General features: G+C 47.7%; 60 protein-coding genes and 2 pseudogenes (1 of these 62 cut by a window edge). 41 read left to right on the plus strand and 21 right to left on the minus strand.

From position 1 onward, the window contains the following. A partial coding sequence (locus tag RT018_RS07295) for a hypothetical protein (protein WP_312940622.1) occupies positions 1-848 on the minus strand: 848 nt, incomplete at its 3' end. Continuing rightward, the gene (locus RT018_RS07300) at positions 817-1,332 is read right to left on the minus strand and encodes a YkgJ family cysteine cluster protein (RefSeq protein WP_312940623.1); all 516 of its coding nucleotides are present in this window, start codon (positions 1,330-1,332) and stop codon (positions 817-819) included. The genes RT018_RS07295 and RT018_RS07300, both read right to left, overlap by 32 nt. Positions 1,333-1,899: 567 nt before the next feature. Between RT018_RS07300 and RT018_RS07305 the strand changes: the two are divergent. Then, positions 1,900-2,213 (plus strand): annotated as a pseudogene (locus RT018_RS07305) (hypothetical protein); the annotation flags it as partial. A gap of 106 nt (positions 2,214-2,319) precedes the next feature. On the opposite strand, the gene RT018_RS07310 reads toward RT018_RS07305, so the two are convergent. Genes RT018_RS07310 through RT018_RS07320 form a run of 3 tightly spaced genes read right to left on the minus strand, consistent with a single transcriptional unit; the run spans position 2,320 to position 5,544 of the window. After that, complete coding sequence (locus tag RT018_RS07310) at positions 2,320-3,348, minus strand: tyrosine-type recombinase/integrase (RefSeq protein WP_312940624.1); 1,029 nt, start codon at positions 3,346-3,348, stop codon at positions 2,320-2,322. After that, positions 3,341-4,330, minus strand: coding sequence for a tyrosine-type recombinase/integrase (locus tag RT018_RS07315; RefSeq protein ID WP_312940627.1), 990 nt, complete (start codon positions 4,328-4,330; stop codon positions 3,341-3,343). The genes RT018_RS07310 and RT018_RS07315 overlap by 8 nt, the downstream gene beginning before the upstream one ends. Next, positions 4,327-5,544: a site-specific integrase gene (locus RT018_RS07320; protein WP_312940629.1), complete on the minus strand. Its 1,218-nt coding sequence runs from the start codon at positions 5,542-5,544 to the stop codon at positions 4,327-4,329. The genes RT018_RS07315 and RT018_RS07320 overlap by 4 nt, the downstream gene beginning before the upstream one ends. A 438-nt stretch (positions 5,545-5,982) precedes the next feature. On the opposite strand from RT018_RS07320, the gene RT018_RS07325 reads away from it, so the two are divergent. From RT018_RS07325 to RT018_RS07340, 4 genes are all read left to right on the plus strand, one after another. After that, positions 5,983-6,297, plus strand: a complete 315-nt coding sequence (locus tag RT018_RS07325; RefSeq protein ID WP_312940632.1) for a hypothetical protein — start codon at positions 5,983-5,985, stop codon at positions 6,295-6,297. Between the two features lie 63 nt (positions 6,298-6,360). Then, on the plus strand, positions 6,361-6,624 hold the full coding sequence (locus tag RT018_RS07330; protein WP_312940634.1) for a hypothetical protein: 264 nt from the start codon (positions 6,361-6,363) through the stop codon (positions 6,622-6,624). Then, entirely contained in the window at positions 6,621-7,214 is a 594-nt protein-coding gene (locus RT018_RS07335; protein ID WP_312940635.1) for a hypothetical protein, read from the plus strand. The genes RT018_RS07330 and RT018_RS07335 overlap by 4 nt, the downstream gene beginning before the upstream one ends. Further along, positions 7,198-9,030, plus strand: coding sequence for a type VI secretion protein (locus RT018_RS07340; RefSeq protein WP_312940636.1), 1,833 nt, complete (start codon positions 7,198-7,200; stop codon positions 9,028-9,030). The genes RT018_RS07335 and RT018_RS07340 overlap by 17 nt, the downstream gene beginning before the upstream one ends. Positions 9,031-9,069: 39 nt before the next feature. Here the strand turns inward: RT018_RS07340 and RT018_RS07345 are convergent, their stop codons facing one another. Next, on the minus strand, positions 9,070-9,927 hold the full coding sequence (locus RT018_RS07345; protein WP_312940638.1) for an FMN-binding protein: 858 nt from the start codon (positions 9,925-9,927) through the stop codon (positions 9,070-9,072). A gap of 91 nt (positions 9,928-10,018) precedes the next feature. Here RT018_RS07345 and RT018_RS07350 point away from each other — a divergent pair, with 91 nt between their 5' ends. The 9 genes from RT018_RS07350 to RT018_RS07390 all read left to right on the plus strand — a co-directional run bounded on the left by RT018_RS07350 (position 10,019) and on the right by RT018_RS07390 (position 19,251). Beyond that, positions 10,019-11,074 (plus strand): M23 family metallopeptidase, encoded by a 1,056-nt coding sequence (locus RT018_RS07350; RefSeq protein WP_312940640.1) that lies wholly within the window; start codon positions 10,019-10,021, stop codon positions 11,072-11,074. Positions 11,075-11,089: 15 nt separating this feature from the next. Beyond that, entirely contained in the window at positions 11,090-11,380 is a 291-nt protein-coding gene (locus RT018_RS07355; protein ID WP_312940641.1) for a DUF6103 family protein, read from the plus strand. Further along, complete coding sequence (locus RT018_RS07360; RefSeq protein WP_312940643.1) at positions 11,373-12,221, plus strand: hypothetical protein; 849 nt, start codon at positions 11,373-11,375, stop codon at positions 12,219-12,221. Before RT018_RS07355 ends, RT018_RS07360 begins: the two co-directional genes overlap by 8 nt. Then, entirely contained in the window at positions 12,218-12,586 is a 369-nt protein-coding gene (locus tag RT018_RS07365) for a hypothetical protein (RefSeq protein ID WP_312940645.1), read from the plus strand. The genes RT018_RS07360 and RT018_RS07365 overlap by 4 nt, the downstream gene beginning before the upstream one ends. Positions 12,587-12,734: 148 nt before the next feature. Further along, the gene (locus RT018_RS07370) at positions 12,735-13,016 is read left to right on the plus strand and encodes a hypothetical protein (protein ID WP_312940648.1); all 282 of its coding nucleotides are present in this window, start codon (positions 12,735-12,737) and stop codon (positions 13,014-13,016) included. After that, entirely contained in the window at positions 13,016-15,022 is a 2,007-nt protein-coding gene (mobP3, locus tag RT018_RS07375; protein WP_312940650.1) for a MobP3 family relaxase, read from the plus strand. Before RT018_RS07370 ends, mobP3 begins: the two co-directional genes overlap by 1 nt. 13 nt (positions 15,023-15,035) lie before the next feature. Then, positions 15,036-16,796, plus strand: a complete 1,761-nt coding sequence (locus RT018_RS07380; RefSeq protein WP_312940651.1) for a type IV secretory system conjugative DNA transfer family protein — start codon at positions 15,036-15,038, stop codon at positions 16,794-16,796. 85 nt (positions 16,797-16,881) lie between these two features. Continuing rightward, entirely contained in the window at positions 16,882-17,781 is a 900-nt protein-coding gene (locus RT018_RS07385; protein WP_312940653.1) for a DUF3991 and toprim domain-containing protein, read from the plus strand. A 399-nt stretch (positions 17,782-18,180) separates the two neighbouring features. Next, a complete protein-coding gene (locus tag RT018_RS07390; RefSeq protein WP_312940655.1) occupies positions 18,181-19,251 on the plus strand; it encodes an ATP-grasp domain-containing protein in 1,071 nt (356 codons plus the stop codon). Here the strand turns inward: RT018_RS07390 and RT018_RS07395 are convergent. From RT018_RS07395 to RT018_RS07405, 3 genes are all read right to left on the minus strand, one after another. Further along, positions 19,219-21,582 (minus strand): hypothetical protein, encoded by a 2,364-nt coding sequence (locus tag RT018_RS07395; RefSeq protein ID WP_312940657.1) that lies wholly within the window; start codon positions 21,580-21,582, stop codon positions 19,219-19,221. The genes RT018_RS07390 and RT018_RS07395 overlap by 33 nt on opposite strands. A 53-nt stretch (positions 21,583-21,635) precedes the next feature. Further along, a complete protein-coding gene (locus RT018_RS07400) occupies positions 21,636-22,544 on the minus strand; it encodes a tyrosine-type recombinase/integrase (protein WP_312940659.1) in 909 nt (302 codons plus the stop codon). A 161-nt stretch (positions 22,545-22,705) separates the two neighbouring features. After that, the gene (locus RT018_RS07405; RefSeq protein ID WP_040663210.1) at positions 22,706-22,894 is read right to left on the minus strand and encodes a hypothetical protein; all 189 of its coding nucleotides are present in this window, start codon (positions 22,892-22,894) and stop codon (positions 22,706-22,708) included. Between the two features lie 79 nt (positions 22,895-22,973). On the opposite strand from RT018_RS07405, the gene RT018_RS07410 reads away from it, so the two are divergent. Beyond that, on the plus strand, positions 22,974-23,240 hold the full coding sequence (locus RT018_RS07410) for a helix-turn-helix domain-containing protein (protein WP_312940662.1): 267 nt from the start codon (positions 22,974-22,976) through the stop codon (positions 23,238-23,240). 365 nt (positions 23,241-23,605) lie between these two features. Here RT018_RS07410 and RT018_RS07415 read toward each other — a convergent pair whose 3' ends face one another. Beyond that, complete coding sequence (locus RT018_RS07415) at positions 23,606-24,823, minus strand: hypothetical protein (protein ID WP_312940663.1); 1,218 nt, start codon at positions 24,821-24,823, stop codon at positions 23,606-23,608. A gap of 270 nt (positions 24,824-25,093) precedes the next feature. Here RT018_RS07415 and RT018_RS07420 point away from each other — a divergent pair, with 270 nt between their 5' ends. Further along, the gene (locus tag RT018_RS07420; protein WP_312940666.1) at positions 25,094-25,795 is read left to right on the plus strand and encodes a hypothetical protein; all 702 of its coding nucleotides are present in this window, start codon (positions 25,094-25,096) and stop codon (positions 25,793-25,795) included. 474 nt (positions 25,796-26,269) lie between these two features. On the opposite strand, the gene RT018_RS07425 is transcribed toward RT018_RS07420, so the two are convergent. The 3 genes from RT018_RS07425 to RT018_RS07435 form a co-directional block, all read right to left on the minus strand. Then, the gene (locus RT018_RS07425; RefSeq protein ID WP_312940668.1) at positions 26,270-26,398 is read right to left on the minus strand and encodes a hypothetical protein; all 129 of its coding nucleotides are present in this window, start codon (positions 26,396-26,398) and stop codon (positions 26,270-26,272) included. Between the two features lie 15 nt (positions 26,399-26,413). Beyond that, the gene (locus RT018_RS07430; protein ID WP_312940669.1) at positions 26,414-26,863 is read right to left on the minus strand and encodes a hypothetical protein; all 450 of its coding nucleotides are present in this window, start codon (positions 26,861-26,863) and stop codon (positions 26,414-26,416) included. A gap of 91 nt (positions 26,864-26,954) precedes the next feature. Continuing rightward, a complete protein-coding gene (locus tag RT018_RS07435; RefSeq protein ID WP_312940671.1) occupies positions 26,955-28,007 on the minus strand; it encodes an S-layer homology domain-containing protein in 1,053 nt (350 codons plus the stop codon). Positions 28,008-28,158: 151 nt separating this feature from the next. On the opposite strand from RT018_RS07435, the gene RT018_RS07440 reads away from it, so the two are divergent. Next, positions 28,159-29,139, plus strand: coding sequence for a hypothetical protein (locus RT018_RS07440; RefSeq protein ID WP_312940673.1), 981 nt, complete (start codon positions 28,159-28,161; stop codon positions 29,137-29,139). A gap of 65 nt (positions 29,140-29,204) precedes the next feature. Here RT018_RS07440 and RT018_RS07445 read toward each other — a convergent pair whose 3' ends face one another. Together RT018_RS07445 and RT018_RS07450 are read right to left on the minus strand one after the other, a co-directional pair. Then, on the minus strand, positions 29,205-29,630 hold the full coding sequence (locus tag RT018_RS07445; protein ID WP_312940674.1) for a hypothetical protein: 426 nt from the start codon (positions 29,628-29,630) through the stop codon (positions 29,205-29,207). A 132-nt stretch (positions 29,631-29,762) separates the two neighbouring features. Next, complete coding sequence (locus tag RT018_RS07450; protein WP_312940675.1) at positions 29,763-30,905, minus strand: S-layer homology domain-containing protein; 1,143 nt, start codon at positions 30,903-30,905, stop codon at positions 29,763-29,765. Positions 30,906-31,005: 100 nt separating this feature from the next. Here RT018_RS07450 and RT018_RS07455 point away from each other — a divergent pair, with 100 nt between their 5' ends. From RT018_RS07455 to RT018_RS07465, 3 genes are all read left to right on the plus strand, one after another. Further along, positions 31,006-31,557: a hypothetical protein gene (locus RT018_RS07455; RefSeq protein WP_312940677.1), complete on the plus strand. Its 552-nt coding sequence runs from the start codon at positions 31,006-31,008 to the stop codon at positions 31,555-31,557. Next, positions 31,554-31,967: a hypothetical protein gene (locus RT018_RS07460; RefSeq protein ID WP_312940679.1), complete on the plus strand. Its 414-nt coding sequence runs from the start codon at positions 31,554-31,556 to the stop codon at positions 31,965-31,967. Before RT018_RS07455 ends, RT018_RS07460 begins: the two co-directional genes overlap by 4 nt. A 530-nt stretch (positions 31,968-32,497) precedes the next feature. Next, a complete protein-coding gene (locus RT018_RS07465) occupies positions 32,498-32,944 on the plus strand; it encodes a hypothetical protein (RefSeq protein ID WP_312940680.1) in 447 nt (148 codons plus the stop codon). Between the two features lie 69 nt (positions 32,945-33,013). Here RT018_RS07465 and RT018_RS07470 read toward each other — a convergent pair whose 3' ends face one another. Next, positions 33,014-34,555, minus strand: a complete 1,542-nt coding sequence (locus RT018_RS07470; protein WP_312940682.1) for an S-layer homology domain-containing protein — start codon at positions 34,553-34,555, stop codon at positions 33,014-33,016. 131 nt (positions 34,556-34,686) lie between these two features. On the opposite strand from RT018_RS07470, the gene RT018_RS07475 reads away from it, so the two are divergent. Continuing rightward, the gene (locus RT018_RS07475) at positions 34,687-35,058 is read left to right on the plus strand and encodes a holin family protein (protein ID WP_312940684.1); all 372 of its coding nucleotides are present in this window, start codon (positions 34,687-34,689) and stop codon (positions 35,056-35,058) included. Position 35,059: 1 nt separating this feature from the next. Here RT018_RS07475 and RT018_RS07480 read toward each other — a convergent pair whose 3' ends face one another. The 3 genes from RT018_RS07480 to RT018_RS07490 all read right to left on the minus strand — a co-directional run bounded on the left by RT018_RS07480 (position 35,060) and on the right by RT018_RS07490 (position 36,809). Continuing rightward, positions 35,060-35,599, minus strand: a complete 540-nt coding sequence (locus tag RT018_RS07480) for a sigma-70 family RNA polymerase sigma factor (protein ID WP_312940686.1) — start codon at positions 35,597-35,599, stop codon at positions 35,060-35,062. Positions 35,600-35,862: 263 nt separating this feature from the next. Next, positions 35,863-36,435: an RNA polymerase sigma factor gene (locus tag RT018_RS07485; RefSeq protein WP_312940688.1), complete on the minus strand. Its 573-nt coding sequence runs from the start codon at positions 36,433-36,435 to the stop codon at positions 35,863-35,865. Next, positions 36,432-36,809, minus strand: coding sequence for a helix-turn-helix domain-containing protein (locus RT018_RS07490; protein WP_312940690.1), 378 nt, complete (start codon positions 36,807-36,809; stop codon positions 36,432-36,434). The genes RT018_RS07485 and RT018_RS07490 overlap by 4 nt, the downstream gene beginning before the upstream one ends. Positions 36,810-37,036: 227 nt before the next feature. Here RT018_RS07490 and RT018_RS07495 point away from each other — a divergent pair, with 227 nt between their 5' ends. The 4 genes from RT018_RS07495 to RT018_RS07510 all read left to right on the plus strand — a co-directional run bounded on the left by RT018_RS07495 (position 37,037) and on the right by RT018_RS07510 (position 39,454). Further along, on the plus strand, positions 37,037-37,609 hold the full coding sequence (locus RT018_RS07495; protein ID WP_312940692.1) for an RNA polymerase sigma factor: 573 nt from the start codon (positions 37,037-37,039) through the stop codon (positions 37,607-37,609). After that, positions 37,596-38,321: a DUF4367 domain-containing protein gene (locus RT018_RS07500; protein WP_312940693.1), complete on the plus strand. Its 726-nt coding sequence runs from the start codon at positions 37,596-37,598 to the stop codon at positions 38,319-38,321. Before RT018_RS07495 ends, RT018_RS07500 begins: the two co-directional genes overlap by 14 nt. A 75-nt stretch (positions 38,322-38,396) precedes the next feature. Continuing rightward, entirely contained in the window at positions 38,397-38,813 is a 417-nt protein-coding gene (locus RT018_RS07505) for a hypothetical protein (protein WP_312940695.1), read from the plus strand. 251 nt (positions 38,814-39,064) lie between these two features. After that, the gene (locus RT018_RS07510; RefSeq protein ID WP_312940753.1) at positions 39,065-39,454 is read left to right on the plus strand and encodes a DeoR family transcriptional regulator; all 390 of its coding nucleotides are present in this window, start codon (positions 39,065-39,067) and stop codon (positions 39,452-39,454) included. A 53-nt stretch (positions 39,455-39,507) separates the two neighbouring features. On the opposite strand, the gene RT018_RS07515 is transcribed toward RT018_RS07510, so the two are convergent. After that, positions 39,508-39,669, minus strand: a complete 162-nt coding sequence (locus RT018_RS07515; protein WP_312940697.1) for a hypothetical protein — start codon at positions 39,667-39,669, stop codon at positions 39,508-39,510. A gap of 269 nt (positions 39,670-39,938) precedes the next feature. Between RT018_RS07515 and RT018_RS07520 the strand changes: the two genes are divergently transcribed. The 16 genes and pseudogenes from RT018_RS07520 (at position 39,939) to RT018_RS07595 (ending at position 55,594) form a co-directional block, all read left to right on the plus strand. Then, the gene (locus RT018_RS07520) at positions 39,939-40,091 is read left to right on the plus strand and encodes a hypothetical protein (RefSeq protein ID WP_312940699.1); all 153 of its coding nucleotides are present in this window, start codon (positions 39,939-39,941) and stop codon (positions 40,089-40,091) included. A 72-nt stretch (positions 40,092-40,163) separates the two neighbouring features. After that, positions 40,164-41,741 carry a recombinase family protein gene (locus tag RT018_RS07525; protein WP_312940700.1) on the plus strand — a complete coding sequence of 526 codons (1,578 nt, stop codon included), beginning with the start codon at positions 40,164-40,166 and terminating at the stop codon, positions 41,739-41,741. Beyond that, entirely contained in the window at positions 41,741-42,496 is a 756-nt protein-coding gene (locus RT018_RS07530; protein ID WP_312940701.1) for a recombinase family protein, read from the plus strand. Before RT018_RS07525 ends, RT018_RS07530 begins: the two co-directional genes overlap by 1 nt. Continuing rightward, positions 42,493-44,115, plus strand: a complete 1,623-nt coding sequence (locus RT018_RS07535) for a recombinase family protein (protein ID WP_312940703.1) — start codon at positions 42,493-42,495, stop codon at positions 44,113-44,115. Before RT018_RS07530 ends, RT018_RS07535 begins: the two co-directional genes overlap by 4 nt. A 207-nt stretch (positions 44,116-44,322) precedes the next feature. Continuing rightward, positions 44,323-45,165, plus strand: a complete 843-nt coding sequence (locus tag RT018_RS07540; RefSeq protein ID WP_312940704.1) for a KilA-N domain-containing protein — start codon at positions 44,323-44,325, stop codon at positions 45,163-45,165. 56 nt (positions 45,166-45,221) lie between these two features. Then, on the plus strand, positions 45,222-45,953 hold the full coding sequence (locus RT018_RS07545; protein WP_312940706.1) for a plasmid pRiA4b ORF-3 family protein: 732 nt from the start codon (positions 45,222-45,224) through the stop codon (positions 45,951-45,953). A 178-nt stretch (positions 45,954-46,131) separates the two neighbouring features. Next, positions 46,132-46,377, plus strand: a pseudogene (locus RT018_RS07550) (DUF1016 N-terminal domain-containing protein); the annotation flags it as partial. Between the two features lie 153 nt (positions 46,378-46,530). After that, positions 46,531-46,986: a low molecular weight protein-tyrosine-phosphatase gene (locus RT018_RS07555; RefSeq protein WP_312940754.1), complete on the plus strand. Its 456-nt coding sequence runs from the start codon at positions 46,531-46,533 to the stop codon at positions 46,984-46,986. Continuing rightward, positions 46,983-48,494, plus strand: coding sequence for a DNA methylase (locus RT018_RS07560; protein WP_312940708.1), 1,512 nt, complete (start codon positions 46,983-46,985; stop codon positions 48,492-48,494). The genes RT018_RS07555 and RT018_RS07560 overlap by 4 nt, the downstream gene beginning before the upstream one ends. Then, positions 48,491-48,949 carry a hypothetical protein gene (locus RT018_RS07565; protein ID WP_312940710.1) on the plus strand — a complete coding sequence of 153 codons (459 nt, stop codon included), beginning with the start codon at positions 48,491-48,493 and terminating at the stop codon, positions 48,947-48,949. Before RT018_RS07560 ends, RT018_RS07565 begins: the two co-directional genes overlap by 4 nt. 2 nt (positions 48,950-48,951) lie before the next feature. Continuing rightward, positions 48,952-49,092 (plus strand): NgoMIV family type II restriction endonuclease, encoded by a 141-nt coding sequence (locus tag RT018_RS07570; protein ID WP_312940712.1) that lies wholly within the window; start codon positions 48,952-48,954, stop codon positions 49,090-49,092. 375 nt (positions 49,093-49,467) lie between these two features. Next, the gene (locus RT018_RS07575) at positions 49,468-50,760 is read left to right on the plus strand and encodes a metallophosphoesterase (protein WP_312940714.1); all 1,293 of its coding nucleotides are present in this window, start codon (positions 49,468-49,470) and stop codon (positions 50,758-50,760) included. Beyond that, positions 50,757-51,845, plus strand: coding sequence for a GTPase-associated system all-helical protein GASH (locus RT018_RS07580; RefSeq protein WP_312940716.1), 1,089 nt, complete (start codon positions 50,757-50,759; stop codon positions 51,843-51,845). The genes RT018_RS07575 and RT018_RS07580 overlap by 4 nt, the downstream gene beginning before the upstream one ends. 10 nt (positions 51,846-51,855) lie before the next feature. Then, on the plus strand, positions 51,856-52,779 hold the full coding sequence (locus RT018_RS07585) for a TRAFAC clade GTPase domain-containing protein (protein ID WP_312940718.1): 924 nt from the start codon (positions 51,856-51,858) through the stop codon (positions 52,777-52,779). Further along, entirely contained in the window at positions 52,776-53,645 is an 870-nt protein-coding gene (locus RT018_RS07590) for a TRAFAC clade GTPase domain-containing protein (protein ID WP_312940719.1), read from the plus strand. The genes RT018_RS07585 and RT018_RS07590 overlap by 4 nt, the downstream gene beginning before the upstream one ends. After that, a complete protein-coding gene (locus RT018_RS07595; protein WP_312940721.1) occupies positions 53,642-55,594 on the plus strand; it encodes a hypothetical protein in 1,953 nt (650 codons plus the stop codon). Before RT018_RS07590 ends, RT018_RS07595 begins: the two co-directional genes overlap by 4 nt. 807 nt (positions 55,595-56,401) lie before the next feature. On the opposite strand, the gene RT018_RS07600 is transcribed toward RT018_RS07595, so the two are convergent. Then, positions 56,402-56,614 carry the 3' portion of a hypothetical protein gene (locus RT018_RS07600; protein WP_312940723.1) on the minus strand. Its footprint extends 513 nt past the window's final position, so only the last 213 of its 726 coding nucleotides appear in the window; its start codon lies beyond the right edge, outside the window — the gene reads right to left on this strand; its stop codon occupies positions 56,402-56,404.

A 56,614-nucleotide genomic window follows, 5' to 3' on the forward strand; every position in this document is an offset into this window, starting at 1 on the left:
GTTAAATTCAAATATTTGAGGCCATTATAGAATTCAAAACAAATAGCGTTGAATATGTGTAATTCATGTTTCTCTTCATTGAATCGGTGGTACACAGCCTGCAATGCATCTGTCACGCATAAAAATATGTCGCTGTCCTTGGATGAAAAGAGAGTATTTAAACAATTGATATATTGAGAATTTAGTTCCTTGAAGATTTCACTATTAGTGTCGGCAGCAAACAGCATCTCATTCAATACGGAAATGTTGTCACGTAAAGTTTCCGAGCTGATGGCACTCTTTGACTTGACTATCTCATTTGAAAGAGTCTTAAAATTCTCTTGCGTTGGATTTTCAACTAAATAAGAATGCACTTCCTCTTTATAACACTGATAATCAGAAAGTAATGTAAAACAGTCTATCATCATTATCAAGGAATTGCCTATTGTTATGAACAAACATAATTCAAGATGATTATACCATTCATAGCTTGTGCAGACAAACGACGCTACAATCATAAGCATTTGTATGATGGCCACGCGCCGATAGCTCAATAGAACCGGCCTCAAATACATTGCATACTTGATAACAGGAACACCATACAGGGAATCCTTGGATATACCCGTGATTAGCGCAATGACTGCCAGGGGCAAAACGGCTATTGTTGCCTGTATCTGCAGCATCACAAATGAGCTCTCAGAAAGTGAAAGATCGGTAATTAACCATGGAGGCAATGGAAAGTCGAATATTTCCCAAACAGTAACTGTAATAAGTGCTACAGCTGCAAAGCGGCAGTATGCAATATCAAATTTTCTTTTCTTTCTTGCACTTTCCATCTTATTCTTCCCCCACCCATCGCTTTCTTCCAAAATTGTATGTATCCTTCAACCGTTCCAGCATTTCATAAACAACTGGACAGACTTCTGCTGAAGCAACGATGTTGAGCAGACTCCTCATCCTGTCTGGTTTATCCGTGTACGGATAGCCAGAGCACTCCGAGGGCTTGCAGGATTCAACCTCGCAAGTACCATTGCCGCACAAAAACGGACATGGCTTTTTAATCTCATAGCCACACAAGCCTTCAACAAGATATTGCTTGCAGAGTGCATCTGGCGTAAAGCCCTTTGCTGCCGCAATAGCTGCGATTTCACGATCTTCAAGCGATACATCATAGGCGCGGCAGCAGTTGCGGCATTTTGAGCAGTCATATGATTCAAAAAGCTCTTTATGCAGCTCGAGAAATTGCTGATCCAGCGTATCTTCATCTGCATGCGTTTTCAGAAACCTGCGGAAGCGGTGGTTTTCTGCTTCGAGCTTCTGGGCCGCTTCGCGCACATCATAAGCTATGAGCATTTGGTGTGCCTTCTGTTTTGAGTGTGCTTATGGTGACTTATTCCAAAATTCTTTACAATATGGCTGGACAATCAGTCCGAGTATATTGTAAAGGAGAAAACAACGCTAAAAGAAAAACCATATTGCGTGGTGCTATTTTGCTTCGAAGCATATGACGGTACAGACTACACACGGTATATGACTACGGAGAATTACATGCCGTTTTTCCGTGGCAATCAGTGGCTTGAGCTGAAAAGCATACGAAAAGCAACTACCGGGAAAGAGTATGCAAAGAAACTGACAGTGTTCCTGAATTGGCTTGCGGAAAAAGACGTATACATTCAAAGACTGCTCAATGAAAACGACCAGCTGCGTTACAAGGTTGAGCTTCTGCGCGGCAAAGTACATATCCTCATGCACAAAACTGCGGCACAGGGGAGGACAACTTCAAATAAATATGATAACGGCACGATGGAACTTTGTATGTTTTCATCGTGCTGTTTTTATTATACAAGCAATTTGCTCAATACTCAAGAACCTGAAAAACGAAAGGAGATAATAATCGTGTCAACAGTAAAGTTAAGAAAAACTGGTGGAAATAATACCCCGCTGGTATCCAGTGCATCGGAGGTCTTTTGCATCACTGGAAATGCCATTGATCGGCAACCCCAAAACGGTGGCAACGGAATTGGGGTTCAGAGGGATCTTGCATATACCTTGACAGCCACGGTGTCTACGCTCGCCAGCGTGTCGATTCATTCCGAAATGATGACATTGCCAGTACGGAAAGCGCACGCCAGCATAAGGATGCAACGGATCTTGTCTGTCAGCCTTGTGGTGGAGATAGCTCCATTCAGCTTATTCGCCGCCTGACTCCGCTGGAATGCGAGCGGCTGCAGGGCTTATGCCAAGCTGGGGATTATGTGAAGTGGCCGCCGTTGAGAGGAGACTTCTAACGCTTTAAAGGCAACCAGCTTCACATAATGCGCCGCGAACTTGTCGGCAGCGTTAACAAAAACCGTGCAGCCATTCCATCAAGCTTTTGTCCTCCGTCCAAGATGGTGCATCGTTCGCAACCTCTTGCGGGTGCGCTTTCTTCAGGATTTCCCGCTTCATTTCCGTATTCAATTGTGCATAGACCTCTGTCGTCATAAGATCGGCATGGCCAAGCAAATCCTTGATGTATTGCAGATCAATGCCTGCCTCAAGCCAATGCATTGCGCGGCTATGCCGTAAGATGTGCGGATAAACGTGTTTCGGAATCAGATCGGGAGCGGTAAGGCGGACAGCTTGAACGTACTTTTCCAGAATATACGCAATCCCTGCCCTAGTAAGAGGACTCTTTGAACGGTTGCAAAACAAAGGATCATTGCCCGAACAAGGTCGGCGCACGGCTTCGTCCGCAAGATAGCGTTTCATGAAAGCGGCGACATCGCCGATCAACGGTACAATCCGAGGTTTGCTACCTTTGCCGAGCAGATGCAGCACCGTGCCATTGCGGTCAAAGCGCAAATCGCTGATACGCAAAGCGGCGATTTCGGAAACTCTGGCGGCGGACTCATACATTAAGGTAAGTATCGCAAAGTCACGTCTCCCGTCCTTTGTGTTCATGTCAGGTGCTTTGAGAATTTCCTGAATCGCCTGCACCGACAGATTCTGTACTGTTTGCCGTTTGTCCACTTTGCGGGGGATAGTTCGGATTTGTTGCAGCAGCAGGACGTAGCCGGGATTTTTGTATTGCAAATACTTGAAGAAAGAGCTCAGTGCTGCGTACCGCTGGTTTCTTGTGGCTACGCCGCATTGCCGTTCATGTTCAAGCCAATCGAGGAACTTTTCAACCATATCACGGCTTATGTCTTTGACGTCCAATCGTTCCCGCTTCAGGTGAAGTTCCGATTCGCAAAAGGTCAGGAACAAAGAAAGCGCGTCTGAATACGAGTTGACTGTGTTTTGGCTAAGTCCCTTCTGGTTCGGGAGGTACTGGAACAAAAAGTCCGAAAGCGCCAGGGCGAAGCTTGTGGGTTTTACCTTATTCATCGCCGCCCTCCTCTGCGAAGCAAGGGATATCGGCGTAGATACAGCCAAGCTCGCGCTCGCAAATTTCGCGTATGTGCGGATACGCTTCGGCGCTCAGCCGTAAATACCATTGCGTGGCAGTCGTGTTAGCGTGACCGACGTACTTGGATAATATCGGCAGCTTGCTGTGGATCGGAATACCAGCCTCCGCCCACCGCTGGATGTTATGGCAGATGAAGGTGTGTCGCAAGTCGTGAATCCTTGGGCCGATGTCCTTCCCTTGATACGGGACGCCGATATCCCACAAATAATTCCGAAACTGCACTGCGATTGCGTGCCGGGAAAATGCCATGCGGTTTTTGGCATAAAACAGCGGCATATCGTCCGGTGTATCCGAATGCGCCTCAGACAAAAAGTCACGGCATTTGTCCAGCAGCGACACCGACATCGGAACGATGCGTTCGCGGTCGTTTTTTCCGTGGTTGATATAAAGAATGCCCGCGTCAACGTCGACATCCTGTTTTAGCAAGGACAATGCTTCGGAGATACGCAGCCCGCAACCGTAAAGGATTCTGAACAACAAAGGGAACATCAGATGTCCAGTCGTATAGTTGGTTCGCTCAAGCGCGTCGAGGCGTTCGAACAATCTCCCGATCTCATCCTTTGTGAAGATATACGGCGTGTGGGCAGCGACGCTCTTGGGCGTTTCAGGCAAAACGTAGGAAGGGTAGCCCTGCACGGACAAAAACTCCGCGAATGTCCGCATGGCGTACACCCGGTCGCGCCGAGAGTTGTCGTTTTCGTTAGGAAGACGGACGCAATAGGCCGTTACGAGTTCTTCGGTAATCTCGCTTCCCTCAACGGCGTGGTCTTTGCAGAAGTTGTCAAACTGGCGGAGCCGTTTCGCCTGCGTTTCGTACACAAGCCCGATGGCTCGCTTTTGCGAAACAAAACGTTCGCACAGGGGCGCGAAGGGGCCTGTAAAAAATGGTTTTTCTATCATACGCTCACCTCCAGCGCGCATTCGCGCAGTAATGTTGGGGTGAGGCTGATGTAATCCTCGGTAACCTCCGTGCTCGTGTGCCCCAATATCTGGGCGATCTCGGAAAGTATTGCGCCCCGGCTGAGCATAGTGCTCGCTATGCTGTGCCGAAAGCTGTGCATCCCGAAGTGCTTATCCGCCGGGACTTTGATCCCCGCTTTTTGCACGGCCCGTTGAATGTCCTTTTGGAAGTTCGATGTCATTGTGTCGTAGGGCGCGAGATGGCGCACAAAAATGGTTTCGCACGTTGTCTCTGGCCGCCCATGCTTCAGGTAATTGATGATCGACCATCCCACGTCCTCCGGCAAAGGCAGTGCTAACAGAACGCCCGTTTTTTGCTGCTTGATCGAAAGCGTTTTGGCGTCCCAATCAATTGAATCGAATCGCAGTCCAAGCACGTCACTGACCCGCAGCCCCAACTTGGCCGCAAGAAAAATGATTGCGTAATTCCGCTTGCCTACAGGGTTGTGCGTATCAATGTTCTCGAGGATGCGCTCCACCTCGTCAGCGGTGAAAGTTACCGGAAGCCGAGACGTCTGTGCGAATTTTACGGTTGGTAGTGCGTTCGAATAGCTCTCAGCATGGTATCCGTTCTCACGGGCGTAGTTAAACAGCAAGCGTAACATCCCGAGTGCTGCGCTGATGGTGTTTTTAGAATATCCAGCCATAGATTCCACGTAGACGTTGACGTGATGCAGCACAACTTGATGGAAATGATCCACACCCCTGTCCTTCAGAAATCGCTCAAACCGGAACAAAAAGTTACGGTATTTTGCCACGCTACTGTCCGCGATACCACTTTTGCGTCGGCTTTCCAAAAAGCGTTCAAACAACTGCGCGTATTCCGGGGAAAAGCCATTGCGCCGGACGTTTTGCTGTTTGAACACCATGCCGAACCGCTGAAAATCCGCGAGCATATGGACGGCGCGGCTAATGTTTTTGAGTCTGTCGCGTTCGCCGAGCACCGCGCCGTAACAGTCTTGGACAAATTCCCGTCCCAAGTCCATCGTGAACGTTTCAGTGCCTCTTGCGGCACAGTAGTCTTGCAACCGTTCCAGAATCCCGCCATAGGTTTTGAGCGAGCTGGGCCTGTAGCCGATTTGTTCCAGGTGCTCGGTAAGCCCGGAAACCAGCTCTTGGATTGAGTTGCCCTGATAAACCATTCCTTCCGACATTTGCATAACCTCCAGATCTGAGTCAGGCGTTTCACCTGCTATCTCAATTCTAAAAATTATGTCAAGTTGATTCAACGGTTTTCTTTGAACACATCTCTCTACGCCGGCCGCTTCACATAATCCCCAGCTTGGCATAAGCCCTGTTATGTCAAGCTTCTCATAACAGGGCTACCCGGACGGCTGGACGGATATTCCCACCGCATCCGATTCAGCCCGTTATAAAGCGCTGGGCAACAGCGTTGCCATCCCTTGCGTGGACTGCCTGCTGTTCGGCATGGCCTGTATTCTGCGGCGCAACCCAAAATCGTCTCAGGCAGTTTAAGCGTTCTTGTTACTTGTGCTTCCCTTCGTCAAAAAACTTCATTGCATTTCGTGAATAGCTGTTTGGTAATTCATTGGCTATACTTGCTTTGCAAAATAAAAATGAGGAGGCACCCCATGGAGCAAATGAAAAATTTTTGTGCGCCCATTCCGGCAGAGCTGCACGCCAGAGTGCGTCAGGCACAGGAAAACTCCGGCGAAACACTGGGGCAGTACATCACAAAACTACTAACAGATTACTATGAAAATGGAGGAAAGCAAACAATGGATAACAATACCAGAACCGTGGCCTTTCAAATCCCTTCAGAGCTATTTGAGCAGCTCAAGGAGTATCTGAAAGCCCATAACCTCAAGCAGAAAGAATTCATCCTCGGTCTCATTCAGCAGGCACTGGCAGACGATGCAATGCCTGAGAGCAGCGAAGAAAACTAAATTCAAATTGCAAGTCCGCCATGGCTGAACCATGGCGGACTTGCTTTGTCAGGAGGAATCATTATGTACATTTACCCTGAAAATTTACGGGCCAAGGCAACGTTGTGGCTTTGGGCCCTGCGGGACATCGCCATCATCAGCATGGGCTTCATCCTCTCTGTGCTCGCGCTGGCGCAGCTGGGATTATTTCCACCTCTGGTCATCACGTTCCTTTATGCGTTTCTCAGTATTCGTGTGGAGGAGTCCAGCATTTTGGACTTCCTGTGGGCGGCGGTAAAGTTCCTTTTTTTACAGCAGCAAACCTATGAATGGAGGCTGGATTCTTGACACGAATGGAGAAGAAACAGCGGCGGGAGCGACAGTCCACACGCCAACTGATGGATGTGGGTGCATTCACCCAATACGGACTTCAAACTGGCCACGGAGAGCTGATCTGCTTTCTCATCAAGCCCATCAACCTCTCCGTGCTGTCGGAGGAGAGCATCCGCACTCGAATTCTGACCTTGGCAAATCTCCTGTGCGGCATGGAAAATACGGAGCTGATTGCCATGGATTCTCGGGAGAACTTTCGCAGCAACAAGGATTTCTATCAAACCCGCATGGAGGCAGAACCGTCCCCGGCTATTCGCCAGCTACTATCTCAGGAGGTGGAGTATCTGGATCAGATCCAACTAACCACCAGCTTGAATCGGGAATTTGGATTGCTCCTGCGGCTGCGTAGCCAGCAAGAGAGTTCGGGTGATTTTCACAGCCGCAGTGAAAAGGCCATTCACGATCAGGGCTTTCATGTGCGCCGCGCAGGAAAGCAGGATTGGATGCGCCTGCTGGCGGTGTACTACGAACAGAACATTTCCGCAGAAGTGTTTGAGGAAGTGGATGGAGCGAGGAGCGTGATGCAGCGTGAAGCGGAAGAATAAAAAGCCTGTGCCGGAGGTTGCCGAGCAGCCCCGCCCCAAGGAATTTGCGGATTTGATTGCACCGTCGGTCATCCACTTTGAGATGGAGCATTTCATCCGGGGCAACTGCTTTTGCTGCGTCTGGGCGCTGCGAGGGTATCCTGCCTGCACGGATCAGCAGGCGCTCCTGCGTTTTTTAGGGGAGCAGCGTGGCGTGACGCTCCATGTTTACACGCGGCTGGTATCCGCCGCAGAGGAGGATTCTATCCTCCATGCCGCTGCCAACCGCAATCGCTTAAACCACAGCGATACCAACAATGTGCTGAAATCCGTGGGAGCGCTGGAAAACCTAAAGGACATGGAAAAGTTGGCGGTCAATATGTGGCGAGACCATGAGCCACTCGTCCACTGCGCCGTTTTTCTGGAACTGGACGCCGATTCACTGGAGGAGCTAAAGCGATTGCAGGCGGAGGTGTCTGCAAAGCTCACTCGCTGCAAGCTGGATGTAGATCATATGAATCTCAAACAGGAGGATGGCTTTCGCTGCGCCAATCCCGCAGGTGACAACGTACTGAACACCCAGTTTGAGCGGGTACTGCCGGTGACGTCGGTAGCAAATCTCTTTCCCTATCATTTTTCCGGCAAGACTGATCCCCACGGTTTCTGTATTGGCAGGGACAAATACGGCTCCAACGTCATTGTGGACTTTTCCAAGCGGGAGGAGGACAAGACCAACGACAGCGTTCTGATTTTAGGTAACTCCGGCGAAGGCAAAAGCTTTCTGGTAAAGCTTCTGATCTGCAATCGGCTGGAGGAGGGCAAGTCCATCCTCAGTCTGGACGCGGAGCATGAGCAGATGGAGCTGTGTGAGCAGCTGGGTGGCTGCTTCATGGACGTCATGAGTGGGCAGTATTTCATCAATGTGCTGGAGCCAAAGTGCTGGAATGCAGATGGGGATGCGGCGGAAGCAGATGCTCCTGCCGCCTTCCGTCAGCGCACCAAGCTGTCGCAGCACATCTCCTTCCTGCGGGACTTTTTCAGGGCATATAAGCAGTTTGACGATCCACATTTGGATGTGTTGGAGCTGATGCTGTGTAAGCTCTATCAGCAGTGGGGCATTACCGATCTGACGGACTTTTCCAAGATCACCCCTGCAGATTATCCCATTCCGTCTGATCTCTACGATTGTATGGAACGTGCCTATCAGGACTATGGGCAGGAGGAGCAGCCCCTCTACCCGGCAGAGCTGTTACGGGATGTGTTGCTGGGACTGCACTCCATGTGCAAGGGAGCGGATGCTCGATACTTTAACGGCCACACCAATGTGACCACCAGCCGCTTTCTGGTGTTCGGCGTGAAGGACTTGCTGAACGCTGCGCAAAATGTCCGCAACGCCATGCTGTTCAATATTCTTTCTCTGCTCTCTGACCGACTGCTGACAGTGGGAAATACCGTGGCGGTACTGGACGAGCTGTATGTGTGGTTGTCTAATCCCGTCGCGGTGGAGTACATCCGCAACTGCCTGAAGCGGGTGCGAAAGAAGGAGTCCTCTCTCATGATGTCCTCGCAGAATCTGGAGGATTTCGATCAGCCCAGTGTGCGGGAAATGACTCGACCCCTGTTCGCCATCCCCACGCATCAGTTTCTGTTTTACGGCGGTGCGGTAGACCAGCGGTTTTACATGGAGAATCTCCGGCTGGAGAAATCTGAATTTGAGCTGATCCGAAGACCTCAGAATGGCGTCTGTCTCTATAAATGCGGCAACGAACGGTATCTGCTCAAGGTGCAGGCACCGCCGTTTAAGCAAAAGTTGTTCGGCACAGCTGGCGGAAGATAGTCGGCGTGGAATTGCCGTTCACCTAATTCGCGTATTCCTTTATTTCCGCCCGTGACGCTGAACCGAGGAAAGATCAATATTCGTTTTCTGCAGAGTGCCCGAAACTACCGCATCCTGCAGAGCATTGTATACAGCATTCAGAAGCCCCGCTGAGGAGAAGGTAGCTCCAGTTACAGTATCCACCGCAAGAGACTGATTCTCGGTAATCTCATCCAACACACTTTCTGCCTGAATGAAAAAGCGTTCTGTGTCGCTCTCGCTGTCAACATTAATTGCAGTTACCTGTCCATCAGCAACGACCACCGAAACGGTGATTGTTCCGTTGTATCCATCAGCTGCGCCGGTATAGGTGCCATCCGCAAGCTCTGCACCGGAAAAAGTCACATTGGCAGTGGGGACATCCCCCGTTTGGGGAGTAGATGCATCGGCCTGCGCTGTGTTCTCATTTTCGGATGGCAGTGCGGCACTGGCGATGGTCTCATTCCTGCTTAAAATCCGTGAAGGAAGCGTAATACCAACGTCAGCAATATGTAGGACTAAACAAATGAGCAGTGCGACCGTTGCAAGCCGGTGGAGCGGCATCCAGAGTCTGGGCAACTTCCGGTGCAGCAGATAGGTGCAGCCCAGCAGGATTGCAAGGAGCAAGCAAATGCTTCCCAAGTTCCATGTGAATAGAACCGCACAGGGCTGAAAGTCCGCAAGCGTTGAGCCTGCCGGATTACCCGCCAGAATTCCATGCGCCAGTCCCACGATCAATAGCAATACGCCCAACGGTATATGAGTTTTATGAAATAGACGATTTTGCGCTCTGTTTCCACTAATGCGGGCAATGAATTTCCACGCCAACAACACGCAAAGCAGCACGGCAAGCCATGCAAGGGTCAGACTAATCAGCATAAAATTCTCCTGTCATTTTTTCTGTATTATACAGGAAAAGCTTAAACAACCCAGATAAATATCAATTTTAATTAAGTGGGTGGTGATACCTATGTCCCTCTCTGCTGCGGCGGTCGCAAAGACCGCCGCTGTCCTTTTATCCGGCGAGGACTCTCGCAGGCGTCTGGCCTGTATCATTCTCGCCGTTCTTTCACCAGTTATTGTTGTGGTGATCTTTCTGCTGTCTCTGGCCTCCGGCTCTGCCGGTCACAATGTGTCCGCAGCTCAGCTCTGCTTTCAAGGCGGCACAATCCCAGACACCATGCCAGCAGAATACCAAACCTATATCTCCGAAATGCAAAGCAGCTTTTCTCTGTTGGATCAGCTGCTTGCCGACATCAACGCTCAAACCGAAAATGGAGACACCGTAGATGAGACACGAGTCAAGGCAATTTTCTATGCGCTCTACTTTGGGGATGACCAGCCGGGACGCAGAGCCACCGCACGCTTCGCAGACTGCTTTGTCACATATGAGGAGCGATCCCAAACGGTAACCAACAATGACGGCACTACCAGTGAGGAGCCGTACACGGTTGCCGTTCCAATCACAGATTTAAGCACAATCTGGTCAAACGTAGAATCCACCATGGAGGTGGAGGTTACGCCAGACATACAGTCCAATGCCGAGAGCATCTATGCCCTCATTCGGTTTGGCTGGACGGGCGGCAGCGCATGGAGTGAGGAGCTGGGCGAAGCGCTTGTCAGCGCAGACGGTTTTTGCTCTCCGCTGGGTGCGGGCTGGGAATCCCGCGTCACCTCTGAATTCGGCTACCGCATCTGTCCCTACCACGGGCGGGAGCTGCACTCCGGTCTGGACATGGCCGCACCTACCGACACGCCCATCCGTGCGGCGCTGGACGGGACTGTGGCCAAAAGCTATTACAGCAGCTCCTACGGCAACTACATCGTCATTGACCATGGCAACGGTCTTACCACCGGGTATGCCCACCAATCTAAACGCATGGTGAAAAAAGGTGACACGGTAACGGCTGGTCAGGTCATTGGTCTCGTCGGCTCAACCGGCAACTCCACCGGAGCGCACCTGCACTTTGAGGTGCGGGTTAATGGCGAGGCGCAAAATCCACGGTACTTTTTACCCAAATCATAATAGGAGGAACGTTACATGGCAAAAATCAATCTCACAATTTCCTTCGATGAGGAGAAAATGGCGGCATTAGATTTCTCCCTTCGCAAGGAAAATACAACAGCGCAGCGCAGCATGGAACAGGCGCTGCAGGAGCTATATGAAAAAACTGTTGCCCAGCCGCTGCGGGAATATCTGGACAGCAAAACCGCACCGACGGCAAAGCCCAGACGGCCTGTAAAATCCGCCGCATCAAAGCAGCCGACCACAGCAGTAAAGCCAACATGCGGCGTCACTGCACCGAGAAAGGAGAATGAGACAAATGGCTGATAATGTGTCTATGGAACTCTGGACGGAGGAGGCCCGACGTGTCTCTGCTTTTCATGTGACGCAGGCCGGAAAAGAACTGTACTTTACCACCGGTGATGCGCCGGAGTTCTTGATGGTGGCAATTCGCCTACGCGAATACCTGTCGAAGCAGGACGGCGTGACACGGTTATCCTTTGCGGAGCAATATCCACGCCGCAAGGAAATCACTGCTGGCGAGTTCGACCACCTCGTTGGCGTGCGCATGGAGAACACCGGCGAGGTCTCCGGCGTGTACGATGTCAATTTTGATAAGCGTGAGTTTTCTGCCGTCAACATTATGGACGGGTGGAAAACCTACGCTATGGGTAACGTCAGCACGGCGGCCTATCACGCCACAAGAAAAATGGGGCTCATCACAGAGCAGCGCTGGGAGCGTTTCCTCGATCATCTGGATGGCAAGGAAATCACGTCCGCCGGACATCTCAGTGCGCGGAACTTTTCGTTCTCTGATGAGATCACGGAGATGGATGACCGTCTCAACTTTTATCTCAACACGGATTTCGATGTGGATGCAGTGTTCGGCACATTTGTCTGCACCGCTGAAAACGATGACTACATCAACTTCTATGCAGATTACGATATGGCATCCGGGCAGGTCTGCGACACACTGACCATTGTTCTCTGGAAGGGCGATGGGCAAACTGAAGATCTGAGCTACACGCTGAACGCTGCCGAGAAGGAAGTCCTGCTGCGCAAGATGGATGCTTACTGCATGGAGCAGACCGGCATGGGGCTCACGGATTATGCCGCCCAGCGCATGGCAGAAAACGATGCGTCCCTGCAGAGTCCGACAATGGAATGAGGAGAAAATCGGGATGTCTGATTCGAAGCTGGTGCGGATACGATCCCTGCCCCGCGGATGTAGGCGGCGTTGCGCCGGTGTTTGCCCTGTGTGCCGCTTCATGGGCAGCGGTGGCATCCGTGCCCCCCGGCTGGGTTTGGCGAAATATGGGCCGCTTGGGGGCTTTCCAGCGGGGGACGAAAAAGAGCAGGACAAAGCACTGGCGCTTTATTGCGCCAGTGCAAACCACAACTGCCCGCAGTGCGGGCAGTTTGCGAAGACTGGAGCGGCGCTTTTCTGCGTATCGAATTGCCCCTGTGGCGCTCTTATTTGGAAATCACCCCTGTTCGCTTACAGCCACAGGAAACCAACTGGCGCTTTTATGAGAAATGGAGGAATTATGGAACCCAAAGAGGATAAACAGAAACATTCTGTGTGGCTCACCCAATCCACATGGAATGGCGTGCGAGAGCACTATCTGACAGATGGCTGTCGGACGCAGAACGAGTTTGTTGAGCGAGCCATTCAATTCTATTGCGGCTATTTGAACTCAAAAAAACCGGGGACTATTTACCCGGTACGGTTGCGGCGACGCTGGAAGGTGTGCTACTCCAGTTTGGGGATCGCATGGGACGGCTCATGTTCAAGCAGGCTGTGGATCTGGCCATGGTGGGTCGGCTCATTGCTGCAGACGCCGATATCGACAAGGTGACGCTGGAGCGACTTCGGGATCGGTGCGTGCAGGATGTGAAGCAGACCAACGGGCAGATTTCCTTCCGAGACATTATGCGCTTTCATGACACGGAGCTGCGGTAATGCTGATTCAAAAGTGCAGCTACATCAAACCGGGCAAGGGTGGTGAGCGCTACCTGCGCTACATTGCAACCCGTGATGGCGTGGAGATTCGGGCAAAGCCTGAGCCAGTCACGACGAGCCAGCAAAAACTGGTGCAGCAGATCGTCAAAGATTTCCCGGACAGCAGGGAGTTGTTTGAGTATCAGGATTTTGTCGGAGCGCCCACTTGCGCCAACGCCTCTGCTTTTATCTCCATGGCGCTGGACTGCAATGTGCAAAGCGCAGAGGACTCCAGTGGGTATCTGCGTTACATCTCTCTGCGTCCCGGTGTGGAGCGGCATGGTGCTCACGGATTATTCTGCACCGCAGGAACAGCCGACATGGGCAAAGTCTCCGCAGAGCTGCGTCAGCACGAAGGCTCAGTATGGACAATCATCTATTCCCTCAACCGGGAGGATGCCAGTCGACTGGGGTACACTCACTCGGACGCATGGCGTAGTCTGCTGTGTAGCAGTCAGGCGGAGATGGCCAAAGCCATGGGGATTCCCCTGAAACACTTTCGCTGGTGCGCCGCTTTTCATCATCCCGAGTCCCACCCGCATATCCACATGATGATCTGGTCAGCCGATCCGAAGCAGGGCTTTGTGACCCACAATGGCTTGGAGGCCATGCGCTCCAAGCTGACCAACACTATTTATCATGACGAACTACTCTCTCTGTATCAAGAGAAGAACCAGTCCTATCAGGCGCTGATGGAGAAGTCCCGGCAAACTGTGGCGCAGTTGACGCAGCAGCTCATCACCGGCATCTGCGACAGCCCCGCTGTTGCGGACAAGCTGCTTGTGCTCTCGGATGCGCTAAAAGGCGTCGCGGGAAAAAAGCAATACGGCTATCTTCCCAAACCGTTGAAGAGCATAGTGGATGAGGTAGTGGATGCGTTGTCACAGTTGCCAGAGGTGGGGGCTGCCTACGATGCGTGGAATGCACTGCGGGATCAGCAGGCTGGGTACTACCAAAATACGCCGCGCCTGCACCTGCCACTGTCCAGACAGAAAGAGTTCCGCACCATCAAGAATGCTGTCATTAAGGAAGTGGACGCGCTGCGTGCAGTTGTCCCAGCTTTCATGGAGTCTGATATGAACGACGATCCGGAACCTGTTGAGGAAATGCATGTCTCTGATGGGACTGAAAATCTACCTTCAGAGTTTCTACCCCCTGGGTCAGACGGCACCGCACCACAAACGGTATATGAACAGGCACAGCGATACCGCACAGCCAAGCAAATCCTTCTCAACACCAAATCGCCGCCTGCGGAGCAGCAGATGGCGCTGCAATCTCTGGAGCAACTGTGGGAGGAAGGCTATTCCATTGCGGCACACCTGCTGGGCAAGTGCTATCGTGATGGCGTGGGTACGTTCGCTGACACCACATTGGCAGTACGCTGGTTTCGCAAATCCGCAGAAGCCGGAAACGACTGCTCTCAGTATGCGCTGGGCAAATTGCTTCTGCAATTAGGCCGCCCAGAGAATGCGGTGCCGTGGCTGCACAGAGCAGCATCGCAGGGAAATTCCTTTGCACAGTATCAGCTAGGAAAGCTCTATTGCTCCGGCAGCGATGCGCCGAAGGATATGGCTTTTGCCATTCGATGTTGGAAGAGTGCAGCTGTCAACGGAAACGCCTATGCGCAGTTTGCTCTCGGCAGGTTCTATCTGGCGGGGAAAGAAATTCCAACAGATCGGGCGCAAGCGCAATACTGGTTTACCCTCTCTGCTGCAGGCGGAAACCCGTATGCGCAGTTTTTTCTAGAGCGCATGGAGCAGTTCCGTGACCCGTCTGTATTTCTGGCGGCAACGCGGCTACTTCATCATCTGGGGCAAATTTTTCAAGACACGCCGACCGGTCAGCCACCCATGCTGCACATCGACCGCAAGCGCCGCAGGCAGCTGATGGCAAAGCGCCTGGCGCTGGGACACAAAGCAAATGACCACGAGGATGCACAAAACCAAACCGGCCAACGCATGACCTAAAAGGAGAACATCTATGCCACCAAATATCTGGCCACTGCTGATCGTGTCTATCCTCGCTTTTTGCGTCTTCGGTGCGGTGGCACTGTTCGGCAACAGCGGTAATCTGGACGGAATCAAGTCCAAGACCGTGGGCGATGGACAGCACGGAACCGCCCGATGGGCCACTGATCAGGAGATCAAGAAGACCTATCCGCACATTCCCTTCACACCGGCTGCGTGGCGGGAGGGCAAAAATCTCCCCACCCAGCAGGGCATCATTCTGGGCTCCATCTATGTCCAGCGCAAGGAACTAACCACTGCATTGGTGGACTGCGACGATGTCCACTGTCTTATGATTGCGGCTTCCGGCGCGGGCAAAACCGCGTTCTTTTTATATCCGAATTTGGAATATGCCTGCGCTTGCGGAATGTCCTATCTGGCGCTGGACACCAAGGGCGATCTTGCCCAAAACTACGGTGCCATCGCACACAACTGCTATGGATACCAGGTAGTGGTCATTGACCTGCGCAATCCCACTCGCTCGGACGGCTTCAATTTTCTGACGCTGGTGAACCACTATATGGATTTGGCGTTGGCAGACCCGGATAATATTTCCGCCAGAGCCAAGGCGGAAAAGTACGCCAAAATTTTGTCCAAAACCATTGTCAATCCCGGCGGCGATAAATCTGACCGTGGACAAAATGCATTCTTCTATGATGCGGCGGAAGGACTGCTCACCGCAGTCATTTTGCTGTTGGCAGAATACCTGCCGCCAATTGAAATTGACGGTCAGTTGCGAGAGCGGCGGCACATCGTGTCAGTGTTCAAGCTGGTGCAGGATCTGCTGGAGCCGTCCAAGATACGGGGTAAGAGCCAGTTTCAAGTCCTGATGGATCTACTTCCCAGTGAACATAAGGCCCGCTGGTTTGCCGGTGCGGCACTGAATTCCGCCGAGCAAGCCATGGCGTCAGTTCTCTCCACGATCCTATCCCGGCTGAATGTGTTTCTGGACACAGAGCTGGAGCAGGTGCTCTGCTTTGACAGCGCAGTGGATGCAGAGCAGTTCGCGGCAAAGAAAACCGCCATCTTTTTAATTTTACCAGAGGAGGATCAGACGAAAAATTTCATGGCAGGGCTGATGATTCAAAACCTCAGCCGGGAGCTGTTCTCCGTGGCTGATGAATATGGCGGCAAGCTACAAAACCGGGTGGTGCTGTACTGTGATGAGCTGGGCACCATGCCGCCCTTTGATATTCTGCCGCTGTTCTCCGCAGGCCGTTCCCGGCGCTTGACGCTGGTGCCCATTATTCAGAGCCTTGCCCAGCTTCAAAAAAATTACGGCAAGGAAGGCTCTGAAATTCTGGTGGATAACTGCCAAGATACCATCTTTGGCGGCTTTGCACCTCAGAGCAAGACGGCAGAGGAACTGTCCCGTGCCATGGGCAGCCGCACAGTCATGAGCGGCTCGGTCAACCGAGGGAAGGACAAAAGCAGTTCTCTGCAAATGATGGAGCGGCCCCTGCTGACGGCGGATGAACTGAAGGCGCTGCCCAAAGGTGATTTCGTGGTGCTGAAAACCGGAGTGCATCCCATGCGGACGCATCTGCGACTGTTTTTGGACTGGGGGATTACGTTTCCCGAATCCTATCAGGTTCCAGAGCGGGCAGCTCGAAAGGTCTATTATGCATCCCGTGAGGAACTGATGGACAACATCCAGCGCAAAACTGCGGAAGCGCAGGCGCCCGCAAAAACGCAAACAGATACCAAAACGAACATTGAAAAGCAGTTGTCATGAGACGGTGCTTGCGTACAAGAGAGACAGGAGCTGCCGTTGGCAGCATCTGTCTCTCTTGCGCATGAATCAAAAAAGGTGATGATGAATGGGAAAATTCATTTATTTCACAGCGGAACAAAAGCAGAACGCAAATGATGTGGATTTGGTGGAATTTCTTCTCCGCCGCGGAGAGCGGCTTCTGCCATCAGGACGTGAAAAGCGCCTGGTCAGAAATCACAGCATTACCGTTCGGGGCAATGCGTGGTTCGACCACGCCACGGAGCAGGGCGGCCATGCCATCAGCTTTGTGTGCCAGTTCTATCAGATGTCCTATCCCGATGCGGTCACACTTCTCCTGAATGGGGAACGTGGTCAGCCGTACCCGTCAAAATCATTGAAGCCGAAACCTCCGCCCAAGCCATTTCACCTGCCGCCTGCCAACGGAGATATGCGGCGTGTGTTTTCCTATCTGTTGAATGTCCGGGGGCTCAGCAGAGATACCGTGGCGTTTTTTGCTCACCAGCATTTGTTGTATGAGGATGTACCCTATCACAACGCGGTGTTTGTGGGGCGGGATGTCGATGGCGTCGCCCGCCATGCACACAGGCACAGCACCGGCAATCGCAGGCCATCTTTCCACCAGACCGTGGAGGGGAGCGACGGACATTTTCCCCTTCACTGGGTTGGGCAGAGCGGCCGACTCTATGTTTTTGAAGCGCCTATTGATCTGCTGTCCTTTATCGACCTGCGCCCGGATGATTGGCAGAGTCACAGCTATGTAGCCTGCTGCGGTACATCCTCGCTGCCGGTGTTAAAACTGCTGGAACTTGCGCCGCAGATTCAGCAAGTATTTCTTTGCATGGACAATGACAAAACCGGCAATCTGGCTAGTGAGCGGATCACGGGACTCTTGGCAGGACGCTGTGCTGCAGCGCAGCGCCTGTCACCAGTTCTCAAGGACTGGAATGAGGACTTGATTGCCATGCGGTCAAATGGTGAGTTCTAAAACAGGGCTTTAAAATGGAATGTGCTTCCACCAAGGGCGTACCAGGGCAATCTGGTGGACTGTGGGGTGGTTCATGGTGGCCCCCCAAGAAGGACTCACTTGAAAGATTAAGGCAGAGAAAGAACAGCCTATAGGATGCTGCGGAATCCGTATCGTAACTGCCGCTATTTCCTGCATTGGAGATAATATGCAGCCCGATAGGGCACAACGGTGCTTCCGGTAAAAGAAAAGGCATACTGCGTAGGTATGTATCCGTATTATACGTACAAAATTTCAGTTAATTTATTGCACTTTAGTTTGATATATATGGAAACAATAAAAAATATGTAGTATAATGAAAGTACGCTTTAAGAGCAAGGATAATACACAATTATCTGCTGTACAAAAGGGGTGTGGAAAATGCGAGGAGACTTCCAATATATAGACCATCTCTATCAAATCATAAAAGATGTTCCGCCGCTCAAGAGTGATTATTGCATCGCGTTTGTATACAACAGCGATTCTAAAATCAGAGACAAAATCCATTCGTCAGAATGCATATATCCGGAAGAGCAGCACATGATTACCAGTTCCTTTAGAAAAAGTGCAGAATATGTCTGCACATTTGATGGTGAGGAAGCATTTGCTGCGGCAATCCCTAGCCTTAAGCAAAAGCATAAATATATTCTTGTTTACAGCATGGCGCAAGATGTTAATGGTATCGGTCGGCGATGTATTGTACCGTTGCTGTGCGATTATTATAATTTGATCAATATTGGCGCTGGGTTTATGGAATGCGTATACGGGGGATCTAAACGCCTGATGTACGAAAAGGCAAGACATCTACCCGGCGTACGATTTCCCGATACATACTATCTGTCCTCCGAAGAAGAAATCTATTCACTGCCTTTTGAAAAATTATCTGACCGCTGGCTTTTGAAACCAAATGATGAATCCGCCAGCATTGGAATCGAGGTATTCTCTCCGGGCGAATACGCACAGGAACGCCTGTGTAAAAAGCTACTGGAATACAAAAAAAGCTATCCTGTTTTTTGCATTCAAAAGTATATTGAGGGCGACGAAGTCGCAGTACCCCTACTATGGTACAAAGGTCAATACTATTGCCCGGGGGTTAGTCAGGTTGTCTTTCAATCTCGGCATCACTATCTGGATTATGACACCGTTGCGATGGGAAATTGCGCTTATCAGGAATTTATCAGTCCCTTGTCAGACCAGTTGATTGAAACCAGCATATCGGTTGCAAAAGCTCTTGGTTATCAGGCAATCAGCCGTATAGACTTCCGTATTCAGAATAACATTGGCTATATTGAAGATATCGGACCAAACCCGACAATTTCTCAGTGGAATGGCGCAAACGAGCTGTTTCGTTTGCGCTTAAATGCCGCAGGCTGCTGCGTATATCAGCTGCTGCTGTATTCCGCATTGGAAAAGCACGGGTTATTCAAACCATCGCTCGATGACACCCCATAGAACAGAGTTCCTATAAAAATTAGAATCCAATTCAGAAAATCGCTCCTTGAGGGGCAGCAGCGCAGTCTCTATTTGCTGAAGCGATCCGCAGTCATGGAAATTTTCGGAGAGAATTTTGAACTTTGTGATAAAATAGTCATCATAGCTTCGCAGCAGATACGGTACTCTCAAAGAGAGATACCAACGGTGAAAATTATCAATATCCGCAGTCAGGCAACATAGGATCAGCATATTGTGGATGGCAAAAAAATTGTGATATTCATCCTCCTGCGCCTGAATAATCCGCTTTAAAATTTGTCTTGCGGTGGGGGCACACGTCTTTGGAGCGCTCCAAATAAGGGCTGCAGCATAGTTGTTTTGTACGATAACGGAATCACTGAAATTTTTTCCTTCTAAACCTTGGAAAAGTGTTTCAAACTCTTTCCGCACGTCCTTTTTATGCATACCTCCGTCCATTGCCTGCGCAACCAGCCAATTGTTTTTAAAAGAAATCTCTGTGTTTTTATTAATTCGGCAGATTTTGTCCTCATTTTTCGTTGCATCCAGAACGCTTCGAGCATCTCTAAATTGTGCCTTGCACAAAAGGCTGGCGCTATAATTGATCGCTGACAGCACATGTTCATAGGGATAATTTCCGCTTTGCTGATATGCGATTTTGGTAAATTCGTGCCCCTTTGATGTACCAAAAACTGCGTTGCCCAGTCGAAATAAGCGCAGTCGCTTTATCGTTGGCATTTTTGTCTGTGGGTCAATGAGACCTGATAACCTTTCTAAACTATTTTTGTAGGTTCCGGAAAACTCCATTCCGGTCGAAAGCAACAGAACATCCACCACATATTCGACATATTGGGGATTGACGCGGCTGAATATTTTTAAATCCTGAAATGCTGCAAAGTAAAGGGCCAATATTCGTTCAAAGAAGTCGATGGGTTCACCAGCCTCAAATGCAATGGCTGAAATGAGATTTAAGTAGCAGCACTTCGCCGCTGCGGATAAATTAGACTCCTCTACTTGCACCAACGCCCCTTGATACAGCTCCGTCAACCGATCATCAAAATTTGAGTTGAGCGTGCGATATTTATCGTACAGTTCCGTATAGACCCGCCCTATTTCTCCAGACTCGAGAACGGCTTGCAGTTTCCTCCTTTTTCTTGCTGGGAGTGTTTCGTGCTCATGATACCACGCAATTATGCAGCGGCTTTCAATTTCATGGGGCGGTAGGCCGATTTGAGCCGACAAAAGAGCGATATCGGCATATTGATATGGATATTTATTTTCCAGGTAGCTAAATAATGTTTGGTAAACCTCCGTGGGGAATGTGCATTCGGAGTTCTCTTGATAAAACTCGCGGATAAAGTATTCAATAAAGCAGTATTCCGGAGCGGCGTTCTCCCGCAGCAATAGCCGATTCTTTAATGCGCATTCAATTAAGTCGACTGCGGATCGGTTTCGCGTTGGATAGTTTTTTTCGATGTCTTCCTGCAAAAACGGCTCAAAAAGAAAACTGCAAATACGCAAAAAATGGTTAAATTCATCCCTGCTAATGGTTTCATCTGAAAACGCTTGGTCCAATAATTTATCAATGATTGACTGGAGCAGGTCCGTGTTCGGAGTGTTTGAAAGCACGCTTTGTACTTCCGGTAAATGTTGAATGCCAATGATATTCAGGATTTCCACAATGTTTTTTACCGAAACATCGGATGGGAATCGCATTAGCAGCGCAGCTTCCTCTAAGGGGAAGCTTTTGGTAGCACCAGTCTGAATAGGACAAGACACATTCTCCGCGCAGCCAATTACCAGCGCCGTTGTTCCTAAATATCCCCTTTGAATCAAATAGCACAAAAATTGCAGATAGTTTTGTTCCCGCTCAGATAACTCGTCGTAATTAGGCACAAACACCACTTGCTTCAGGCGATGCTGCTTCTTTCTTTGATGTGATCGTAGCCCTAGATTATCTTTTAAAACCTGCAAGTCGTTTCTCCGCAATTGAAAATGGTACGACGTAAGCGCCACTCCGATCAAAGTATCAGTAATAGAAATAAATACGCCTACGCAGGGTAAAAGTTCCAATCCTAACATGATTAATTTTTGAAAGATAGCAGTACCTAAAGATTGCTGTTTCTCCGCTATGGGCAAATCTGATGTATTCAGCAGATTATCGAGAGAAAATACCTGATGTTTTCCGGCAATTTGTGTTCTCAACAAGGGTATCCAAGTTCTAAACGCCGGTGCATACGATAAGCGAATAACGCGGTTTACTGGATGTACAAGCTCCTGATCAAGTGACTGGACAAATCTATCTCGCATTTCATCTAGATAAAATTCACACATGGAGAGGCATCCCCCACAAACCATTTTATATTTGTACAGCAGATAATTGTGTATTATCCTTGCTTCACTTTCATCTGATTTCTTGGATGTTTCATAGAAAGGATGGTCCGCTGTTTTCCGGTCGTTACATGGGTGTAAATCTGTGTTGTGGAGATACTGCTATGGCCCAAGAGAGATTGAATATAGCGTAAATCCACATCTGCCTCCAATAACTGCGTTGCAAAGGTATGTCGAAACATATGGGGTGTTACGTGAGCTTGACTTCCAACACGGGATAAATATTTGCGAATCATGGATCGGACCGACTGATCTGAATAATTCCGACCGAAACGGTTGACAAAAAAGCAGTCTGCAGCAAGAATCTCCGCTTCAAAGGTTGCATCGTATTTTCGTAGCGTCGCAAGAACGTCCGGATTTTCCACTTGTATGATTCTTTCTTTGGCTCCTTTCCCATAAATCAGGACACTTCCGCTCTCCAAATCGATGGCTTGCGGGGACAAAGAGCAAAGTTCCGAAACCCGCATCCCCGTGGCAAAAAGAAGTTCAAGCACCGCTACATCTCGCAAAGCCATCCGTTCCCCCAACTTAACAGCGTGATACGCTTCGGATAAGAGGTCTGAGAGCAGATGGAGGGAGATCGTGCGAGGGAGAATCTTGGGCTCGTTAAACTTGACCCTTAGCTTTTGGAATGGGTCATTTTCCAAAAGCTCCATATAAGTCAGCCAGCCGAAGAACGCCTTCAGGCTGGCCGTTTTTCTGCGTGCCGTTCGTGGCTGATACCGTTTTTGAAGCAGAACAATATAGGGTGCCATGTTTCCACGCGTGGGTGCTCCGTCAGTGTCCATCCAGTAAACGGTAAATTGGGTGAGATCTATACGGTACGCCTTTAAAGTATCAGCGGACAAGTTTTTCTGGTACCGGCAATAATCTAAATAGTCTGGGATTAGCCTTTTGAGGTCCATTAAATCCACTCCTTTTGTCGAATGTAATTAGTATAACAGGATTAAGTGAATCTCCCTACACTTACGCTTTTTATAGTACCAAAAAGGTGCCTCCCAAACGGCAAAATAACCGTTTGGGAGGCGCCTCTCCTTTACCACTTGCCTACGATCCTGCCGTGGATTTACTTCTTCTCGTTATCATAGGACCGAATCAGTGCTATGGCCCGCGTCCCGTTGGGAAACTTCCAATCCTCATACTGATAAGAGTATCCCCACGTAATCATCTCATCCATCTCATCCCCGCCTCTTGTCAGCATACCGTGCCGCCAAGGGGGCATCAGCGCAGTCATGTGGGCCACGGGGAGATTCATGGTGGCACCCCAAGAAGGACGCACTTGTAAGATTAAGACAGAGAAAGAACAACAGGCTATCCATAGAAGGAGAATCCACATGAGCTATTTTGGAACAATCTACGCTGATGACCGGCTACCATCCCGTGCCCGGATGGTGTATATGTACCTCCGGGATCGGGCAAATCAGGATGGCGTATGCTGGCCCTCCATCCGAACAATCGCCACAGACCTAAAATTATCCCGCAGCACCGTGAAACGGGCGCTGCGGGATTTGGAGAAGCTAGGTTATATGGAAAATCGCAGGCGTTGTCGGTGTAATGGAGGGAATACGTCCAATCTTTATAGGATCAAAGAAATTTGTTGATTTTTTTCAGCCTGTCAAATGTTGCAGATATTTTGCATTTTAGAAAATTAAAGTGCACCCCTTGCTCTACTATTTCCATGAGAGCATGTTTCTGTAGGGCGTTCCAGATGCAAGGGCCCTTCTTGGTAGCCTTCATATTCCTTGCCCTTATGATCGCGAACATCGTAGTCCGTTATCTTTACCGGATGTTCCCAGTGTGATCTTTGAGTAGAATCCATCTGTTTTAAAGTCGCTCATCGAATGGTATTCTCCCCGCATATCATACCAACCCAAATAGGATGATGAATCTCAGGCTTTTTCTAACAACTTTGCCACTGCCGCAGGCACAGGGCTTTACAACAATTTGAATTGAAAAATTGTACTCCTCAACTGACTTTTTTCCTGATTCGCACAAGCATGATACATGCGATTGCCGCTGCTGCGAAAAGCGCTGCGGTTTTGCCGGAAAAATTCAGCTGGTCGGTTTCACCTGATTCTGTGATCTCCGAAGAAGTTCCCGCTTGATTTGGGAACCCGGCGGGAAAATCTGCCGCACGATCATCTTGCCGATTCATCGGTTCAATAGGTATTTGGGGAAGCGGTGCGTGATCCATGAGCTTTTGAGGTCCCTTTGTATACTCATTGTCGGCAGCGATCAGATCCCGGTTTGGAAGTAACCACATACTTTCATCTTTCATAATAGCAATGCTATAAAATGGGCCTGTGGTAACAAATGAAACATTCTTCATCAACAGGGCAGGTCCTTGCGTGCCGTCGGATTCAGATGACTGAAAATCTGTTGTAGGCACAAGAGGAATATTATTATCCAATCCCCAGAGAGACCCGTCATTCTGAATGGCCAGATTGTCCGAAGCATACATAGCATTCTCCATGACAGGTGTAAATGTGAACTTATTTGATTTTTCTTCATACTTAATTTTACACAGGGTATGATTCGCTGTTAATACATATTCGCCAGAAAACAGCTTGGTAAACCCACTTCCTATGGCTACAGGAAACGGGCATACAGAATGATTAGCATATTGACCCCAAAAAAGGAGTGTTCCATCGTCAAGTAATGCATAGCTGCAGTTATCATTAGCGGTAATGGAAATTACCCCGCTCATAAGTTTTGTCGGATTATGATCAAGGGTATCTGTTTCCCCAATTCCCATCTGCCCCGTTTCATTTTTACCGCCAACATATAACGTACCATCTTCCTGTAATGCTAAATAATGGTTTAGTCCACACCTTGCGATAGCTATATCTTCCAGTAGCAGATCAGAATCTAAAGAATCCGTAGTAGGAGAAGTGTAGATAGAACGCAAGTTTCTATCTTGATCAATTGCCAAGGTGCTGCGCATACCTCCCGGAACAATAGACGCAACATTTTTCATGAGAATCTCTGCCGCTTGATAAGTAGGGGGAGCATAGTCACCCCAATGGACCAAATCCCCATTTTTCTGAATTACATAATAGCTGTACCCGTAAATACTCGCAGGAAGGCACTCTGGTTCCACCGCTTTGACAGCTATTGTGGTTGCTAAGATTAGTAAAACCGATAAAATATAAGAGCATATGCATCTTCTGCTGAATGCTTTCAAAAGAATCACCTACCCCAATCATTTAAGATGCTCTTACATACTTAGCGCTTCTGATCTTCAAAGTTCAACTTTTTTTGAAAATAGTTCCACCAAATAGAAAAAGTAAATTCTGCAGTAATTTCATCTCAAAAAACTGTCTCCTATTACCGCATTCAAACAAATCCCCCCCATTTCAATAAATTCTGCGGAAAAGCATTTACAAATGGTCATAGAATTCCTCCTTAATTAGTACCTGCAGGCAATACAAAACAAACGTTAGGAGGTTTCTTTATGGCTACAAACTATACGCGCAGATCGTATACCGCATCCAACGGTATCAATCTTCAGATCATCAAAACCGCCGCATCCAACATCAAGCTCATCGACTTGGGGGGAAATAAGAACCTGAAACAATCTGGTTATACCGGCGTTAATGGTGGCTTTTTCTCCTGGAACAGCGGCAATATCCTGAGTCTTGCCAAATGTGATGGACAGGTTCTCTGCAACAGCAACAACTGGCTTGGTGCGGCGGCTATTTACTGGAACAGCAAGGCTCTGAATTATATCAATGGTGAGCGGCAGCTTACTGCTTCCGAAATCCCTGGTACCCTCCGGTCAAACACCTGGGCGCAGGGGGGCTATTATATGTGGCTCGGCGCGAATGATGCGTTTAATAGAGCGATGAATGAGGTTAACCAGGATGATGGAGGGTATCTCACGCAGACCGCCAACGGCCGGACTGCGTTGGTAGCGGATATCATTCATCAGAATGTGTACCTCATCGTAACCAACAGCAACAACACGTTCACCACTTTTTGCCGTGCAATCGAGGAGTATCTTGGAATTACACCGGGGTCTGTCCCCAGCGGCCAGTTCCATGGCGTTATGCTGGATGGCGGCGGATCTTCCCAGCTCTGTGAAAAGGGTACATTTATTGCGAGTGGGGACCAGCGAATGTTACATGAGGCTATCGTTCTGCGGAATGACACGTGAAAGAGGTGAGGGGCTTTGCCCCTCACTTTTTCTATAAGTTAAAAATTGAGTCACCTTTTTGTCTCTAAATTTGTGCAGAATACACGTTTACAGTTTAGCAAAGCGGAGAATTCAACACCTGTATGCAAATTATGCAAAGCTCGCGTGCCAAATAGTCCGGCGTTTTCTCTACCGCGATGGCAGCCATCGCGTGGTTCAAATCATCCCACTAGTTTACAGGCTCTGCAATGTGTGGGCGTTCTCATCAATGCCATAGAGAGCAACAAAAAAGGCGCACTTTCTGTTACAGCTCGTTTTTCTTCGTCTGCCACAGCATCCGTTTTCGGTAACGCCAAAGGAACCGGCGCTATTTTAGGCGGAATGCCTTCCTCCCGCAGCTTCTTCTTCCGAAAGGGCAATTTCGTTCCGCCCAGCAGCTGACCAACTGCCAGCGCATACCTATAAGGCACATTCCACATCTTAAAGTGACAGATATTAGCCGATCAAAACGCCGTAGCCGGTAAGATACCCTACTGCCTGCATATAAGCGGTTCCTGCCACGTCAGAAAATAAAATTTCGTAAAATTTGCCCTTTTTGTCCGCATCTAGCAGGATGTAGAACATGTTTGCAAAATCTTCCTAGGTCAGGAGCGCGTACGGGCGAATACGGCCGTTTTTCGCCGCGAGATAGGCGAGATGCTGCTTTTGGCTCAAAAGTGATAGAACGTCAGGACGTGCGGGTATCAGACGGGTTTTCAGATTGTCGGTGGAGAGCGCCGCCGACGCTTTTTCAAAAGATTTTAACTGCGCTCCGCCGGAATTCGCCCCGCCGCCGGGAGACTTCCAGAAAAAAACCCGGTCCTCGCCTATGGCGAGAATCTGATAGGCCGCGCTGTCATAGCCTTCTGAGAAAAATTTGCAGCGGGGCGCGATGACTTCAATGGAGCCAATGAGCCCGCCCCATTTCTCGCGGGACGGGGTGTGAAAAAACTGAACGCTTGCTTCGGATTCCTCTACTGCGATGTCCTGACCAGAAAGGCCGGGAGCCGTCATAGAAAAGCCTAAGACAGAAATACGCAGTGTCTGCATTTTGCATGAAGGGACCCTCTCGCTTTAAAAAACTCATAAGCCAAGCATAAAAACCAGAATATTTTAATGCATCTCATCCCGCAAATGGCGTTCACGACTCGGAAAGTAGAACGAGCTCCATTGTTGTGGCATCCAAGTAATACTGCAGGAGCCCCTCCGGTCTGTCATCCACGAAATATAGCCGTTCCGCATCGGTGTCCCATCGAAAATCGGAGGGGACGCGGGGATAGGGGATATTTCCAGCTTTACAACCTTTTGTCCCCCCTTTTTCAGATACTTTGAGGAGTAAAATAATACTGTCCTCCGGGTGCATAGGTGAATCTTCCGAATAACAAACGACTCCATATTTCCCCAAAAGTTGCTTATAATAAGCCGTCTTATTTTCAACGGAAAGATTTTGATACTTCTGCTCAAAAGAAACCTCAAGCCCGCACAGGGGAACGGTCTGCTCGTAAAGCGCAGGGAACATTCGGTTGAAGGTGGCAATGCTCTGCTCCACCGTGTAGGAATCGTGCGGATGGAACCCTCCGTCACCCTTTCCATTCATTACGCCGGAGCCGCACAGGATTTTGACATAGGGAAGCGCCCACTTGCCGATATCCTCCACGTCCGTGTACAGCAGGACGTCCGTAGGCTTCTCCGTCTTCGGCCCGTAGATATGGATAATCCGCCCCAGCATCACGGCGGCCTCCTCACGGGAAATGCTGCTATTGGGGTCGTAGTAGCCGTTTTTTCGCCCCTTCACCAGACCGATAAGCTGTGCCGCACGGATCATGGCGTCAGATTCACTGTCGCCTTTCACGTCCTTGAACGGGAGATATTCATAGCGTAGCGTGTAATTCCATACCTCGGCCACCTGAACACTGTCTGCCCAGTTGTGGTAGTCCTTCAGCTGGTAAGGATTCCCGTCGGCATCTGTGTGGTAAGTAAAGTACATGTCGTAAAAACCGGCATCCGGTTCGCCGAAATCATACAACGCGGAGACGAAATTCAGAGCCAGCCTTGCAAATTCGCCCCTAGTGATAGGGCGGCTATATGCTTTAAGGTCATCCAAAAAATCTTGAGAGACGATATCACGCTGCGTGGCCTCCTTGACTTCGGCGGAAAATACCGGCGACGGTTCGGCGGCCTGTCCCGGAATCATGAAGATGGCCAGGGCGCAAACGACGGCTAATAAAATAGATAGAGACTTTTTTATAAAAAGAACCTCCTGCTCATTTACAAAATATAAAATATTCGCTCCTTAGTTAATTCGATAGGCGCCTATCTGATTTTTTTAAGGAGTGTGATTTCTAATGGGAAAAATTATTGGGATACGTAATGGTGATACGTATAGCGTTACACCTCTGATTGTAACTTCCTCAATCTCCTCCGGTAAGATTACCGACGTAATCAACCATAATGCCGCAGGCGCTGCGAATCTCTATGATTGCAGGGTTGGCCTGAATGTTATAAAGACCAAAACGGATGCAGGAGGTACCGGCACCTTTGATAGCTTCATCCGTGGCCGTACGAATCCAAACATGGGCGGCTATTACTACGCCTATGCGTTTGACGGTACGACTTATGTGGATGCGAGCTGCAGAATTCCTCTTTCCCAGTGTTCAGTGGGGAATGTAAGCGGAAAACGAAGAGCCTATGTTTCGATGGGCGTCGCCTGCAATGGCAGCAAATTCCGCTACTTCGATGTTGGCATCGCCAATGATGGCAATGGTTGGTATCCCAGTGTTTACGGCAACAATGTCTATCGGCTGAATACGAGTGGTGGGTATACGTTAGATCCTGATATTCAGTATTACCATACAGGTAATATGGTGGTAAAGACCAAAAACGGTGAAACCGGCACGCCGCTCCCAGCAAACGGAATTGTCACGCTGAAACTGGAAACGGGTTTGTACACCGACCGGGACTATGTTCGATTTACTTATACCTGCGGTGCGATGACGGGGACAATTGCTTTCAACGCGGCAAAAGGAACCATGCATGTCCGCAGCAATAATAAAGCCAAGGCCAGATTTTATCGCTTCATGTCTGTGGTCCCCCTGCTCGGTCAAGGAGAGAACGACAATGCAGACAATTCGGCACTAAGCGCGGTGATCGATACGCTGAAACTGGGAACGGCCTCATGGACTGCGGATAAAGTCCAACATTCTTACGTATGTCAGATTGAAAATGTCAAGACTGTTGACGTCTCGACGCTGACGCCTGCCAGTATTGGAGCAGATGCGGACTATTGCCACATCTATCACGATACACCGACGCATCCGATGGCATAAAATCAATATCTGGACAGGCTCTCTTTCAAGAGAGCCTGTTCAGTTTTCCAAGGTACTTACCTATATTATAAATAGATCAAATAACTTCTCACATATTTGACCGCATGTTGAACAAAAACATTGTGTTGACTGAACGACTGTAGTGCAATATCCTCGTTGCCGTCTTGATTCCATCCCATATCCCAATAGTCCCAGTTAGTTCCCCAGCGCACCAAACTACCATCCGTATCAATCAGGTAATAGTTATTTTCTTCGTCAGTATAAAGCCTGCCCTTGAACTGAAAATCCGCTGGTATGGGATCGGTTAAGTATGATTTGAGTGTGTTTGCAGTAGTAAATTCTGCTGTCAATTCACAGGACTGGATTGACTGTATTTGTGATGTCTCATCACGACTTATGGCTAAGTTGGTTTGCCAGTACCCTGATAGGCAGAGTATTGTGGAGGATAGAACGAATAGGAATAAAAACGCAAATATTTTTTTAGACATCATAAAAAATTTATCGCCTAATCAGCTTATCAAGAAATTAAAATTGCCACTACTTTCGGGAATGTGCTACACATGTCAATGCGCATACTTTGCGACAATTCTGCATACCGTCGCCAGCCCAAATCAAAATGGACTTTACTGCGAAACAGTCTCTGTCTCTCCCAGCAAAACGACAGACAGCTCCTTTACGTTGAAAACGTACTGATAGTCCTTGCTCTGATGATCATGGACATCGTAGTCTGTCACCGTGTAGAAAAGCTGCTCCGTATCCTGATTCCATGTAATGCTTTCGCGATTGGGCGCATGTGGGAGAGTAACGCTCTTATATCCCCCCTTTGGAGAAATGATATAGAGCGTGTCACCCACTGGTTCGAGGATACCGCCGCTGGGGGAGCCAGATTCATGACCAACGCACACCAGCGTGTAGGCGTCGGTTTTTTGCTGGAAAACCAGCAGATCGTCCGGCAGCTCCGCAACCCAGCCGGGCAGAGCCGCCTGCCCATCCGCCCCGCGGTAAAACGGCGGGAGCAGCGCCTGAACCGGGGCGAACAGGCGGTCGAAAGTGACAATGCTCTGCTCCACCGTATACGCGGCAGTGGGATGGAAGCCACCGTCCGATTTCCCATTCATCACACCAAGGGCGGCTGCTGTCTGAACCGACGGCAGCGCCCACGCGCCGATTTCCTCCTGATCGGGATAAACGCGGGCCTCTCCGTCGGCTTGACCGCCGCAGCGCGCGTAAACCCGTGTCAGGATCACGGCGGCCTCCTGACGGGTAATTGTGCCGTTTGGATCATAAGCGCCGTTGGAGCGGCCTTTTACAAGCCCCATCAGAGCGGCCGCGCAAATTAAAAACGCCCGGTCCGACTGTCCAGTCACATCCGTAAAAGGCCGGTAGTATTCTTTGAGAATAATCACCCACTCCGGCGACATCGTGCGGCCCTCTCCCAAATAGACGTAGTCCGTCCACACGTAGGGCTTTCCGTTGGGATCAAGGCAATTGTGAAAGTATTCCTGAATAAAATCTGTGTTTGGCGCTTCAAACCCATATTGGGCGGCGACAAAGCTGACCGCCAGCTCGGCGAACTGTCCCCGCGTGATGGGCGCGGCGTAGTCCTTGACGCCGACCAAAAACGCAGGCGTTGTGATGCACAATTTTTGGGCGTCTTCTGCCGCCGACTGCGCCCAGGGCCGCGGGCGTTCCTCCGCCGACGCGCCCACCGCGGCGCATGTGAGAACCAAGAGAATGGTTAAAACAACGGAAATGAATCTTTTCAAAACAAGCCCTCCCTGTTCGTTTACATTTTGCGAGTAATTTCTTTCTTTATATAATTGCAGGAATAAACCTGCAAACTATATGATAAAGGGAGAAATATTTATGTCAACACCGCTTACAGGTCTTGGTTCCAGCGGAACTACCATCAAGAAATACGCAACAATTCCGGGGGCCAAAGAAAACATCATCAATACCAGCGCATACCCTTCCGCAAACGTTTGGTGCGATGTCGTGAAAACTTATGACAGTAATAAACGGCAGTGCTCCTTCAATGATTACATCCGAGGCCGGGTTGATCCCAACAAAGGTGCTTATTACTATGCCTACGGTTATGAGGGTACGACATACCAGTACGCCATGGGCCGCATTCCTCTTTCGGAAGCGATTGCCGCGGTCAAAACGAGTTCTGCGGGCAAGAAGCGCAGAGCCTACATTTCCTTGGGTGTTCTTACTAATGGTTCAACCTATACATTCTGTGACGTAGGGCTTGCAAATGACGGTAGCGGCTGGGCTCCCTCATGCTGGATCAATGGTTTCCTGAATGCAAATGGCCAGCCTGTGAATTCAAACTGCAAATTCTTCCGTGCGGGTACGATTCCCATTCACGCCGCTGTAAATGATGGTTTACCCCGTTTGAGGGCAACGATCCAGTGACGGTAAAAGTTGAAGTAGGGGTGACAGGCAATCTGGATTTTGTACGCGCGGAATTCACCTACCAAGGCAAGACCGGCTCTGTCGCATTCGACGCACCAATTGGCATGATTCATCCTGTCGGTGGGGGAAGTAAGCCCAAGGTGGCATTCTATCGCTTTATGTCCATGGTCCCCATTGTGAACGACACGGACAACGGGAGATACGATGATCTGGATCATTCCGCACTCAGCGGCGTTCTGGATTCTTTGCAGTTGAATGGAACCTCCTGGACGGCGGATAAGGTACAGCACGCATACTCCGTTCAGGCTCAGAATGTTCCCACGCTGAAAATCTCCAATATTCGCCCTGCCGCCACCATCGGCGGTAACGCGGATTACGCCAATATTAAATACGAGGTGCAAACGCACTAATTTTGCGGGTAATTCTTTTTTAGATGCGGTTCGCCCACTTCGGAATGAAGAGGGCGAACTGTATTTTCACCTCATTTTCTATTGCCTTGGTTTTTTCATCATAGGAACGTAAGCTACTAAAATGGAAATTGAACCGTTTCGAACGGGTGCTCTTCCATTGATTTGAGCGCGTTTGGTAATTTTACGAAGATTGTCAGCAGACTTGAAACGGTCGCTGATGCTAAGGATTTTTTACAACTACTTTCATAGACAAGTTTTATTGAAAAATGCAACACAAAAGGGTGATAAACCGGCAAGTTTATTTTGCCGTGAAGGAAGCGCATTTAATTTTTACATTCCTGCCGGAAAATCTTAAATCGGGTTTACATTTGATTTAAAATTATCCTCTTTTATTATATAAGTCAATTGTTGCAGCGTTTAATCCGGCAAAAAGACTTGGACAACCTTTTTGTCGATAGTCCAATTGGTTAAGCGATACACCAATGACTTAAATATAAGCCAAAGGGCTCATCTATAAAGGGGGATTATCTATGACCGCTAAAGCGTATAAGGACATCATTAATGGCTTTGATGTTGAACACAATTCTACGTATCTGCCGCATGGTGGAAACACCTATTGCAATATCTTTGCTCAGGACGTTGCGGAAGCGTGTGGTACGCCTCTGCCTACCGGCGGATGCACTGCTATGCGGAATGCTTTGGCACACAATCAGTTTCCAAAATGGTATTCCGTGACCTTTGATCAGGCGCAGAGTCGTGCAAACGACGGCGTCCCGGGAATTGCCATTACGTATGACCACATTGCAATCATCCGGCCCAACGACGGAAGTGTCCCGGCTACCAAGGGAAAGGTTCATATTGCTCAAGCTGGCGCAACCTGCTATAACGATACGACACTCTCCTATGGCTGGAAAAGCGCTCGCTGGGACGAAATCAGATTTTACTCCTGGTATGAGGTCGGCAAGCCTTCGTACTAAGCGAGATCACTCCATGTGCGCATAGAAGCACTCCATTGATACCGTAATAGTAACACCCGCAGAGGCGGATCATTTAGCGGCATGAAGCTCCGCCCCCGTGATCGCCGTCTGCCTGACCGCCTCAAAATCGCACGCATAAATGCTCTCGTAGGGCTGGTACCGAACGGTCAGATAAACGGCGTTTTGCCCTGCGGGGCGCAGCTCCGCGGAGACGATGGAGGCCAGCAGACTCCGCTCGTTTGCAAACTGCCGGGCGGGCAGGTGCGCGACCCGCGCGTCTGCGTCCGCGAGGAAATTGACCCACGTCCTGCCGCCGTCGGCGGTTTGCAGCAGGATGCAGGCGCAGTCTTCATCGCTTCCCAACAGCACGCCCTCCTGACTGTTGAAGAAGAACAGGCCAGAGACCGCGGGGGAAAGCGGCGCACCCACCGCGCTCCAGGTTTTTCCGCCGTCCACGGTGCGGCGGAGCTGGCCCGCGCTGACGGCCCAGCCGTTCTCCGCGTCGATAAACGCATACGCGCCCGTCCCCTTGGGGAGCGCGTCTGTTTTCACCGTAAAGTCCCGCGCAAAATCGCCGGGCAGCGCGCCCGCAGCCTCCAGAACATTTTGATAAGCCCAATGGCCGGGCTTTAGGTCGGAAAAGGGAGACGCCGCATCCGCCGTCGTATGGGACTCGTCCCGGCCCAGCATCCGGTTGACGGCGGTGACGGCCTCCGACCGGGTGATCTCCCGGCCGGGGCGGAACAGGCCGTCAGCAGTTCCGGTCATCCAGCCCAAAATGCTGGCACTGTAAACTGCCTCCTCCGCCCAATACCCGACGGGGACGTCGGCAAAATCAGGCGCATCGCCGTATCGCCCCACGGGGGCGGCGAACTGGCAGCGGTGCAGCAGCACTGCGAACGCGGCGCGGCTGATCGGCGCGTTGGGCCGGAAGGTTCCGTCCGGGTAGCCAGTCAAAATACCGTAGCTGGCCAGGTACCCCACCGCCTGGGCGCGGGCGGTTCCCGTCACGTCGGAAAAGGGCGCTTCGTAAGCTCCACCCTTGTTATCCGCATCCAGCAGGGCGTATAGCATGTCGGCCAGCTCGCCCCGGGTCAGGGACGTGTCTGGGCGGATGTGGCCGTTTTCCACCGCGAGATAGGGGAGGTGCCGCTTTTGACTCAAAAGCGGCTGGGCATCGGGATGCGCGGGGATCAGGCAGGCTTTCAGCTTGTCGGTGGAGAGTGCTGCCGCTGCTTTTTCAAAAGATTCCAACTGCGCTCCGCCGGTATTCACCCCGCCGCCGGGGGACTTCCAGAGGAAAACCCGATCCTTGCCCATGGCGAGAATCTGATAGGGCGCGCTGTCGTAGCCTCCCGAGAAAAATCCGCTGCGGGGCGCAACGACTTCAATGGAGCCGATCAGCCCGCCCCATTTCTCACGGGACGGCGCGTGGAAAAGCTGAACGCCCGTAGTGGATTCCTCCACTACAACCTCTCGGGCGGAGAGGCCGGGAACCGTCATGGAAAAGCCCAGGGCCTCGCTCTCAAAGTGAAAAGGTTCGTCCGCGGCCGCGGGGACGCAGGTCAAAGCCAGCAGGCAGGCGATCAGAAAACAGGGGAGCCGTTTCATGTGCATTCCTTCCTTCCTCATATCTGCGGATGTCGAACTGTAACTAAAATCGATTCAAAAAATGTTTACAAAAAGCCCGAAGAAAACTCTCTTGCTAAAGAACATATTGACGCAGGGGGTACTTAAATCTTATGGAGACACTGGGTAAAGTAATCAATATTTTGTTTGGAGATGATAATAACAGAATGCTCCACGCACTGATCATTCTTGTCGTACTCGATTACATAACAGGAGTGTGTGTCGCAATTCTAGAGCGCAGACTTTCTAGTGAAATTGGAGCAAAAGGAATTGCTGGGAAAGTCATGATTTTCGTTTTGGTTGCATTGAGCAATGTTGCGGATACCTACTTTCTTTTAGACGGAAATGCATTGGAAACAGTTACAGTCATTTTCTACTGTGCAAATGAATCTATCAGTATTGTAGAAAATGCAGGGAAAATGGGCATTCCACTTCCTCAAAAATTACTATCGGTTCTAGAAAAACTAAAAGACAAAAATGGCTAGATCATGTAATTATTAGATGCTTACGTAATTTATCGATTGCCCTTTTCTTAATTTGGTTTACGTTCTGTCGGCTGACGCCGACCTGAGCAGCGATGTCAGTAGCTGAAAGTCCAGTTTCATAAATGGCCAACAAAATCTGATACTCCTTTTTTGTGAGCGCTTTTTTCGGTACTGATTCTGCTATGGGAATTATATCCCAGTATGCGGTCTTTTGGTCTATTTCCTTTTTTTGCGCAGGGGAAAGGTCTTCAGTCGCAATACAGGACACGCTGTGATCTATTAAGTTGTTTAGCCGATGTAAGTAATGCCTGCGACAGGATAAGACAATGTAATTTACAATTGCTCCGTCACTCGAATTATTCAACTTCTTAAAATCACAAGTTACAATTAGTTCAATAAAGTCGGCCATTAAATCATCTTTTGCATCCTCATAGCCAAGTTTTTTCCCGTATTTGGAAAATAAGCCCTGAAAACGATTAATTAATGCAAGAAACTCACTCTCATTTCCGCTCTGCGCTTCAAGAATTTGATCAATAAGCATATCCCTGCTCCTTTACTCGTTTCGAGTAAAGGAGCAGAGTCATACACCAGATGTAAACTCGCCTTTGAAAATATACACGTCTTTCCTTATAATGGAAACACCAATCTTTGGAAATTGCAACTAAATAGTATAAAGATCGATTCTTTTTGCTTTATGCCTGAGTGACGCATACCTCTCCAAAATAATTTTTTACATTAGCGGCGTTCTATTTTATAAGACAATAAACAGTAAAAAATGCAACAAAAAGATGGACTCCTTCAGAATCAAAGGAGTCCATCTTTTTTGCGGCCGGTCTTCTGTATGAGGTTAAATGCTGTTTTCCGTGCTCGGGTTAAAGCCATACGGACGCTCTCTGGCTGAATCTGCAGTTCAGCGGCAATTTGAGTGGCCTTTAAATCTAATATGTATCTTGCTTCCAACAAATAGCGGGTTTTAACATCCAATAGTGACCAAATTGAAGATAGCATTTCTATTTCATCCTCACGGATGATTTTGGCATCCATAGCTTGACGGTCATCTTCTTCGGAGATATCTGCGATACAATCATCAAAATTAATTGCGCTATGCCGCTTTCTGTATCTCAACTCATTGTATGCGGAGTTCCTGCATGTCACAATGATGTAATCTGCCAAATGCTGCTGATCAAGAGTCTTCAATAATCCGATCTTATCAATCAGTTTTTCGCAAGCAATTTGAACAACATCGTCTTCCAACCATTGATCTTCTGTAATTTTTCTAATCGTATAATGCATCAGTCCTTGATATTGAAAATAAAGGCTTGTCATATATTCCCGGTCACCCTCATCTTCAATAGCCAGTATACAACATGGAATCATTTCTTACCCTTCTCGTTATATTGACGCATAATTGCAGCCATTTTCATGTCCTGCACGATTTCTGAAAGCATCCGACGATGCTCCATGTCCAAGCATTTGAAGTCTGCAACAAAATCACCCAACGTGCGGCCAGCGGCAATGTCTTCGTTTAACACAGACGGAGAAAGGTTGCATGCACTCCGGCCGAGCAGATAATCAACCGTAACGTTAAAGTAATCAGCCAACTTTATAACCTTGTCGACCGCGGGAATATAATTATTTTTCTCGTAATTGGATATTGTCCCATTGGTCACAAAAATAATATTTCCGAGTTCTTGCTGTGTTAGATTATGATCTTTTCGCAATTCTGATAGCATATCGCCAAATTGTGCCATAATTCACACTCCGAGTCTCAATAATTAGTTATTATAATTTATTGAGAAGCAAAAATTTGAAATTGATAAAAATTCAAGATATTTTGTGTAATTTGTGGTAGAATTATTGCAATACAATAGTTTTATATTGGGATAAAAGGATTTTTCCAAATAAACATAATTTTTTACTGTTGCATGTTGCGCACAGATTTGTCTCTTGATAAAATAGAAAGGTAGGAGCCCAGCATATGGTTACAATCGTATATGCGATCCGCCAGGAGCCGGATGGCAAGCAGTTTATATTGGATATGTACGAAAAATACAATAGTGTCATGGCATCAACTGCCAGGAAATATATAGCAAGCCCAAATGATGTCGAGGATATCGTGCAGGAAAGCCTGATCAAACTCATGAAAAAAGTTGGAACATTGCAGTCGATGGAATGTTGCACACTGACCGCTTATATTGTCGCTACAGTTAGAAATACGGCCATCAATCGTCTCAAGTCAATGGCTGCGGAGAAAAAATACTCTGTGGATATTGAGAATTTGGACTTTGCAGGTACGCCGTTTGAAACCCAGACGTTGGATGACGTGCTCATTTGCGCAGAACGCAAGGACTTCCTCTCAAAAATCTGGCCTGATTTGCCACAGGAGGATCAAATGCTCTTAAGCGGAAAATACATTCTCGGATATACGGATCAGGAACTTGCAAATCTCTTGGGATGCAGAAAAGGGAGCATTCGCATGAAATTAACTCGTGCTCGCCGACGTGCGTTATTACGATTATCCGAAAGGGGCGTAATCAATGACAAGACGTGAACTGTTGGAAGAACAATATGAAGATGCATTATTTGCGCTTTTAATGGACGATGTCGCGATTTCAGAGGGACAGAAAGCAATCGAAGAAAACGAGCGTCTTAAATCCGATCCAAGTGCAGCAGTTTCTTTGTCCGCCCAGCAAAAATGTATTCAGACAATCAATCAATATTTTTGGAAGAAAAACGTCCGTTCCGCTTGTCATGTAACAGGGAAAATCATCAACAGAGTTGCTCTTGTAGCTTTAATTGGAATGCTTTTGGTGTCAACCGCTTTTGCGTTCTCACCGACATTCCGAGTAAATGCGCTGAATTTAATGATTGAAACTTTAGGTGATCGAACAAATTTCCAGTTCAGCGATGGAGACTCCGCTGTTTTGCCATCTATAAATTTAAATTGGATTCCAGAGGGATTTGAACTAACCGATCAAAACACCGACAGCACTGTGGAATGGGTTCAGTATATGAATTCAAAGCAGGATATGTTTGATATCATGCTCATGGAAGGAACCGGGAGTATCGCAAGCTTTGATACTGAAAATGCGGACGTTAGCGACTTAACAATAGGGCAGCAACAGGCAACAATGATTGAAAAAAAGGATACCAAGCAAATAGTGTGGGGCGATCAGGAGCGCAATGTTTTTGTGCAGATTCGTGGATGCAATATTACAACGGATACTTTGATTAAAATAGCTGAAAACTTAATACTGGAATAAAGTGTTGCACTTTACTTTGCGCGGTGTCTCCTGATTAAGAGCTAAAAGCTCAAATAAAATTCGGAGGTATCCAAAATGAAAAAAGCAATTGTCCGCATCTCTGCCCTTATCTTTGCCCTATGCTGTTTAGTGACTACGTCCGCTTTCGCTGTTTCTTCCACTTCAGTTGACACAATACAACTCAGGTATACCGGCATTGACAGCGTATCTCCATATTTGACTATTTCTTCAAAAGGTTATGCAACATGCAATGTGGTTGTTCAACCATCCAACGGCTATAGTGTGGATGTGACTTTGGAATTACAGCAAGATGGCACAAGCATCAAAAGCTGGAGCGGCTCTGCCACATACCCGAAAACGCTCTCGTTGGGAGATAGCCTGTTTGTAGTAAAAGGACATAGCTATCAGGTTGTGGCAAACGCTGTGATCAAAAACTCATCTGGCCGGGTTGTCAGTTCTCCTACTTCAAGCTCGAAAATTGTGAGCTATTAAGGAGTTTCACTGGAGAGTATGCCCCGTTACAACATAGCAATTTATTAGAAAGGTTCCCGAGAAGGATATTCTTCTCGGGAACCTTTTTATTTTTGTGCTTGCAACAAATTTATAAATGCAATCTGCTCTGAACGTTTCCATCAAATTCTGTGGACAGCTCTACTCTGTGCAACTTGCATGAATGCACGGTGTCCGGTTTGCACATTACGCTGAATTATCATAATCTTTTAAATTGTTTTCTCAAACCGGAAATGACCCTTCCGGTTAAACCTGTACACTCCAACGCACAGAGCAGAGATAGGGAGTGGACATGGATAACTACTTTAGAAAGACGAACAGCAATTTTGAAGCACCTCTGCCGGAATCGTTTTGACACGTCCGCCAATCTGTCGGTCATGTTCAACGTTTCCGAACGTACAATCCGCAGTGATGTAGTTTTTCTCTCCTGTTCTTACCCGATCCAAACAATCCGCGGTCATGGCGGTGGAATCCAACTTGCTGATGGATTCTATGTTGACCGGAACGCCCTAAACGCAAAACAGTATGCGCTGTTGAAAAAGCTGTTACTGAGGCTCCAGGGTGAGGATTATGTGGTCATGGTCAGTATTATCTCTCAATTTGCTCCGTACCGAGGGTGCTGAACCAGCGCTTTCGATCGCACCTTGAAAATTCCATATCGGGTGATTTACATACGTTAGCTGATGGCGCCCGAAATGGGCAAAGCGACAGCGGAGGATGCGCCAAGACCACCTGCGTGGGCTGTGAGAGAGCCTGCGTCAAAGACGGCAAAAGGTGCAAAGCGGAACCCATCCGTCCGCAGAGCAGGCGTGGCAGCCTGCTCTTGCCAGAACCCCATCAGCCTATCATGATACTCCTGCCTACGGGCAGCTCGGAGAGATCCTCGGAGGGGTGAGATTCCCGTGATGTGCGCCAGCACAGTGTAAGTGACCGCCTTAGCTCGGGGAGTAGCGACGAATTGAGCTATACAATGTTGAAATCTGACTTGATGTCAGAACCTACGGAGATCACTTGTCATGTTTTCATAATGCAAATGACCCCAATCATTGACAAGTGGTCTCCGCCTTTGTGATATCAATTCAAATAATGGATAGGAGAGAGAATAAAATGAAGAATCAGAACAATGCGATTGATTACTATGGGGCAATGCAGCTTCTGCGCCAACTCCTGCAAAGAAGAAGCTGCACGAAAAAAGAAGCTGCAAAAATAGCGGACCGTCTTGCCGTTCAGTACAGTGTAGATTTCTTTATTTCTCTGTAATTTCTGCTTGCTTTTCATAGCTATTCTTCAAAAAACATGGTATTGTGTGTTGCTAAAGAGGAGGTGGTCAGCATGGCAGAACGGAAAACAGAGGGAAGCATGGCACTGAGTCCGAAGGAAAATCGGGTCATTGTCATCAATCCAATTGAAAAAGCCGAATCCGCTCTGCTGCGCGTTGCCGCCTACTGCCGAGTCAGCTCAGATTCCACCAACCAAATGAATTCTTTCGCTGCGCAGAACACCTACTATACGACACTGATCTCCAGCAACAAAGACTGGGATATGGTTGACCTGTACGCCGACGCCGGCATCACTGGCACCTCAGCGGCAAAGCGTCCAGAGTTCCAACGCCTGATCGCGGACTGCAAAAAGGGGAAGATTGACCGCATTCTCGTAAAGTCTATCTCAAGATTTGCTCGAAACACAAAAGAATGCCTTGAATTTACCCGTGAGCTGAAATCCATCGGTGTGGGCGTCTGCTTTGAGGAACAGAACATTGACACCTCCAGAGTGTCAGGAGAAATGCTGACCGCCATCTTTGCTGCCTTGGCGCAAAAGGAGGGCGAGTCCATTTCAAAAAATCTTCGCTGGAGCTACCAAAAGCGAATGAGAAATGGGGAGTTTAACACCTATCATGCACCTTATGGATTTGAATACTGTGACGGAAAGCTGCGGGTTCAACCCAACGAAGCAAGCACTGTGCGGTACATCTACGAACAATATCTAAGCGGACAATCGCCACGACATATTGCACTTAATTTAAATACCTCATCTGCTGGGATAAAAAAGTGGACGAGGGAACTGGTAGAGTACATTTTGAAAAACGAACGATACTGCGGGAATGCGCTTCTTCAAAAACGCTATACCACTGACACACTTCCATATCAGAAAAAGAGAAATTATGGGCAGCGTGAAATGCATTACGTTTGCGGTGCTAATGAAGCAATCATCACAGAAGCTAAATTCGAGGCAGCTCAAGATCTGAGAAAGCGCAGGTATATTCATCAGAAAAATACAGAGAATTGCCTCTCACATATAATATGGTGTGAAGAATGCGGGGCGGCATACAGACAGAAAACTGTAAATGGGATTCGGTACTGGGTGTGCAGGACGCATGAGGAGAGTATCAAAAACTGCAGCATTACCCCAGTGCCAGAGACGGAGATTCAAACAGCCTTCAATAGGCTATACTTCAATCTGAAAAATTCTGAATCTGAAGTGCTGAGCCATCTCATGAAAAATCTCCAGTCTATCCGCTATAACCGTCTGCTCTGGAGCATGGACATCATTTCCCTCAACAAACAAATATCGGATCTTACCAGTCAGAATCAACTGTTGGCCGAGCTGCAAAAGCAGGGCCTTGTTGATTCTGATATTTTTATATCCCAATCCAATCAGCTTGCCCAGCAGCTCCGCACAGCAAAACAGGAAAAGGAACGGATCATTGCACTGGATGACGATGATACCATCGCCCAGATCCAGGAGCTGATGGATATCATCGAGCATGGCCCAGACTTCCTAACGGAGTTTGATGAAGAACTGTTCGGCGATCTTGTGGAACGCATCATCGTGGAAAGTAACGAAAGTCTGCGATTCCGACTGAAGAACGGGCTGGAGCTGCGAGAATCAATCGAGAGGACGGTGCGATAATGCCTAGTAATCGGAAATTACCGTTCGGGTACTGCCTGAGAAACGGTGAAATTATCCTTCAAAAACAGGAGATAGAGTGTGTCAGCCTGATCTTCTGTCAGTATGCCGCAGGCGCGTCCTATCAGGAGCTGGTCAAGCGTCTGAACGCAGGCGGCATTCCCTATGATGCGGGAAAACCGTGGAACATCAACATGGTCGCAAGGATCATCGGAAACACTGTTTACATCGGCGAAAAGGGCTATCCTGCCATCGTTCCTGCCGACCTATTCCGCGCTGCGCAGGAGGCACGGTCACAGCGGACATCCCCACAGACCATCACGCCGCTACAAAAGGCGCTGCGCAGGCTGTGTAGAGGGCTTCCCCCAGAGGGCTTTGCCAAGCAGGTGATTACCATTTTAAATGACCTCACGGAGAATCCATCGCAAATTAAGATGCCGGTACAGGAAACTGCGGAGTCGATCGAGATTCGCACCCTCCAAAACAAATTAGAGGAACTACTCAACCAGCAGCCGCTGGATGAGCAACAGGCAAAGGAAACGGCCATGGCGCTTGCCGCCGCACAGTACGATGCAATCGGAAACGCCGCATATGAAACGGAACGGCTTCGACGCATATTTGCTGACGCAAAAAGCACGCCTGTACCGGATGCGGAACTTCTTCGGATGTCGGTTCAGTCCATTACCCGCATGCCCGATGACGGAATTGCACTCACCTTAAAAAACGGACAAATCATAGAAAGGAATCCTGCACCATGAACGATATTGCGCCAAAGATTATTACCATCCCTGCAAAAAACAAGGACGAGTTGGCGCAGGAGCGCCAGCGCCAGCTGCGGGTGGCCGCCTACTGCCGGGTGTCTACCGATGATGCCGAGCAGCTTACCAGCTATAACGCACAGAAAGCCTACTACACCGAAAAGATCATGACGAACCCCGGCTGGACTATGGCAGGTATTTTTGCTGACGAAGGCATCACCGGTACGTCGGATCGCAAGCGCGACCAATTCATGGAGATGATCCGTCAGTGCAAGAAAAAGAAGATTGACATTATTCTTGTCAAGTCCATCTCCCGCTTTGCCAGAAACACAGTAGACTGCCTAAAATACACCCGCGCGCTGCGAGCACTGGGAATCTCCGTCCAGTTTGAAAAGGAAAACATCAACTCTCTGGATTCCGACAGTGAATTCTTCATAACGCTATACGGCGCTTTTGCCCAGTCCGAAAGCGAATCCATCAGTGCCAATGTCCGCTGGGGCAAAAGACAGGCCATGCGAGAGGGCAAGGCTATTATTCAGTACAAGTGGCTATATGCCTATCGCCGAGGAGAAGATGACCTGCCAGAAATCATTCCAGAACAGGCGGAGTTCGTTCGTCTGATGTATCAGCGGTTTCTTGCAGGTGACAGCCTGCGGCAAATTAAGGAGGAACTGGAACGGCTACAAGCTCCCGCTCTCTCCGGTACGAACATCTGGGCACTTTCCGCCATCCGCAGCATTCTGACCAACGAAAAATACTGCGGCGATGTGCTCATGCAAAAGAGCTTTATTACTGACTGCATCAGCAAGAAAGCTATTAAAAATATTGGGCAGCTTCCCATGTATCTGGTGCAAAACCACCATGAGGGCATTGTGGACCGTAAGACCTTCGATGCTGTGCAGGCGGAGTTCGCTCGACGCAATGCGAAGAAGGGCGCGACGCAGAAAACCGCTCCTACCGGCACGGGCAAATACAGCAGTAAATTTGCGCTGACAGAGCGCCTAATCTGTGGCGAGTGCGGCACACCCTACCGCCGCTGCACATGGATGCAAAATGGGAAAAAGCGCATTGTTTGGCGCTGCATCAACCGATTGGACTATGGAAAAAAATACTGTCACGACTCTCCTACACTGGATGAAGCGCCGCTTCAGCAGGCAATTCTTGGGGCAATTAACTCTAAAATGAGCGATAAAGAGTCAATCGTCTGTCAACTCTCCGCTGCGGCTAAATTTGAAATGGCGCCGACCACCGACTCAATGCTCAGTCTATCAGAGATTGAGCAGCGGCTGGAATCGCTGGGCAGTACCTTTCAACGGCTGATGCAAAAAGCGGGCGATCCGTCGGGCATGAGCGCATATGAAGAACAGTTCCGGGCGGTTGCTACGGAGATGAGCGAGTTGAAAGCACAGAAAGCAGCCATGCAGGCGCAGTTAACCCAAAATGCGCAGGCCGCCGAACGAGTAGCAATGTTTACGGAATCGCTGCAAAGCCTGTCTCCACACCTGACAGCGTGGGACGAGAGCACTATCCGCCAGCTGGTGAACACAGTGCGTGTCCTCTCGGAAAGCAAAATTCTGGTGGCATTGAAAGGTGGTGTGGAGGTCGAACAGAGCATTTAACATCAAAGCAGAGAAATGCGCAGATATTATCTGCATGTTTCTCTGCTTTGATTACTAGGGACACTACGCCAGAAAGGAATCCACAATTGATGCACACAGGGAACTTGCTCTCGACAAAGTTAGTACACCATGCTATTCTGAAGCAAAGTAATTACTTGCGGAACAGTCGATGATAGTATTTGATACTGGAGAAAAGGTGGTGACACCATGAAGAAAGAATATAAAGACACGATTCAGGCGAAGGGAACAGAAATTGCCGTGCTTTCGAGTGGCGATGCAAACGACTATCTCTCGCTTACCGATATTGCACGCTATAAGAGCGATGACCCTGCTGCAACTATTCAAAATTGGATGCGGAACCGTGATGTGATCGAGTTTTTGGGGCTTTGGGAAACTCTCAATAATTCAGAGTTTAAACCCCTCGAATTCGAGGGGTTTAAGAACCATGCCGGATCCAATGCGTTTACGATGTCTCCGAAGAAATGGTGTGAGGCCACCAACGCAGTTGGAATTTTTTCCAAAGCCGGGAGATCCGGCGGAACTTTTGCCCATAAAGATATTGCGTTTGAGTTTGCCTCTTGGATCTCTGCCGAGTTTAAGTTATACATGATCAAAGACTACCAACGGCTCAAATCTGATGAAAACAGCAGACTTGCCCTTGGTTGGAATCTCAACCGAACCTTGGCGAAGATCAACTATCGTATACATACCGATGCAATTAAGGATGTTCTGATTCCGCCAGAGCTTTCACCGCAGCGTCAAGGCGTTACTTATGCCAGCGAAGCAGATGTGCTGAACGTGGCGCTGTTCGGAATGACTGCAAAGGAATGGCGTGACCAACATCCTGCTGCCGTAGGAAATATCCGCGATGCCGCTACCTTACAGCAGTTGATTGTGCTTTCCAATTTGGAGAGCATCAATGCGGAATTGATTCGTCAGGGCTTACCGCAGGCGGAACGATTGGTTCGCCTGAATGCAAGTGCCAAGCAGATGATGCACTCCCTTCTTGGCGATACTCGTGTCGACGAACTCAAAAAGCTGGGGCAATGAGCCTTGGACGGGCATGGGAACTGCCGGATGATTAAAAAAGCAGGAGGGTTTGAGCAATGGCAACGCAGCCAATTTATCAGTTTTATGCCTGCTTACGGGATTACGAGCCCAGAATCTGGCGGCGGTTTCAGGTGGCGGGAAATATTACGTTTGCCCGATTGGGCTATATTGTGATGACATTGTTTGAGATGAAAGCACAGCATCTGTTCTGCATTACCTATCCCCTTGCAGAAAATGTTCTGCCAGAGAAGGATCAAAATAACCCAGAAGAGTTGAAGATTGTACACGATATGGGTGATGTCCGCCGTTTCGAGGTGATCGACAGCGAATCGTTTCCAGGAGAGGAGCATGAATCCGTTTTTGATGCCACCACTATGACCGTGCGTCGGTTTACCAATAAACCTGGAATGCTTCTGAATTTTGAATATGATTATGGCGACGGATGGGAAGTTGCGCTGACGCTTGAAAATATCATTTGGGATCAAGACCTTCCGGGCAAACTTCTACCAAGGGTTTTAGAGGGATATGGCTACGGAATTATCGAAGATTGCGGTGGCCCTGCCGGATTAAAGAATTTGGAGCAGGCATTCCAGCAGAAGTCCGGTACCGACTATGAATCACTGTCCAAGTGGCTCGGGTGCAATGATCTCGATTTATCTACCTTTGATTTGGAAGATATGAATTTCCGCCTCAAGAAAATTCCACGCATCTACAGAGACTTATATGAATATGACTACGCACCGACGAAACAATCGCTCAATCTGTTGGACAGAAACTATAAGCGATGATTTTTCGGCGAGAATAGTTCAAAGCAGAGAAAAGCACGGCCGCAGACCGTGCTTTTCTCTGCTTTGACATACAGGCGCACAGCGCCAGAAAGGAGTTCGCATGAATATCCGCAAACCCATTGATTACACGTCTTTGTTTCGAGAGCTGGACGTACTGATTTTGCAAAAATTCCCCCAGATGCGGCTGTATCAGGGAATCGGAAAGCTCGTCAGTGATCGCCGCGAAAAGGGTGCGGCTGTCGCGGCTGCTGAATATCTGCAACGGACGTATCCCAATACGCCCGGATTCTCACCACGCAGTGTGCGTAGAATGCGGGATTTTTACCGCACCTATCAATCCAATTCTGCGCTCATGAAAGAAGTTCTACGGCTCGGCTGGTCACAAAATATTGTCATTCTGGAGAACTGCCCCACGGATGCCATGCGGGCGCAATATCCCGCAGGGCCAGAACATACGGTTGGTCAAAATCCAAACTGCTGGCGGAAATTACCGGGTGCAAAGATGGTGGCAATCCTCTCGACAAGAACATTTGTTCGTGCTATACTAAGGGCAAAAACAACGGTACGGAGGAAGCCCATGAAGAAAATTCTGTTTATTTGCCACGGCAATATTTGCCGGAGTCCTATGGCGGAATTTGTCATGAAGGATTTGGTGGAAAAAGCGGGACTCAGCCATCAATTCGAGATTGCTTCCGCCGCCACCAGCCGAGAGGAGTTGGGCAATTCGGTCTATCCTCCGGCACGGAAAAAACTAGCGGAGCATGGGATTTCCTGCAAGGGAAAGACAGCGCGGCAGTTGACCAATGGGGACTACGACGCTTACGATTTGCTGATCTATATGGACGAGGAAAACCGTCGGGGCATTTACCAAATCTGCGGGGGCGACTATGCCAACAAGATTCACCGCCTACTGGATTTTACCGCTCATCCGCGTGATGTAGCCGACCCTTGGTATACCGGCGATTTCGATGCCACATGGCAGGATGTTGAGGAAGGATGCCGGGCGTTGCTGGAACAGATGAGAAAGCCATGAATGAAAACCGAACCTATATCGCCATTGATTTAAAATCGTTTTACGCCTCCGTAGAATGCCGGGAACGTGGGTTGGACCCCATGACCACCAACCTTGTGGTGGCCGACGCCTCCCGGACAGAAAAGACGATTTGCCTTGCGGTGTCCCCTTCGCTGAAAGCCTATGGCATTCCCGGCCGTGCGCGACTGTTTGAGGTAGTGCAGAAGGTGGCCGAGGTGAATGCACGGCGGAAGGGTTGTGCGCCAAGACGCACCTTTTCCGGCAGCTCCTGCCACGATCCCGACGTTCGTGGCAATCCGGCGCTGGCGCTAGACTATCTCATCGCACCGCCGCAGATGGCGCTTTATATGAAGCGCAGCACGGAAATCTATAATATCTACCTGAGATACATCGCCCCAGAGGATATCCACGTCTACTCCATCGACGAGGTATTTATGGATGTGACGGACTATCTGGACACCTACCGCATGACCGCCCGCGAGCTGGTAATGACCATTATTCAGGATGTGCTTCACACGACCGGAATCACCGCCACGGCCGGCATCGGGACGAACCTTTATCTCAGCAAAATCGCCATGGACATTCAGGCAAAGCACATTCCTGCCGATAAAAACGGCGTCCGCATCGCAGAGCTGGATGAGATGTCCTACCGGCGTCTTCTCTGGGATCACCGACCTTTAACGGATTTCTGGCGGGTGGGTCGGGGCTATGTAAAGCGGCTAGAGAGCAAGGGCCTGTATACCATGGGGGACATTGCGCGCTGCTCCGTCGGCAAGGCAACCGATTTTTATAATGAGGAAACGCTCTACAAGTTGTTCGGCGTGAATGCAGAGCTGCTGATCGATCATGCGTGGGGCTGGGAGCCCTGCACTATCAAGGACATCAGGGCCTATAAACCGGAGAGCAACAGCATTGGCTCTGGGCAGGTGCTGCAATGCCCTTATCCCTTTGAAAAGGCAAAACTGATTGTCCGGGAAATGGCTGAATTGCTGGTGTTGGATCTGGTGGAGAAGGAATTGGTCACGGACCAAATGACCCTGATGGTCGGCTATGATATTGATAATCTGAGTGACCCGGAAATCAGAAAAGCCTACCATGGCGAAATCACCACTGACCGCTATGGCCGCAGCGAGCCAAAGCACGCCCACGGGAGTGCCAATCTGGAGCGGCAGACGTCCTCCACGAAGCTGATCATGGGCGCGGTCATGGAGCTCTTTGACCGCATTGTCAATCCAAAGCTACTCGTCAGGCGGGTGAACCTGACTGCCAATCATGTGGTCAGTGAAGCTGATGCCGACCAGGCAACATTTCAGCAGTTGGACTTGTTCTCTAATCAGGCAAAGAGCGCAGAGGAAACCACTGCACTGGAGCGAGAAAAGCGAATCCAACAGGCGGTTGTTTCCATCAAAAAGAAGTATGGCAAGAACGCGGTCTTAAAGGGTATGAATCTCGAAGAAGGGGCAACGACCATCGAGCGAAACCGTCAGATTGGAGGCCATAAGGCGTGACGAACAAATATGATGACATTCTCCGTCTGCCGCACCATGTGTCCGAAACGCATCCACGGATGCCTGTTTCGGACAGAGCAGCGCAGTTTGCTCCCTTTGCCGCGCTGACCGGCTATGACGCTGCGGTCAAGGAAACCGCGCGACTGACGGATCGGCGCATTGAGCTGAGCGAGGAGGAGAAAGCTGCGCTGGATGCCCAGCTCCGCCTCGCGGCAGAGCATATCGGCGATGGCTCTGAGGTGACGATTACCTACTTTCAGCCGGATGCAAAGAAGGCCGGCGGTACCTACGTGGACATCACTGGCTGTATCAAAAAGATAGATGACGTTAATCGACAAATCACTATGTGCGGTGGCACGGTCATTTCGATAGATGAAATCATTCAATTACGAGAAAAGGATTCAGTTTATGCCGGGACGACTAGCCTCTCTTGCCTTGGGAACAGGAGATATTGACTGTGTATCATTTTACACTATATGAATTGGTAGAGGCAGTGCAGGCAAGTGGAGCGGAAGACTCTATAGAAATGCTAAACCTCTTGATCGAGGGAAAGAGATTAAAGGATATCAGCGATTTGCCCCTGGATTTGACCGTCTGAATTGTTCTTATTTTCAATTGTCGAATCTTGTCAGATTTCTTGGGGTTGTGTAATTTCCTGTTTGTGGTATAATTAAATAACGGCAGGCCGTTGGCCTGTATTGTTTATGACCAAACGAAGCCGTATGGAGGATTCTCCATGCGGCTTTGTCATATCATTTGCAAATGCGATGGAAGCGGGGGCTTAAAAAGACTATTATAGGATAAAGATTCTCTGTATGAGTATGCCTGCTTTATATTTAAGTCCGTTTTTGCTATTGCAGGAATATACCACCGAAATAATGTGCTTGGTGATTGAGCACAAATAAATTTTACTATATAATAAGGGAAATACATATTTACAAAGCAGTCGTGAGACAGGGTGAGGAGAATCAAAATGCTTTCTTTTATACATTTGTCTGATATCCATTTCCATAATTACAGCGGAGATGCGTATGACATTGATGAAGATTTGCGAAATGAGTTATTGAATGATATCTCTCTAAATTTAAAAAAGGAAATTCCGAGTGTAGATGGAATTTTAATTTGTGGCGATATCGCCTTCAGTGGTCAAGACCGGCAGTATGAAATTGCTACCGCCTTCTTAAATAGTATTTGTGATATTCTTTCTCTTGACAAATTGCGTGTCTTTTGTGTTCCAGGAAATCATGATGTTGACCAGAATGTAACCCGGAATCAAAGATCAGTTCAACTTTTTCAGCATGATTTAGATAGTGCGGGCAATGTCACCCAATATGACATAGCTTTAGCAAATGCGTTTAGAATTCCAGGAGATGCAGACATTATGTGCAAACCAATAGAACACTATAACGCTTTTGCTGCTCAATATGGTTGCAGCTTTGAAGAAAGATCGATTTGGGAGCAAGAAATGCGACTTAATGACGATTACACGCTTGGAATAGTCGGTATTAATTCAACAATCATTTCAAATGAATCTGATCACGGAGCAGATAACGCTGAGCGCCCTATGCGCATAAGCCATATGCAGATACCCAAGCGAAAAGATAAAATTATATATCTTACTTTATGTCACCATCCACCAGAGTGTTGGGTAGATCCTGAAAAGAATCTTAGCAAAAAAATGGATGCGAGGACAGTCCTTCAACTATATGGACATAAACATATTCAGACAATAAGAGAGACTCCCACTGGTATTGCTGTTAGTAGCGGAGCAACACATCCATCTCGCACAGAGGATGATTGGATACCAAGATATAATTGGATTACCCTTGAAACCAATAAAATGGGGGCAAAAACATTTTTGAGCATAAAAATATATCCGCGTGTTCTTGATAAAATTGAAAACAAATTTGAGGTGGACAAATCTCTTAGAACTGGAAGTGATTTTGTTGAGTATTCATTCTGCCTTAACGAAGCCACTAGTGTTGACACGGATAATCAAGCATTGGAAGAGATATTCACTCCTATCGAATCAGTAGTGCTACCCGTTAAATCGTGGGAGCGCAAATTTATGTATGATTTTATTAATCTCCCTTTTTTTTGCAGAGAGTCGATTCTAAAGGACTTTAACTTAACAATTCCAACGGATGAAGGGAAAAAGCACGCTGAACTCTTGCCTGAATTTATGAGAAGGGCTATATGCAACAGTTGTGTACAGCAACTATTAGACAGAATAAAAGATGAAAAAGGAAGGATAGACAACTTATGAGTAGTTCAATAAACAGCTATTTAAACGAGTGGTATATTGACGCTGGAATTATTCCACAAGATGGACAGATTGACAAACGGATTGCGTATATTGAAAACTACGTAGAGGCGATTACCCGAGAAAAAATTCTTGGGTTAGTGCGGTTGTATTTTGGATTGCCAGTTGTAGCGGACGAGAAAGTAAGTTTCGCATCATTTTTTGTCAAAAGTGATCCTTCTTTTTCATTGAAAAATGAAGTTGAAATTGCAGTCTTGGCAGGCGCAACGCTTGTTGAGGTTGCAGAGACTGATTCAACATTTGATAGCTTGGCAGAGTTGCTTTCGATTACAGTGGCTTTTTCTAGAGATCCAATAGCTTCTGCGGAAATGCTTGATTTCATAAAGAAGCAATTCGAAACTGATAGGATTGATACAAGGGAAAAGCAACCGCCAAAGGAGATTTCAGTTCCTAGCAAGTCATTAATTACTAGTTTTCAAAAGCAACTTGAGCAGGAATCTTGGGATGCCGAATCGTTTGCAAAGCTTTCAGAAGTGCTTGAAAAGTTTCAAGAAGGGTTTTCCACTATACAAGATGCGTTCCATGAAGCGCTGGAAACACAAGCTGTTTACAAAGAGGATTCCCAGTTGCTATGGTGGATGCAGTCCAAATGGAGCAATATCTTGAACTGTTCGCTAAAAACAATTGATAAAAAAAATAGTAGTCTTATATTGGGGTGGGAGGCTGCAAGTTTTATTACCAATTACCCTGGACCTTATTCCATTGAGGGTATACTTGAAAATGTGTTGAGTGCTTGTAAAGGAAAGGCTAATAATATCGAATTTTCAGAAGTAGTAATGAGCACCGACAAAAGATTTACTTCAAAAGTAATTACACAGCTATCACATTCTTCGCTAATCGATACTCTCCCCCTCTGTAAAGCGATTATCAGTTCTGATAATACAGAAAGAGCAGAAGAGTGGTATCCCAAATTTAAAAGGGAAACCTTTTCACATCAAGAAGATTTAACCCGATCGCTGAGAGAGTACAGTATGCAAATGTACACAGAAAGACTTGCTGCGTGTTGCTATGATAGCTTAAAAAGTTGAGGAACGAAATATGGATGAGGTCGGTGCAGTGACTGTTCTTGAGCAGTCGGATCAAGAGAAACTAAGTGAAACTGGAGTTGTTCGTTTGCCTCCCGGCTTGGAGCTATGTGAAGAAGATCTATATTCTATTACTGCTGCAGAAAAATCCAAATTCTTTGTAATTGCCGGGGCTACCGGTAGCGGTAAAACTACGTTAGTGACCTCAATTTATCATTTTTTCTTGTCTGGAAAGTTTTATAATAGTTTTGTCTTCTCAGGGTCAAGAACGCTGGCGGCATTTGAAAAGCGCGCTTATCCCCTAAGAGCAATATCTCAAAGTTCTCATGCAGATATGCAAAGAACACCACGCGGATCTATCGATAGCATTCTTCATTTACGAGTGACGCCGAAGGACGGGGAATCTACTACAAATATGCTTTTTTCTGATTTTTCAGGAGAAGACTTTGAAGCCGTCTTAGGTGATGTTGAAGCAGCAACGGAGGAATTCCAGATAATTAGGAAAACGAGTTGCTTAGTATTTCTATTAGATGGAGAGAAAATTTCTAGCAAAAAATATAGATATTCGGAAGTCGAACAGGCAATAAATGTGCTTCAAACGTTCTGGGATGGAGGGCTAATTAGGAAAACACCCCAAATTGTATTAATTGTAAGCAAATATGATCTTATCAAATCTAAATTAAAAGGAGATCCATCGCTTGAAACGTTTATGAGTGGAATACTTGATAGCATTATTGAACGATTGCCGGGTATAAAAGGAAAGTGCATATTCCAGTGTATTGCCTCAATGCCTGATGATGAATCGGAGCTTTCCGCCTTTTATGGTTTAAGCGAATTGATGGAAATACTCATTCGACCACCTGAACATAAAGATTACAAATTTATTAAACCACCGCTGACATCGCAATTCAATCTATGGAAGGAGAGACGCATATGACAGAATCCAAATCATGCTTTATTATGGGTTTACCCGCTGCGGGTAAGACATCATATATAGCAGCACTTGCGTACTCCTTACAGCAGAAGAAAATAAAGACAAAACTTCAATGGAACACGTATTCTGGAAACCAGCAGTATCTAGCCCGTTTGGCTAGGACTTGGCTGTCGGTAGATTCCGTGGCAAGAACTAGCATTGTTTCTCAACAGGAAAATCTTTCGTGGACTTTGCGAGATAACGAAGAAAATGAATATGTAGTTTCATTTCCGGATCTTTCTGGTGAAACATTTCAAAAGCAGTATGCCGATCGAGAGATTGAACATTCACTGGCTGATTATGTAGCTGGTAGTGATGGTATAATAGTTTTTGTTAACCCTAAAGGAATTAATGAGCCAACATTAATATCGGAGCTACCTTTAAAGCTAAGGCTCGAAGCTGATGATGACCCTAACAAGAAGGAGCGTTCCGCACTGAATGACGATCCTACAGCGGTTCAGCTTGTTCAGCTTCTGCAAGACATTGCTTATTTAGTTGAAGGGAGAAATATCCCAATAGCTGTTATTGTTTCGGCGTGGGATATTGTTGAAAAAATATATTCTTCTCCTGAGCTTTTTGTAAAAGAGCACCTGTCTTTGCTGTGGCAATACTTAGAAACAAACAAAAATATATTCTTGCTGTCATACTTTGGGGTAAGCGCACAAGGGGGCGAGCTCGAAACTCCCGCACAATCAGAAGCGCTAATTGAACAGTATGTGGGTAATCCAGAACAACGAATGTATGTTGTAGATAATTCTGGCGTGAAATCACATGATTTGACGGTTCCTTTATGGGAGTTACTCAATAAACAAATGGGGTTAATGAAATGATTGAAATTCAGCAAGCAATATGGGGATACGCTAGTGGGCATCATCTACTATCATCTTCTGTTTCATTATCCATTCAATCGATAAGAGTGTTGGAGCAATTAACCGACCTATCCGGTTCTGAAATAATAAAATCATTTGATGGATATTTGACAGGATGCTATTTGCCAAAGGACAATTGCTATGCAATCAGTAAAACATGGTACGCACCTGAAATGCCTCGACAAGGGTGCGTTTGGACGCATACATTGTTAATCAAAGATATATTCATGCCAAAGCTGAGCGATATGAACATTGAAGAATTGTTTCAAAAACCAGACATAAATAATGCCGCGTGGAAAGCGCAATATTGCAATCCAGTTATATTACAGCCTCAAATGATTGATCGTATCAGCAATGAAAGCACGATCATAATTTCTGCGGCCTTTAGAATGTTTTCGATAATGATGCGACATACTGAACCAATTATTATAGCAGCGCCCGATTCTAAGAAATTCAATCAAATAATTGAGTTTCTAATTAATGAAGTTGGAATGGATTTTATTAAGGATATTACGTTTTGTACGGGTTCTTTTTCGAACCGAACTATTAATCGTGTCCAGTTTGACTTGCAAATTGTCCCAGAAAGTATATCAAAACAAGTCGTTCGTACAAGCCAATCAGAAACATATTATGTAAATGACCTTCTCAATTTAGAGAGCGACAATGATAATCAGGACTGCTGGAACACACAAGAAAGCTATATTGAAGTAAAAGAATTCATAAACTTTTGCGACAGAAAATTCTTCAAACGCACATATTGGACCGTATTTGAAAAGATATACCGTTCTCTAAAGAAACTGGAAAACTTCTCGGTGGAAACAACGGGAAATGTGTTGCAGAGCATTCTTGATGAGAACCAACTTTCGGCAGTAATGCTAAAAGTGTTTGAATATATTTTCTGTTATAGTCAAGAACGGATAAACGATGCATCTAAAACAAAAGTTAAAATACTTTTCGACTTCTTTACGTTAAATATTTTTACTATGGACATTGCAGCACTTCCCACTATTCAAAACGCAATTAATTATTTGTGGGTCCAGCAAAGGCCACAAATGTTAGAACAATTGCCTCGACTGTTTACCTGTGAATTAAATGAAGTGGGAGAAAGTGCGCTGAATTCTATTTCGTCACTTGTCACGCTTAATGACTTCGCACAATTGCTACAGAAAAATGCAAATATGTGTTTGTCAATGCTTCATTCAAACTATAAGCTTGCCCTTTGTGCAGATATTTGGAAGCAAACGCGGAATTATCAGGCTGAAGTGCTGCGCGAACTTAGAGATATACCGGAAGAATATCGCTACACCGAAGGTTTGTGTTTTGATATTGCCGTGCTCGTTTTTGGCGTGGGCATATATGGACTGCCTACCGAAATGTATGCGGCGTTTAAGGATGATTCTATAAATGCATTCATTGACTATTTTGAGTCAAATAATTGCAACCATGCAAATATAAAAAAATGGAGCCCTTTATGCGCAATGAATCAGCGTTTGACATTAAGAAAATTAGAAACGGTCAACAACTCAGAACTTTTTGAGGCTATCATTAGCATATTGGATCCATACACAATAGAAATAAGTGATTTACCTCCTAAAGTATTGGAAAAATACTATCGGAAATTCTGCTGCTCTAATAATTGTCGAAGTGTAACGCTGGAATTTTCTCAATTTGCATTGCCAGTTGTTTTGCGGTCAAATTATAGCTTCTCAAATGAGTTTTTAAAATTTGTATTTTTTACTGTTCATAGATTATTGGCGGACAACGAGATGGAAAATGCTAAGTGGGAGAAACTTTCTAATATTCTACCAGAAGTTGCGTGGAATAACTCATGGGATAAATGCAAGCGACTTCGAAAAGCATCAAAACAAAAAAAATATAATATCGACTTTGGAACAATGGAATTCGAATGAACGACCCCCACTTATTAAACTTAAAAAAGGAGTTTTTATCTTTCACAACCATTGCACTGCAATGCATCTGCCGGTTGCCTCTTTCTACCAATTTAACAAAAACTTAAAAATTTAAGAAAAAATTTACCCAAAGTGCATAAATGTACAACGCTTTTTGATATGGCCAAGAAATATCTAAAGTGTTTGGGCTTTCCAAAACGAATCGGAGACAAAGGTGCAACCATTTGCACCTTTGTCTCCGATTTATATTCTAAAGAAAAGCACTGAAAAAACTGTCATAGTAATGGCGCATAGGACTACACACGGATGCAGTTGTTCACTCCCGACCGTGTTTTTCTCTTGTAGACGCATTCCGCGTCAAATCACAATTATGGCAACCCCCTTCACCATAGCAACAGGATATTTCCACGTTTATGCCGGATCTTTTTTCGTCAAATGTGTGGATGCAACCTGTACATAAAGCATGTGTTTCCATAGTTCGCAGTCTTCGATAACTGCCAGCCGATATTTTGCACGGGAAACAGCAACATTGATGATTTTAGGTTTCCGCCCCACCCAGTGCGACGCACCTCAACTGCTTTGCGCATCGCAACCTAACAACAGGACTTCAGCCACTTCCTTTCCCTGGAACGGATGGATAGTGCCGCAATTCTTCTTAAGCCAATCAGTCACATCCTGCGTGCTTGCATCTGATAGTTTTGCCTAATTACTGAACGGAAAACGTTTTTTAATGCGCGCTTCACAGAAGTAAACGGTTTGACGACATAAAGATCAGGGAGTCCCCCATAGACCTCGATACCTTATTATTTACCATTTTTCCGCATAGAAAAGAACGTAGTTCTCAGAAATGCTTATTGCTGTCAGCAATCGTTTTCCATGATTCCAATCATCTTTATGGCTTGGTGTTGCGGAAATCACATATATTGTCGCATCATATGGTAAATTAAATGAGGTTAGAGTACCAGAAAAGATTCCATAGTCTTCAGCATAAGTATTGGGCCCATTTCCAATCCAAGCAGC

It is taken from the genome of Oscillibacter sp. (assembly GCF_032060045.1).
In the GTDB taxonomy this organism is placed as follows: Bacteria; Bacillota; Clostridia; order Oscillospirales; family Oscillospiraceae; genus Oscillibacter.

Excerpts from the sequence above, each read along its gene's own strand:
- RT018_RS07535 (WP_312940703.1), top strand. The coding sequence starts at position 42,493 with ATGAACGATATTGCGCCAAAGATTATTACCATCCCTGCAAAAAACAAG.
- RT018_RS07470 (WP_312940682.1), bottom strand. The coding sequence starts at position 34,555 with ATGAAACGGCTCCCCTGTTTTCTGATCGCCTGCCTGCTGGCTTTGACC.
- RT018_RS07475 (WP_312940684.1), top strand. The coding sequence starts at position 34,687 with ATGGAGACACTGGGTAAAGTAATCAATATTTTGTTTGGAGATGATAAT.
- RT018_RS07420 (WP_312940666.1), top strand. The coding sequence starts at position 25,094 with ATGGCTACAAACTATACGCGCAGATCGTATACCGCATCCAACGGTATC.
- RT018_RS07455 (WP_312940677.1), top strand. The coding sequence starts at position 31,006 with ATGTCAACACCGCTTACAGGTCTTGGTTCCAGCGGAACTACCATCAAG.
- RT018_RS07440 (WP_312940673.1), top strand. The coding sequence starts at position 28,159 with ATGGGAAAAATTATTGGGATACGTAATGGTGATACGTATAGCGTTACA.
- RT018_RS07385 (WP_312940653.1), top strand. The coding sequence starts at position 16,882 with ATGGGAAAATTCATTTATTTCACAGCGGAACAAAAGCAGAACGCAAAT.
- RT018_RS07490 (WP_312940690.1), bottom strand. The coding sequence starts at position 36,809 with ATGGCACAATTTGGCGATATGCTATCAGAATTGCGAAAAGATCATAAT.
- RT018_RS07465 (WP_312940680.1), top strand. The coding sequence starts at position 32,498 with ATGACCGCTAAAGCGTATAAGGACATCATTAATGGCTTTGATGTTGAA.
- mobP3 (WP_312940650.1), top strand. The coding sequence starts at position 13,016 with ATGCTGATTCAAAAGTGCAGCTACATCAAACCGGGCAAGGGTGGTGAG.
- RT018_RS07360 (WP_312940643.1), top strand. The coding sequence starts at position 11,373 with ATGGCTGATAATGTGTCTATGGAACTCTGGACGGAGGAGGCCCGACGT.
- RT018_RS07315 (WP_312940627.1), bottom strand. The coding sequence starts at position 4,330 with ATGATAGAAAAACCATTTTTTACAGGCCCCTTCGCGCCCCTGTGCGAA.
- RT018_RS07555 (WP_312940754.1), top strand. The coding sequence starts at position 46,531 with ATGAAGAAAATTCTGTTTATTTGCCACGGCAATATTTGCCGGAGTCCT.
- RT018_RS07425 (WP_312940668.1), bottom strand. The coding sequence starts at position 26,398 with ATGTTCTACATCCTGCTAGATGCGGACAAAAAGGGCAAATTTTACGAA.
- RT018_RS07445 (WP_312940674.1), bottom strand. The coding sequence starts at position 29,630 with ATGATGTCTAAAAAAATATTTGCGTTTTTATTCCTATTCGTTCTATCC.
- RT018_RS07405 (WP_040663210.1), bottom strand. The coding sequence starts at position 22,894 with ATGAATCTCCCCGTGGCCCACATGACTGCGCTGATGCCCCCTTGGCGG.
- RT018_RS07310 (WP_312940624.1), bottom strand. The coding sequence starts at position 3,348 with ATGAATAAGGTAAAACCCACAAGCTTCGCCCTGGCGCTTTCGGACTTT.
- RT018_RS07435 (WP_312940671.1), bottom strand. The coding sequence starts at position 28,007 with ATGATTCCGGGACAGGCCGCCGAACCGTCGCCGGTATTTTCCGCCGAA.
- RT018_RS07350 (WP_312940640.1), top strand. The coding sequence starts at position 10,019 with ATGTCCCTCTCTGCTGCGGCGGTCGCAAAGACCGCCGCTGTCCTTTTA.
- RT018_RS07365 (WP_312940645.1), top strand. The coding sequence starts at position 12,218 with ATGAGGAGAAAATCGGGATGTCTGATTCGAAGCTGGTGCGGATACGAT.
- RT018_RS07580 (WP_312940716.1), top strand. The coding sequence starts at position 50,757 with ATGAGTAGTTCAATAAACAGCTATTTAAACGAGTGGTATATTGACGCT.
- RT018_RS07585 (WP_312940718.1), top strand. The coding sequence starts at position 51,856 with ATGGATGAGGTCGGTGCAGTGACTGTTCTTGAGCAGTCGGATCAAGAG.
- RT018_RS07485 (WP_312940688.1), bottom strand. The coding sequence starts at position 36,435 with ATGATTCCATGTTGTATACTGGCTATTGAAGATGAGGGTGACCGGGAA.
- RT018_RS07575 (WP_312940714.1), top strand. The coding sequence starts at position 49,468 with ATGCTTTCTTTTATACATTTGTCTGATATCCATTTCCATAATTACAGC.
- RT018_RS07380 (WP_312940651.1), top strand. The coding sequence starts at position 15,036 with ATGCCACCAAATATCTGGCCACTGCTGATCGTGTCTATCCTCGCTTTT.
- RT018_RS07330 (WP_312940634.1), top strand. The coding sequence starts at position 6,361 with ATGTACATTTACCCTGAAAATTTACGGGCCAAGGCAACGTTGTGGCTT.
- RT018_RS07480 (WP_312940686.1), bottom strand. The coding sequence starts at position 35,599 with ATGCTTATTGATCAAATTCTTGAAGCGCAGAGCGGAAATGAGAGTGAG.
- RT018_RS07400 (WP_312940659.1), bottom strand. The coding sequence starts at position 22,544 with ATGGACCTCAAAAGGCTAATCCCAGACTATTTAGATTATTGCCGGTAC.
- RT018_RS07545 (WP_312940706.1), top strand. The coding sequence starts at position 45,222 with ATGGCAACGCAGCCAATTTATCAGTTTTATGCCTGCTTACGGGATTAC.
- RT018_RS07320 (WP_312940629.1), bottom strand. The coding sequence starts at position 5,544 with ATGTCGGAAGGAATGGTTTATCAGGGCAACTCAATCCAAGAGCTGGTT.
- RT018_RS07510 (WP_312940753.1), top strand. The coding sequence starts at position 39,065 with ATGACCCTTCCGGTTAAACCTGTACACTCCAACGCACAGAGCAGAGAT.
- RT018_RS07410 (WP_312940662.1), top strand. The coding sequence starts at position 22,974 with ATGAGCTATTTTGGAACAATCTACGCTGATGACCGGCTACCATCCCGT.
- RT018_RS07395 (WP_312940657.1), bottom strand. The coding sequence starts at position 21,582 with ATGTGTGAATTTTATCTAGATGAAATGCGAGATAGATTTGTCCAGTCA.
- RT018_RS07525 (WP_312940700.1), top strand. The coding sequence starts at position 40,164 with ATGGCAGAACGGAAAACAGAGGGAAGCATGGCACTGAGTCCGAAGGAA.
- RT018_RS07505 (WP_312940695.1), top strand. The coding sequence starts at position 38,397 with ATGAAAAAAGCAATTGTCCGCATCTCTGCCCTTATCTTTGCCCTATGC.
- RT018_RS07500 (WP_312940693.1), top strand. The coding sequence starts at position 37,596 with ATGACAAGACGTGAACTGTTGGAAGAACAATATGAAGATGCATTATTT.
- RT018_RS07515 (WP_312940697.1), bottom strand. The coding sequence starts at position 39,669 with ATGGGGTTCTGGCAAGAGCAGGCTGCCACGCCTGCTCTGCGGACGGAT.
- RT018_RS07300 (WP_312940623.1), bottom strand. The coding sequence starts at position 1,332 with ATGCTCATAGCTTATGATGTGCGCGAAGCGGCCCAGAAGCTCGAAGCA.
- RT018_RS07430 (WP_312940669.1), bottom strand. The coding sequence starts at position 26,863 with ATGCAGACACTGCGTATTTCTGTCTTAGGCTTTTCTATGACGGCTCCC.
- RT018_RS07560 (WP_312940708.1), top strand. The coding sequence starts at position 46,983 with ATGAATGAAAACCGAACCTATATCGCCATTGATTTAAAATCGTTTTAC.
- RT018_RS07325 (WP_312940632.1), top strand. The coding sequence starts at position 5,983 with ATGGAGCAAATGAAAAATTTTTGTGCGCCCATTCCGGCAGAGCTGCAC.
- RT018_RS07390 (WP_312940655.1), top strand. The coding sequence starts at position 18,181 with ATGCGAGGAGACTTCCAATATATAGACCATCTCTATCAAATCATAAAA.
- RT018_RS07355 (WP_312940641.1), top strand. The coding sequence starts at position 11,090 with ATGGCAAAAATCAATCTCACAATTTCCTTCGATGAGGAGAAAATGGCG.
- RT018_RS07520 (WP_312940699.1), top strand. The coding sequence starts at position 39,939 with ATGAAGAATCAGAACAATGCGATTGATTACTATGGGGCAATGCAGCTT.
- RT018_RS07590 (WP_312940719.1), top strand. The coding sequence starts at position 52,776 with ATGACAGAATCCAAATCATGCTTTATTATGGGTTTACCCGCTGCGGGT.
- RT018_RS07540 (WP_312940704.1), top strand. The coding sequence starts at position 44,323 with ATGAAGAAAGAATATAAAGACACGATTCAGGCGAAGGGAACAGAAATT.
- RT018_RS07345 (WP_312940638.1), bottom strand. The coding sequence starts at position 9,927 with ATGCTGATTAGTCTGACCCTTGCATGGCTTGCCGTGCTGCTTTGCGTG.
- RT018_RS07595 (WP_312940721.1), top strand. The coding sequence starts at position 53,642 with ATGATTGAAATTCAGCAAGCAATATGGGGATACGCTAGTGGGCATCAT.
- RT018_RS07495 (WP_312940692.1), top strand. The coding sequence starts at position 37,037 with ATGGTTACAATCGTATATGCGATCCGCCAGGAGCCGGATGGCAAGCAG.
- RT018_RS07530 (WP_312940701.1), top strand. The coding sequence starts at position 41,741 with ATGCCTAGTAATCGGAAATTACCGTTCGGGTACTGCCTGAGAAACGGT.